This window comes from endosymbiont of Riftia pachyptila (vent Ph05), from assembly GCF_000224455.1.
Classification (GTDB): Bacteria; Pseudomonadota; Gammaproteobacteria; order Chromatiales; family Chromatiaceae; genus Endoriftia; species Endoriftia persephonae.
Genome location: NZ_AFOC01000011.1, coordinates 1 through 52,106, shown reverse-complemented (window position 1 = coordinate 52,106; position 52,106 = coordinate 1). Strand labels below are relative to the sequence as shown.

The 52,106-nt window shown below is 57.9% G+C and carries 52 protein-coding genes and 2 pseudogenes; 36 read left to right on the top strand and 18 right to left on the bottom strand.

From position 1 onward, the window contains the following. Positions 1-150: 150 nt before the first annotated feature. Positions 151-492 carry a 4a-hydroxytetrahydrobiopterin dehydratase gene (locus RIFP1SYM_RS03035; protein WP_039959644.1) on the bottom strand — a complete coding sequence of 114 codons (342 nt, stop codon included), beginning with the start codon at positions 490-492 and terminating at the stop codon, positions 151-153. A 125-nt stretch (positions 493-617) separates the two neighbouring features. Between RIFP1SYM_RS03035 and RIFP1SYM_RS03030 the strand changes: the two genes are divergently transcribed. Further along, positions 618-2,039: a response regulator gene (locus RIFP1SYM_RS03030; protein ID WP_005959171.1), complete on the top strand. Its 1,422-nt coding sequence runs from the start codon at positions 618-620 to the stop codon at positions 2,037-2,039. An 88-nt stretch (positions 2,040-2,127) separates the two neighbouring features. Here the strand turns inward: RIFP1SYM_RS03030 and narL are convergent, their stop codons facing one another. Both narL and RIFP1SYM_RS03020 read right to left on the bottom strand, forming a co-directional pair. Then, a complete protein-coding gene (narL, locus tag RIFP1SYM_RS03025) occupies positions 2,128-2,775 on the bottom strand; it encodes a two-component system response regulator NarL (protein ID WP_005959170.1) in 648 nt (215 codons plus the stop codon). After that, positions 2,772-4,685, bottom strand: a complete 1,914-nt coding sequence (locus RIFP1SYM_RS03020) for an ATP-binding protein (RefSeq protein WP_005959169.1) — start codon at positions 4,683-4,685, stop codon at positions 2,772-2,774. The genes narL and RIFP1SYM_RS03020 overlap by 4 nt, the downstream gene beginning before the upstream one ends. 300 nt (positions 4,686-4,985) lie before the next feature. Here RIFP1SYM_RS03020 and RIFP1SYM_RS03015 point away from each other — a divergent pair, with 300 nt between their 5' ends. The 9 genes and pseudogenes from RIFP1SYM_RS03015 (at position 4,986) to RIFP1SYM_RS02975 (ending at position 16,401) form a co-directional block, all read left to right on the top strand. Next, positions 4,986-6,425 carry an MFS transporter gene (locus RIFP1SYM_RS03015; protein ID WP_081417693.1) on the top strand — a complete coding sequence of 480 codons (1,440 nt, stop codon included), beginning with the start codon at positions 4,986-4,988 and terminating at the stop codon, positions 6,423-6,425. 30 nt (positions 6,426-6,455) lie between these two features. Further along, positions 6,456-8,060, top strand: a complete 1,605-nt coding sequence (locus RIFP1SYM_RS03010) for an MFS transporter (RefSeq protein WP_005959167.1) — start codon at positions 6,456-6,458, stop codon at positions 8,058-8,060. 139 nt (positions 8,061-8,199) lie between these two features. Continuing rightward, positions 8,200-11,961 (top strand): annotated as a pseudogene (locus tag RIFP1SYM_RS03005) (nitrate reductase subunit alpha). A 78-nt stretch (positions 11,962-12,039) separates the two neighbouring features. After that, positions 12,040-13,593, top strand: coding sequence for a nitrate reductase subunit beta (gene narH, locus RIFP1SYM_RS03000; protein ID WP_050798697.1), 1,554 nt, complete (start codon positions 12,040-12,042; stop codon positions 13,591-13,593). A gap of 15 nt (positions 13,594-13,608) precedes the next feature. Continuing rightward, positions 13,609-14,124 (top strand): nitrate reductase molybdenum cofactor assembly chaperone, encoded by a 516-nt coding sequence (gene narJ / locus RIFP1SYM_RS02995; protein ID WP_005959165.1) that lies wholly within the window; start codon positions 13,609-13,611, stop codon positions 14,122-14,124. 12 nt (positions 14,125-14,136) lie between these two features. After that, positions 14,137-14,832 carry a respiratory nitrate reductase subunit gamma gene (narI, locus tag RIFP1SYM_RS02990; protein WP_005959164.1) on the top strand — a complete coding sequence of 232 codons (696 nt, stop codon included), beginning with the start codon at positions 14,137-14,139 and terminating at the stop codon, positions 14,830-14,832. Between the two features lie 62 nt (positions 14,833-14,894). Next, positions 14,895-15,260, top strand: a complete 366-nt coding sequence (locus RIFP1SYM_RS02985; RefSeq protein ID WP_005959163.1) for a TusE/DsrC/DsvC family sulfur relay protein — start codon at positions 14,895-14,897, stop codon at positions 15,258-15,260. Between the two features lie 237 nt (positions 15,261-15,497). Then, complete coding sequence (locus tag RIFP1SYM_RS02980) at positions 15,498-16,019, top strand: HPP family protein (protein WP_240991616.1); 522 nt, start codon at positions 15,498-15,500, stop codon at positions 16,017-16,019. Positions 16,020-16,176: 157 nt separating this feature from the next. Next, positions 16,177-16,401 (top strand): hypothetical protein, encoded by a 225-nt coding sequence (locus tag RIFP1SYM_RS02975; RefSeq protein ID WP_006474370.1) that lies wholly within the window; start codon positions 16,177-16,179, stop codon positions 16,399-16,401. Positions 16,402-16,452: 51 nt separating this feature from the next. Here the strand turns inward: RIFP1SYM_RS02975 and RIFP1SYM_RS02970 are convergent, their stop codons facing one another. Then, the gene (locus RIFP1SYM_RS02970; protein ID WP_240991615.1) at positions 16,453-16,665 is read right to left on the bottom strand and encodes an acetyltransferase; all 213 of its coding nucleotides are present in this window, start codon (positions 16,663-16,665) and stop codon (positions 16,453-16,455) included. A gap of 60 nt (positions 16,666-16,725) precedes the next feature. Between RIFP1SYM_RS02970 and RIFP1SYM_RS02965 the strand changes: the two genes are divergently transcribed. Next, on the top strand, positions 16,726-17,247 hold the full coding sequence (locus tag RIFP1SYM_RS02965; protein WP_005959160.1) for an FKBP-type peptidyl-prolyl cis-trans isomerase: 522 nt from the start codon (positions 16,726-16,728) through the stop codon (positions 17,245-17,247). Positions 17,248-17,581: 334 nt separating this feature from the next. On the opposite strand, the gene RIFP1SYM_RS02960 is transcribed toward RIFP1SYM_RS02965, so the two are convergent. From RIFP1SYM_RS02960 to RIFP1SYM_RS02945, 4 genes are read right to left on the bottom strand one after another with little or no spacing between them, the layout of a single operon-like run. Next, the gene (locus tag RIFP1SYM_RS02960) at positions 17,582-18,481 is read right to left on the bottom strand and encodes a CoB--CoM heterodisulfide reductase iron-sulfur subunit B family protein (RefSeq protein WP_005959159.1); all 900 of its coding nucleotides are present in this window, start codon (positions 18,479-18,481) and stop codon (positions 17,582-17,584) included. Between the two features lie 16 nt (positions 18,482-18,497). Beyond that, positions 18,498-19,109: a 4Fe-4S dicluster domain-containing protein gene (locus RIFP1SYM_RS02955; RefSeq protein WP_005959158.1), complete on the bottom strand. Its 612-nt coding sequence runs from the start codon at positions 19,107-19,109 to the stop codon at positions 18,498-18,500. 12 nt (positions 19,110-19,121) lie between these two features. Beyond that, positions 19,122-21,374: an FAD-dependent oxidoreductase gene (locus RIFP1SYM_RS02950; RefSeq protein ID WP_005959157.1), complete on the bottom strand. Its 2,253-nt coding sequence runs from the start codon at positions 21,372-21,374 to the stop codon at positions 19,122-19,124. A 3-nt stretch (positions 21,375-21,377) separates the two neighbouring features. Beyond that, positions 21,378-22,649 (bottom strand): CoB--CoM heterodisulfide reductase iron-sulfur subunit A family protein, encoded by a 1,272-nt coding sequence (locus RIFP1SYM_RS02945; RefSeq protein WP_006474367.1) that lies wholly within the window; start codon positions 22,647-22,649, stop codon positions 21,378-21,380. A 371-nt stretch (positions 22,650-23,020) separates the two neighbouring features. Here RIFP1SYM_RS02945 and RIFP1SYM_RS02940 point away from each other — a divergent pair, with 371 nt between their 5' ends. The 6 genes from RIFP1SYM_RS02940 (at position 23,021) to RIFP1SYM_RS02925 (ending at position 27,371) form a co-directional block, all read left to right on the top strand. Continuing rightward, positions 23,021-23,833: a CbbQ/NirQ/NorQ/GpvN family protein gene (locus RIFP1SYM_RS02940; RefSeq protein ID WP_005959155.1), complete on the top strand. Its 813-nt coding sequence runs from the start codon at positions 23,021-23,023 to the stop codon at positions 23,831-23,833. Positions 23,834-23,851: 18 nt separating this feature from the next. Further along, the gene (locus RIFP1SYM_RS17815) at positions 23,852-25,108 is read left to right on the top strand and encodes a hypothetical protein (protein ID WP_005959154.1); all 1,257 of its coding nucleotides are present in this window, start codon (positions 23,852-23,854) and stop codon (positions 25,106-25,108) included. 67 nt (positions 25,109-25,175) lie between these two features. Then, positions 25,176-26,027 (top strand): nitric oxide reductase activation protein NorD, encoded by an 852-nt coding sequence (locus tag RIFP1SYM_RS17810; RefSeq protein WP_240991999.1) that lies wholly within the window; start codon positions 25,176-25,178, stop codon positions 26,025-26,027. A gap of 123 nt (positions 26,028-26,150) precedes the next feature. Then, the gene (locus tag RIFP1SYM_RS17305; protein WP_139042043.1) at positions 26,151-26,456 is read left to right on the top strand and encodes a hypothetical protein; all 306 of its coding nucleotides are present in this window, start codon (positions 26,151-26,153) and stop codon (positions 26,454-26,456) included. Further along, positions 26,374-26,745, top strand: a complete 372-nt coding sequence (locus tag RIFP1SYM_RS02930) for an MlaC/ttg2D family ABC transporter substrate-binding protein (RefSeq protein WP_081417692.1) — start codon at positions 26,374-26,376, stop codon at positions 26,743-26,745. Before RIFP1SYM_RS17305 ends, RIFP1SYM_RS02930 begins: the two co-directional genes overlap by 83 nt. Before the next feature lie 83 nt (positions 26,746-26,828). Further along, positions 26,829-27,371, top strand: a complete 543-nt coding sequence (locus RIFP1SYM_RS02925) for a retropepsin-like aspartic protease family protein (protein WP_005959151.1) — start codon at positions 26,829-26,831, stop codon at positions 27,369-27,371. 58 nt (positions 27,372-27,429) lie between these two features. Here the strand turns inward: RIFP1SYM_RS02925 and RIFP1SYM_RS02920 are convergent, their stop codons facing one another. After that, the gene (locus tag RIFP1SYM_RS02920) at positions 27,430-27,840 is read right to left on the bottom strand and encodes an HU family DNA-binding protein (RefSeq protein WP_039959639.1); all 411 of its coding nucleotides are present in this window, start codon (positions 27,838-27,840) and stop codon (positions 27,430-27,432) included. 199 nt (positions 27,841-28,039) lie between these two features. After that, on the bottom strand, positions 28,040-29,566 hold the full coding sequence (locus RIFP1SYM_RS02915; protein ID WP_039959638.1) for a gamma-glutamyltransferase family protein: 1,527 nt from the start codon (positions 29,564-29,566) through the stop codon (positions 28,040-28,042). A 232-nt stretch (positions 29,567-29,798) separates the two neighbouring features. On the opposite strand from RIFP1SYM_RS02915, the gene RIFP1SYM_RS02910 reads away from it, so the two are divergent. The 5 genes from RIFP1SYM_RS02910 to RIFP1SYM_RS16825 all read left to right on the top strand — a co-directional run bounded on the left by RIFP1SYM_RS02910 (position 29,799) and on the right by RIFP1SYM_RS16825 (position 35,721). Further along, positions 29,799-32,051, top strand: a complete 2,253-nt coding sequence (locus RIFP1SYM_RS02910; protein ID WP_005959148.1) for a cyclic nucleotide-binding domain-containing protein — start codon at positions 29,799-29,801, stop codon at positions 32,049-32,051. A gap of 394 nt (positions 32,052-32,445) precedes the next feature. Then, entirely contained in the window at positions 32,446-33,168 is a 723-nt protein-coding gene (locus RIFP1SYM_RS02900) for a coiled-coil domain-containing protein (protein ID WP_005959147.1), read from the top strand. Positions 33,169-33,173: 5 nt separating this feature from the next. Beyond that, positions 33,174-34,430, top strand: coding sequence for a coiled-coil domain-containing protein (locus RIFP1SYM_RS02895; protein WP_139042042.1), 1,257 nt, complete (start codon positions 33,174-33,176; stop codon positions 34,428-34,430). A 72-nt stretch (positions 34,431-34,502) separates the two neighbouring features. Next, positions 34,503-35,387 carry a PfkB family carbohydrate kinase gene (locus tag RIFP1SYM_RS02890; RefSeq protein ID WP_005959145.1) on the top strand — a complete coding sequence of 295 codons (885 nt, stop codon included), beginning with the start codon at positions 34,503-34,505 and terminating at the stop codon, positions 35,385-35,387. Next, complete coding sequence (locus tag RIFP1SYM_RS16825) at positions 35,380-35,721, top strand: Rieske (2Fe-2S) protein (protein ID WP_081417691.1); 342 nt, start codon at positions 35,380-35,382, stop codon at positions 35,719-35,721. The genes RIFP1SYM_RS02890 and RIFP1SYM_RS16825 overlap by 8 nt, the downstream gene beginning before the upstream one ends. 89 nt (positions 35,722-35,810) lie before the next feature. Here RIFP1SYM_RS16825 and RIFP1SYM_RS02885 read toward each other — a convergent pair whose 3' ends face one another. From RIFP1SYM_RS02885 to RIFP1SYM_RS02870, 4 genes are all read right to left on the bottom strand, one after another. Next, complete coding sequence (locus RIFP1SYM_RS02885; protein WP_005959143.1) at positions 35,811-36,035, bottom strand: hypothetical protein; 225 nt, start codon at positions 36,033-36,035, stop codon at positions 35,811-35,813. 155 nt (positions 36,036-36,190) lie between these two features. After that, a complete protein-coding gene (locus RIFP1SYM_RS02880) occupies positions 36,191-36,484 on the bottom strand; it encodes a DUF6763 family protein (protein ID WP_005959142.1) in 294 nt (97 codons plus the stop codon). A 93-nt stretch (positions 36,485-36,577) separates the two neighbouring features. Further along, the gene (locus tag RIFP1SYM_RS02875) at positions 36,578-37,036 is read right to left on the bottom strand and encodes an RDD family protein (RefSeq protein ID WP_005959141.1); all 459 of its coding nucleotides are present in this window, start codon (positions 37,034-37,036) and stop codon (positions 36,578-36,580) included. Between the two features lie 12 nt (positions 37,037-37,048). Then, complete coding sequence (locus tag RIFP1SYM_RS02870; RefSeq protein WP_005959140.1) at positions 37,049-38,089, bottom strand: NADP(H)-dependent aldo-keto reductase; 1,041 nt, start codon at positions 38,087-38,089, stop codon at positions 37,049-37,051. A gap of 123 nt (positions 38,090-38,212) precedes the next feature. Here RIFP1SYM_RS02870 and RIFP1SYM_RS02865 point away from each other — a divergent pair, with 123 nt between their 5' ends. The 4 genes from RIFP1SYM_RS02865 to RIFP1SYM_RS02850 all read left to right on the top strand — a co-directional run bounded on the left by RIFP1SYM_RS02865 (position 38,213) and on the right by RIFP1SYM_RS02850 (position 40,707). Further along, a complete protein-coding gene (locus RIFP1SYM_RS02865) occupies positions 38,213-38,878 on the top strand; it encodes an energy-coupling factor ABC transporter permease (RefSeq protein ID WP_005959139.1) in 666 nt (221 codons plus the stop codon). An 87-nt stretch (positions 38,879-38,965) separates the two neighbouring features. Then, the gene (gene djlA, locus RIFP1SYM_RS02860; RefSeq protein ID WP_005959138.1) at positions 38,966-39,769 is read left to right on the top strand and encodes a co-chaperone DjlA; all 804 of its coding nucleotides are present in this window, start codon (positions 38,966-38,968) and stop codon (positions 39,767-39,769) included. Positions 39,770-39,901: 132 nt separating this feature from the next. Then, positions 39,902-40,132 carry a DUF350 domain-containing protein gene (locus RIFP1SYM_RS02855; protein WP_232432879.1) on the top strand — a complete coding sequence of 77 codons (231 nt, stop codon included), beginning with the start codon at positions 39,902-39,904 and terminating at the stop codon, positions 40,130-40,132. Positions 40,133-40,134: 2 nt separating this feature from the next. Continuing rightward, a complete protein-coding gene (locus RIFP1SYM_RS02850; protein WP_005959136.1) occupies positions 40,135-40,707 on the top strand; it encodes a transglycosylase SLT domain-containing protein in 573 nt (190 codons plus the stop codon). 1 nt (position 40,708) lies between these two features. On the opposite strand, the gene RIFP1SYM_RS02845 is transcribed toward RIFP1SYM_RS02850, so the two are convergent. Next, on the bottom strand, positions 40,709-41,524 hold the full coding sequence (locus RIFP1SYM_RS02845; protein WP_005959135.1) for an alpha/beta fold hydrolase: 816 nt from the start codon (positions 41,522-41,524) through the stop codon (positions 40,709-40,711). A gap of 204 nt (positions 41,525-41,728) precedes the next feature. On the opposite strand from RIFP1SYM_RS02845, the gene rpe reads away from it, so the two are divergent. The 5 genes from rpe (at position 41,729) to RIFP1SYM_RS02820 (ending at position 45,775) form a co-directional block, all read left to right on the top strand. Continuing rightward, positions 41,729-42,421, top strand: a complete 693-nt coding sequence (rpe, locus tag RIFP1SYM_RS02840) for a ribulose-phosphate 3-epimerase (RefSeq protein ID WP_005959134.1) — start codon at positions 41,729-41,731, stop codon at positions 42,419-42,421. Positions 42,422-42,570: 149 nt separating this feature from the next. Continuing rightward, positions 42,571-43,251, top strand: coding sequence for a phosphoglycolate phosphatase (locus tag RIFP1SYM_RS02835; RefSeq protein WP_005959133.1), 681 nt, complete (start codon positions 42,571-42,573; stop codon positions 43,249-43,251). Between the two features lie 162 nt (positions 43,252-43,413). Continuing rightward, positions 43,414-44,919: an anthranilate synthase component I gene (gene trpE / locus RIFP1SYM_RS02830; protein WP_006474347.1), complete on the top strand. Its 1,506-nt coding sequence runs from the start codon at positions 43,414-43,416 to the stop codon at positions 44,917-44,919. A 2-nt stretch (positions 44,920-44,921) separates the two neighbouring features. Beyond that, positions 44,922-45,500 carry an anthranilate synthase component II gene (locus RIFP1SYM_RS02825; protein ID WP_005959131.1) on the top strand — a complete coding sequence of 193 codons (579 nt, stop codon included), beginning with the start codon at positions 44,922-44,924 and terminating at the stop codon, positions 45,498-45,500. Between the two features lie 38 nt (positions 45,501-45,538). Then, complete coding sequence (locus RIFP1SYM_RS02820) at positions 45,539-45,775, top strand: DUF1418 family protein (protein ID WP_005959130.1); 237 nt, start codon at positions 45,539-45,541, stop codon at positions 45,773-45,775. Between the two features lie 20 nt (positions 45,776-45,795). On the opposite strand, the gene RIFP1SYM_RS18555 is transcribed toward RIFP1SYM_RS02820, so the two are convergent. Then, a complete protein-coding gene (locus RIFP1SYM_RS18555; RefSeq protein WP_005959129.1) occupies positions 45,796-47,286 on the bottom strand; it encodes a methyl-accepting chemotaxis protein in 1,491 nt (496 codons plus the stop codon). Beyond that, positions 47,261-47,779, bottom strand: coding sequence for a PAS domain-containing protein (locus RIFP1SYM_RS02810; RefSeq protein ID WP_005959128.1), 519 nt, complete (start codon positions 47,777-47,779; stop codon positions 47,261-47,263). Before RIFP1SYM_RS02810 ends, RIFP1SYM_RS18555 begins: the two co-directional genes overlap by 26 nt. A gap of 193 nt (positions 47,780-47,972) precedes the next feature. Here RIFP1SYM_RS02810 and trpD point away from each other — a divergent pair. From trpD to trpC, 4 genes and pseudogenes are all read left to right on the top strand, one after another. Then, positions 47,973-48,996: pseudogene (trpD, locus tag RIFP1SYM_RS02805) on the top strand (anthranilate phosphoribosyltransferase). Beyond that, positions 48,993-49,292, top strand: coding sequence for a GIY-YIG nuclease family protein (locus RIFP1SYM_RS02800; protein ID WP_005959126.1), 300 nt, complete (start codon positions 48,993-48,995; stop codon positions 49,290-49,292). Before trpD ends, RIFP1SYM_RS02800 begins: the two are co-directional and overlap by 4 nt. 130 nt (positions 49,293-49,422) lie before the next feature. Beyond that, positions 49,423-49,854: a hypothetical protein gene (locus RIFP1SYM_RS02795; RefSeq protein ID WP_039959635.1), complete on the top strand. Its 432-nt coding sequence runs from the start codon at positions 49,423-49,425 to the stop codon at positions 49,852-49,854. Between the two features lie 75 nt (positions 49,855-49,929). Next, positions 49,930-50,727, top strand: a complete 798-nt coding sequence (trpC, locus tag RIFP1SYM_RS02790; protein WP_240991614.1) for an indole-3-glycerol phosphate synthase TrpC — start codon at positions 49,930-49,932, stop codon at positions 50,725-50,727. Between the two features lie 79 nt (positions 50,728-50,806). Here trpC and crp read toward each other — a convergent pair whose 3' ends face one another. Beyond that, positions 50,807-51,460: a cAMP-activated global transcriptional regulator CRP gene (gene crp, locus RIFP1SYM_RS02785; RefSeq protein ID WP_005959123.1), complete on the bottom strand. Its 654-nt coding sequence runs from the start codon at positions 51,458-51,460 to the stop codon at positions 50,807-50,809. A 242-nt stretch (positions 51,461-51,702) separates the two neighbouring features. Between crp and RIFP1SYM_RS02780 the strand changes: the two genes are divergently transcribed. Further along, a partial coding sequence (locus tag RIFP1SYM_RS02780; RefSeq protein WP_039959640.1) for an OsmC family protein occupies positions 51,703-52,106 on the top strand: 404 nt, incomplete at its 3' end.

The window sequence follows — 52,106 nt, the reverse complement described above, 5'->3', positions numbered from 1 at the left end:
TCCATGCCGTCGTTCGCAATAGCCAGCTATCCCCGACAGAGATGTAGGGGAGGGCGTGAGTAGGGAGTGGTAGTTTTAGGTGCGATTTGTGCCTTGAATCTGAATATTCTGAATCACAATCGACTTCGTCCAGACTTAATCTGCGGCTCCTTAGAGGGTTTGGATGGCGTCGGTTTTGGCTGCCATGATGAAGTCATTGTGATGCAGACCGCGAATCTTGTGCGACCACCAGGTTATGCTCACCCTGCCCCATTCGGTCAAAACAGCGGGGTGGTGTCCTGCGGCCTCTGAAATTCTTCCGACCTTGTTGGTAAAAGCGAGTGCTTCTTCAAAGTTGTTGAAGGAAAAAACCTTTTCGAGTTGCATCACTCCATTCCTGACTTCGATGTTCCAATCTGGAATCAGTTTGATCAGGTTGGCCAGTTCAGATTCAGATACTTGCGGGGCATCGGCTCTGCAAGCCTCACACTGTTCTTGAGTCAAAGCACTCATATTCATCGCTCTCTTTGTCGATAAGGCTGGAAATAGACTAGTATCGAGAATTATTCCTCAGTTAATTGAATGAGTTTAGTGAGAAACTGCGGGGTAATTAGCAGCGGCTAGGAGGCAGTTCGACGTTGAAAAAGAAGCATGCACTGATTGTCGATGATTCCAAAACGGCGCGCCGGGTTCTGGCAAAGAAACTGGACAGTTTTCATGTCGATGTCAGTGAGGTTGGCTCGGGCAAGGAAGCGATTGAATTCCTCAAAAAGGCGCAGCCTGATGCGGTATTTATGGACTATCACATGCCAGGGATGGACGGCATCCAGGCACTGAAGTTCATCCGTCTCAATCCGGAGACGGCATCGATCCCGGTGATGATGTACACCTCCCACTCCGAGAAACTGAAGCCTGAACAGGTCAAGGCGCTCGGTGCAGTTGGAGTGTTGCCGAAGAATCTCGACAGTAAGGACTTCGAGATCGTCATCAGCATGTTGAAGCTGGAGCCTGAGGGTGAGCCCGATAGCCAGTTCGTCGACAGCATGAATATTGATGAGACACCAAGCGTACAACTGCTCGATGGGGCCAGTGAAATCGCGGAATCATCCCGCATGCTGCATGATGCCGCACGCGAGACCGAAGCCTCAGTCGGCTCAACACGACTGCGCAAGCAGATCGCAAAACTGCTGGCGCAGCATCTGAAATTGGTAAGACGACATATCGATGAGACTTCCCGGCAGACTGTTGAGGAGATGGAGAAGGGTAACAGTGCCATCGAAAACAGGTTGCTGGAGATGCAGCAGGCAGAGGCTGAGCAGAGCAAGGCTGGTGGTCTATCATGGGTAATGCTGCTGTTTCTATTGCTGCTTGGAGGTGGCGCACTTCTGCTTTCAGGTTGGCGAAGCGAAATGCTCGAGGAGCGCAACACGCTGCGTGAGCAGATCACTTTGATGGAAAAAGCGCGTGCTAACTACGACGAGCAGGCAGATTCTTTGGTCAGCCTGCTTGAACAGCAAGGTGGTGTGTCGATTGGTGATAAGGCAACCGGGATTACTGCGGCAGAACAGCCGGAGGCCTGGCTGAAACTGCTTGAGTGGGCGCTGAACCGAGACCTTGAGTTCGCCTATCGGGCGGTGCCATTTGACGACAAGATGGTGAGTTGGCTCTCCCAGGCGCTCGATCATCTCAGCAATGCAGGCTTCAGAGGGACGCTTCTTTTGGAGGCGCGTTATGGGGATTTTTGTCTGACTGGAAAACCAGACGCGCAGCTTGAACTGGCCGTTGATCAGGTGAAGGGGGCTGACTGCCTCTTCTCGCGTCAGCTATCTGCAGATGGATCGACTCGTAACGAACTGCAAAGCATCAGCTTTACCAACTACATCAACTCCTCCCCCAGGTTGAGCGCTGGCCCGATTAAGGTGCAGGTGAAAAGAGGGGGGTATGATGCGCCTGTGGTGCCCTATCCGGAGGCGCGGGAGGAGGTGAGCGCTGCCAAGTGGAACCAGGTCGCCGCCCGCAACCAACGCATTCAGGTCCGCCTGCTGCCGGCAGTGCAATAAACTCCAGCCATTGGCACAACACAGGTTCCTGCGTGCTGCCAATGGCGCATCCTCTCCGCGCGTTGTGCTAGGAGGATGCGATCGGCGGCTATCGATTTTCAACTGCCCAGACCGCCGCCTCGACCCGGGACTTGAATCCGAGTTTTTTCAGCAGATGTTTGACGTGTACTTTGACTGTTGCTTCCGCAATATTCAGGTTCCTGGCAATGACCTTGTTGCTCTCGCCTTGGGCTAGGTGGGTCAAGATCTCCTTCTCCCGCTCCGTCAATCCCGCATCGTCAACGTCTTTCGGACGCTGGGAGGTTTGATGCATGGCCCGGGCCAATGACTCCGCGATATTATGCGACATCACCAGCCTCCCTTCGGCCACCTCGCGAAACTTGACCATCAGCTCCTCTGGCGGCATGTCTTTGAGCAGATAGCCGTCTGCCCCGTTGCGCATGGCGGCGACAATGTCATCCTGTGCATCAGATACGGTAAGGATGACAATGCGGGCGACGGTATCGCGCTTCTTCATCTCCACCAGGGTCTCGATGCCGTTCATGCCATGCATGTTGAGGTCGAGCAGTACCAGGTCTGGCTGCAGCTGTTCAACCATCTCGATACCCTGCTCGCCGTTGTCTGCCTCGCCGACGATCTCGATCTCGGGAGTGAGGTCCGCAAGCTGTTGCAACCCCTTGCGTAATAACGGATGGTCGTCGATCATCACCACGCGTTGGACGGTTGAATCACTCATATCGCTACATCTGCCTGCTGATTGTTGTTCTGGTCGGGGCTTAGTTGTATGGGTGTGAAGGTGACGCTGACCCGGGTGCCGCCTTCGCCGAGGGGCCGGATATTCAGGTCGCCGTGCAGTGACCGGGCCCGCTCCTGCATGATGGCAAGGCCGTAGTGGTGACTGCGTTCCGCCTCAGGCGGCATGCCGATGCCGTCATCCTCCACGCTGATCTCGATACGGTTGTCGGCAAGCTGCTCCAGGGTAACATTGGCGCTGGATGCTGCCGAGTGGTAGGTCACATTGGCTAGGGCCTCGCGTACTATCTGTAATACATGGATCTCTTCGTTGGCGCTGAAGGGGATATTCTGTGTATGGTTGTTGAGGGTGATGGCGACCTTGTTCCGCTTGTTGAACTCCGCCACTGTCTCCGCGAGCGCGGTAACGACATTGCGGCCATCCATCTGCAGGCGAAAGGTGGTCAGAAGTTCCCGCAACTGCCGGTAGGAGGCGGCTAATCCCTCTCTCAGTTCTGTCATTACCTCTTCGATCTGCGATTTTTCCGCCTCCCTGTCCATTAAAATTGTGAGGCGGGTGACCTGTATCTTCAGGTAGGAGAGGGATTGGGCCAGTGAATCGTGCAATTCCCGCGCAATCACGCTGCGTTCGTCGAGCAGAGCCAGTCGTCTGCGCTGGATGTCACGGCGGCTGACCCCGACGGCGATACCAATGTGCTGGCCAAGGGTTTCGAGCAGCTGCATCTGCCATGCTGCGAGATTGGCCCCAGGCTCTTTCTGCAGCAGCAGAACCCCATAGTTGTGCTCCTGGTCATGAATGGGGATCGAAAGGATCTTCGAAGAGCCCCCATGATGCTTCCGTGTTAGCAGTTGGGTGTTGCCGTTCCCGAGGCAGATATGGCATGCCTCAGTGCTGCACATAGGGGGCACAGGGCCATTGAGGGCTACCCGGTAGGCCTTGTCGCCATCCTGTTCGGGAGTCAGGCAGAGGGTGCCTGAGCGGATTCCCACTACCCGGCTGATATCCTCCAGTAGCGCGTGGTAGGTCTTTTGTGAAACCGGCACTTTGGTCAGCTGCTGGGTGGCGCTGTAGAGCAGTTGCAGGGAGAGATTCCTGGTCTGCAGTTCGGCGGTTTTTTCTGATACCCGCTTTTCCAGATTACCGTACATTTTCGACAGTTCGGCTGCCATGTTGTTGAAGGCAAGTCCCAATCGGCCAAGTTCATCCATGCCGATATGCCCGACGCGAACACTGAAATTGCCTTTTCCCGCTCGCTCTGCTGCGAACAGAAGTTCACGCAGTGGCCCCAGGACATCGGTGTGAACCAGATAAAGGGTGCTGGCAAGTACCAGCAGGGTTAGCATCAGGCAGATACCCTGGATCAGTCCCAGCTTGTGCAGCCGCGATTCTGCATCCTGTTCCAGCAGGTAGACAAAACGGTCGATCTCCGCAACGAAGGGATCGACCAGGCTGCTGTACTGGCGGCGCAGTTGGTCAATGTGCTGTTCCAGTTCAGCGGTTGTCTGGGTGGTGGCCAGTCGATCCAAATGGCTGGAGAGCAGAGGATACATGACCTCTTGCCACTGGTCAGATATCTGGCGGTAGATGGTGTGCAGTGATTTGCGTTCTGTGTCCTTCAGAACCCTGGTTAGGCGTGGGCTTTCCAGGCGGCTGTGGAACTCCATGGCCTGTTTGCGTATCGCCTCCTGGTCTATGTGGCGGGACTCGAGGGTGGCAACGATGCGATAAGACTGCATGCGCAGGCTGCCGGCCTGATTGACCGCTGCTGCTACGCCATAGGTGGACCGCGCCATGATCACGGCGCTGACCATGCCGGTCAGGGCAAGTAGGGTGATGAGCCCCATCGCCAATCCCGCGCGTATCTGTAGTGACTGACCGATAAACCGAAACATCAGTGCTCTCCCATGCCGGATGAGCCGCCTCTGCCGCCTTCCTCCAGCATCGCCGGGTCAGGTGCTCGGCTAGTTTTTTTAGGGTTAATCCTTTTGCTTTTGCGGTTAAGCAAAAGTCCGCTGCATGACGCCATCATAAATCTTTTTTTCCTTTCTTAACAATGCATTAGAGGTGTTACCCCCTCTAACTCAAAGGTGGTAGTCGAGTCTCTCGCTGGAAATCCGCGCTTGATTGAGATCAAGAGCCACGAGATTTGTGCGTCTTATCTTCCACGCCGAACCCTGCCGGAGATGCGAGATATGGCTACGCAGAGAACCAAACAACTATCCGTACTGACAATGAATACCCTAGCCTTTACCGCCTGCTTTGCGGTTTGGGTGATGTTTTCCATTATCGGGATACCGATCAAAGAGTTGCTGACGCTCAGCGAGACTCAGTTCGGCATTCTGATCGCTACGCCGATCCTGACCGGCTCCGTAGCGCGACTGCCGGTGGGCATCTGGACTGACAGATACGGCGGTCGTATCGTCTATTTCATCTTGATGCTCTGCACTATCCTGCCGCTTTACTTGATCAGCGAGGCGACGCAGTACTGGCAATTCCTGGTGCTGGGTCTGTTTGTCGGTATCGCCGGCGCCTCGTTCTCGGTAGGTATTGCCTACACTGCCCGCTGGTTTAGCAAAGAGAAGCAGGGTTTTGCGATGGGCATCTTCGGGGCCGGTAACGCCGGTGCCGCGCTGACCAAGTTTGTCGCCCCCTCGATTGTCGTCGCCTATGGTTGGGAGACGGTACCACAGGTCTATGCCGTCGCCATGTTTGTAGTGGTGGTACTGTTCTGGATATTCACCTATGAGGATCCCGAGCACAAGGTGGCTTCCCATGTCACGCTGGGTCAACAGCTGGCCCTGCTGAAGGATCCGCACATCTGGAAGTACATGCAGTACTACTCACTGGTGTTTGGTGGTTTTGTCGGTCTCTCCCTGTGGATGACCAAGTACTACATCGCCGAGTACGGCTTCGACCTTACCCATGCTGCGCTGCTGGCCGCGATCTTCGTACTGCCCTCCGGTGTGATTCGCGCCTTGGGAGGGTGGTTTTCCGACAAGTATGGTGCCTACAAGGTGACCTGGTGGGTGATGTGGATCTCCTGGGTCTGTCTGTTCCTGATGTCTTATCCGCAGACCGAGATGGTAATCAAGACCATCAATGGCGAGGTCAACATCGGTGTCGGCCTCAATGTTTGGGCGTTTACCGCGCTGCTGTTTGTCGTCGGCATCGCCTGGGGGTTTGGCAAGGCCTCAGTCTTCAAGTTCCTCTCCGATGAGTACCCCGACAACATCGGTGTCGCCTCTGGCATTGTGGGTTTGGCTGGCGGTATGGGTGGTTTTATGTTGCCGATTATGTTTGGTGCCCTGATCGATTTCACCGGCATCAACAGCGCGGTCTTCATGCTGCTCTATGGCGCCACCTGTGTCTCCCTGATCTGGATGCACTACACCTTTGCCAAAGAACACCAGGAGAAGGATCAGCAGATCGCCAAGGATCATGCCTATGACCAGTATGCTCGTATGCATGAGAACCCGGATGAGTATGTGGCCGCCCGTGCTGCTGTCGAACAGGCCGATCTGCTTGAGGAATTGATCACCAAATACAGCGCTGCTCGCGCCAAGGCTGAAGCGGAGGCGCAAAGGATCCGCAATGGCCAGACCAAGGGCAAGAGCGTCGACTGTCTCGAATAATTCAAACCACGCTATATAGAGAGAACGATTATGTCTGACATAAAAGAGTGGAACCCGGAGGACCCCCAGTTCTGGGAGTCGAAGGGAAAAAAGATCGCTAATAGAAATCTGTGGATTTCCATACCCAGCCTGCTCAGCGGATTCGCGGTATGGCTCTACTGGGGCATCATCACGGTACAGATGCTGAACCTGGGCTTCCCTTTTGAAAAGGCGGAGCTGTTTACCCTGGCGGCGATTGCTGGTCTGACGGGCGCCACCCTGCGTATCCCGTCGAGCTTCTTCATCCGCATCGCGGGTGGCAGGAATACCATCTTCTTTACGACGGCGCTGTTGATGATTCCAGCGGTCGGTGCTGGCTTTGCGCTGCAGGACAAGGACACGCCGCTATGGGTGTTCCAGATGCTGGCATTCCTTTCCGGCTTCGGTGGCGGTAACTTCGCCTCATCCATGTCCAACATCAGCTTCTTCTTTCCGAAGCGGATGCAGGGCCTGGCGCTGGGTCTGAATGCGGGTCTGGGTAATGCTGGTGTGACCACCATGCAGATCCTGATCCCTCTGGTGATGACCTTCGGCATCTTCGGTGGCGAGCCGATGATCCTGCAGAACACCTCGGGCACCCTGATCGGTAAGATCCCCGCCGGTTCAGAGACCTACATCTTTAATGCCGGTTTTGTCTGGCTGCTGCTGCTGATACCTCTGGCCTTCGCCGGTTGGTTTGGCATGAACAACATTCGTACGGATGAGGTCTCTCCCCATATTGGTTCCCCGCTCGGAGCCATGTCCAAGATCGCTGGTATGTTGATCATCGGCTTCATCACCGCAGCCATCGGTCTCTACATCATCCTGCCCGCCCCCACTGGACTGGGTGCGCCCGGTTGGGCCAAGTGGCCGGTCATCGCAGGTATCCTGTTCGGCACTGTCATGCTGATGAAGATGATCCCCGGTGACATCAAGCCCAATCTTAAGCGTCAGTTCAAGATTTTTGGCAACAAGCACACTTGGGTGATGAGCATCATCTACACCATGACCTTCGGCAGCTTTATCGGTTACTCCGCTGGTTTTGCCCTGGCCATCAAGGTGGTGTTTGGCTATCAGCATGTGATGGTTGATGGTTTGATGACGCATGATCTCGCCAACCCCAATGGCCCGTCGGCACTGATGTACGCCTGGATGGGACCTTTTATCGGTGCATTGATTCGCCCGATTGGTGGCTGGATCGCCGACAAGATGGGTGGCGCCAAGGTGACCCAGTATGTCTCCATCGTGATGATCGGCTCTGCCCTGGGTGTGGCCTACTATCTGCAGCAGGCTTACCAGTCAGCCACGCCGGAAGAGTTTTTCGTACCCTTTCTGATGCTCTTTCTGGTGTTGTTTGCCGCCACCGGCATCGGTAACGGTTCCACCTTCCGCACCATCGCGATGGTGTTCCCCAAGGAGCAGGCAGGCCCGGCACTGGGTTGGACCTCGGCGGTAGCTGCTTATGGCGCTTTCATCATCCCGAAGGTGTTCGGTGAGCAGATCAAACTGGCTACGCCAGAAGTCGCACTCTATGGGTTTGCCGTCTTCTATACGATCTGCCTGATCTTGAACTGGTGGTACTACCTGGGGCCGAAGGCTGAGATCAAGAATCCCTGATCGTTACCAGTAAAAAATCGGGGTGGGTCTGCAATACCCCACAGGGCAGCGTCCTAACTCCCCAGCCTTGGCGGACTCACCCCAACCAAATTGCGGGGCATGCCGATGAAACAGAATCGGCGCCCCTAAGGAGAGCGTTATGAGCCACTTTCTCGATAGACTGAAATATTTTAAGAAGGTAGAGAGCACCTACTCTGGCGGTCACGGCATCGTGACCAGTGAAGACCGCCAGTGGGAAGACACCTACCGCAACCGCTGGCGCCATGACAAGGTGGTGCGCTCCACCCACGGCGTCAACTGCACCGGTGGTTGTTCCTGGAAGATCTTCGTGAAGAACGGCCTGGTTGCCTATGAGATGCAGCAGACCGACTACCCGCGTACCCGCGATGATATGCCTAACCACGAGCCTCGGGGCTGTCAGCGTGGTGCCTCCTTCTCCTGGTACCTCTATAGCCCGCACCGCATCAAGTACCCCTTGGTGCGCGGCCGTCTGGTGGAGCTGTATCGTAAAGAGAGAGCGGCAGGCAAGAACCCTGTCGCTGCCTGGGAAGCGATTCAGAGCGATCCCGCCAAGCGCAAGAGTTACACCGCAGTACGCGGTCTGGGCGGTTTTGTCCGTGCCGATTGGGAGGAGATGACCGAGATCATCGCCGCCGCCAACATCTACACCATCAAGAAGTGGGGACCAGACCGGATCTACGGCTTCTCGCCGATCCCCGCGATGTCGATGATTTCATACGCCGCCGGCTCGCGTTACCTCTCGCTGATCGGTGGTGCTTGTGGCTCATTCTACGACTGGTACTGTGACCTGCCGGCAGCCTCTCCTCAGGTGTGGGGTGAGCAGACCGATGTGCCGGAAGCGGCCGACTGGTACAACTCCAAATATCTGATCGTCTGTGGCTGCCAACCTGCCGATGACCCGTACACCCGATGCTCACTTTGCCATCGAGTCGCGTTACAACGGCACCAAGGTGGTCTCCATGGCGCCGGACTACGCGGAGTATGTGAAGTTTGCTGACCTGTGGATGCCGGTCAAGCAGGGCACCGACTCCGCCGCCTTCATGGCGATGGGGCATGTGGCACTCAAAGAGTTCCATATCAACAAGCAGGATCCCTATTTCACCGAATACGTGCGGAAATACACCGATCTGCCGATGCAGTTGATGCTGCGCAAGGATGGTGACCATTATGTCTCTGGCCGGTTCTTGCGTGCTTCTGACTTCGACAAGAACTTGGGCGAGACCAATAATCCTGAGTGGAAGACGGTGGTCTTCGACACCAAGAGTAACGCTTTTGTGGTGCCCAACGGATCCGTCGGTTTTCGCTGGGGAGAAGAGGGTAAGTGGAATCTTCTGGAGAAATGCGGGCTGATCAGGCCGAGACCGAGGCCGAGCTCTCCTGCATCAACAGCAAGGACACGATTGTTGAGGTTGCCTTTCCTCACTTCACGCCGGGCGAGGATGAGATGCTGCTGCGCAACATCCCGGTGCGCAAGCTGAAGTTGGCCTCTGGTGAAGAGGCTCTGGTCTGCTCTGTATTTGATCTGCAGGTAGCCCAGTATGGCATCGACCGCGGCCTGGGCGACAATCTGGCGACCGGCTACGATGATGACAGTGTGCCTTACACCCCGGCATGGGCCGAGAAGATTACTGGTGTAAAGCGTGCCGACCTGGAACGTACGGGTCGTGAGTTTGCACAAAACGCCTCTGAGACCCAGGGTAAATCCATGGTCATCATGGGTGCCGCCATCAACCACTGGTATCACAACGACATGGGTTACCGCAGCATCATGAACCTGCTGCATATCTGTGGTTGTGTCGGTCAATCTGGCGGTGGCTGGGCTCACTATGTGGGTCAGGAGAAGCTGCGTCCCCAGGCGGGCTGGGCGCCCATCGCCTTTGCGCTTGACTGGAATCGCCCACCGCGCCACATGAACAGCACCACCTACTGGTATTTTCATACCGATCAGTGGCGCTATGAGAAGGTGCAGGCCGACGATATTCTGGGTTCTACCGCCCAGGCCAAGTATCGTGGCTATCAGCTGGCCGACTACAATGTGGTCTCCCAGCGTCTGGGGTGGCTGCCTTCCGCGCCTCACTTCAACAAGAACCCGCTCGATATCGTCAAGGCGGCCGAGGCCGCGGGTGCGACCGATGAGGCGGGTGTGGCCAGCTATCTGACTGAGCAGCTGAAGAGCGGTGAGACTGCCTTTGCCTGTGAGGACATCGATGCGGAAGAGAACTTTCCCCGCAACCTCTTTGTCTGGCGTGCCAATCTGCTGGGTTGTTCCGCTAAGGGGCATGAGTACTTCCTCAAACATTTGGTTGGTGCTCAGAACGGCGTCATGCAAGAGGGTGTCGAGGGTCAGAACTCCAAAGAGATCAAGTGGCGTGAGAAGTCTCCGGTGGGCAAGCTGGACCTGATGGTTGATATCAACTTCCGTCTTAACTCCACTGGTGCCTATTCGGACATCATCCTGCCGACCGCAACCTGGTACGAAAAGGCCGACCTCAACACCACTGACATGCACCCCTTTGTGCATCCGCTGGGCAAGGCGGTCGATCCTGCCTTCGAATCCAAGTCCGACTGGCAGATTTTCCAGGCCATCGCCAAGAAGTTCTCCGAGTTGGCTGAAGAGCATCTGGGTACCGTCAAGGACGTGGTCTCCCTGCCCATGCAGCACGATTCCCCGATGGCGCTGGCACAGCCCTTTGGTGAAGTGAAGGATTGGAAAAAAGGTGAATGCGACCTGATTCCTGGCAAGACCGCACCGCTGTTCAAGGTGGTGGAGCGTGACTACCCCAACACCTATAAGAAGTTCACCTCGGTCGGACCTCTGATGAATAAGTTGGGCAACAATATCAAAGGTATTGATTGGAATACCGACCTGGAGATCGAGCAGCTATGCTCACTCAACGGTGTCATCCATGATGAAGGTGTTTCCAAGGGCCGGCCGTCGCTGGTAGATGATGTCGCGGTGTGCGATACCGTCTTGCATATGGCGCCGGAGACCAATGGCGAGGTTGCACACAAATCCTGGTCGGCACTCTCCAAGAAGACGGGTATTGATCATAGCCACCTCTACGCGGGGCGGCATGAGGAGAAGATCCGTTACCACGATATCGTCGCTCAGCCGCGCAAAATCATTACCGCGCCGACCTGGTCGGGTATCGAATCGGAAGAGGTGAGCTACAACGCCTGCTACACCAACATCCATGAGCATATCCCTTTCCGTACTCTGACCGGTCGTGCCTCCTTCTATCTGGATCACGAGTGGATGCGTGATTTCGGTGAGGGTCTGTGCTGCTACCGTCCGCCTCAGGATCTGGGTGCGCACAAAAACCTGCCAAAGGAGCTGGCCAGCAAGCTGAAGGGTAAGAAGACCCTGACCCTGAACTGGATCACCCCGCACTCCAAGTGGGGTATTCACTCCTCCTACCAGGACAACCTGCGCATGCTGACCCTGTTCCGTGGTGGTCCCTACTTCTGGCTGAATGAGAACGAAGCCAAGAGTATCGGCATCAAGGACAACGATTGGGTCGAGGCGGTCAATGCCAACGGTGCGACGGTGGCCCGGGTGGTGGTTAGTCAGCGAGTGCCCGAGGGCATGGCCATCATGTATCACGCTCAGGAGAAGAACGTTAACGTGCCGGGTTCCAATACCACCGGTAAGCGTGGCGGCATCCTCAACAGCGTGACCAAAGTGGTGATGAAACCCACCAACATGATCGGTGGTTACGCCCAGCTCTCTTACTCCTTCAACTACTACGGTACGGTGGGAAGTCAGCGTGATGAGAACGTCATCGTTCACAAGATCGAAGACGCCGACGTGAATTGGTTGGAAGGCGATCTGACGCCGGAGCGCGAAGCTCAACTCAATCCCCCGGGGATTAATAACTGAGTCAGTTGATCGTATTGATGCAGGGTGGAATCGATCCCCACCCTGCATCCCGGTGGAAAGAATTTTGAGGAAGATAAGATGAAGATACGTGCGCAAATTGCCATGGTCCTGAACCTGGACAAGTGCATCGGCTGCCACACTTGTTCGGTGACCTGCAAAAATATCTGGACCAACCGAAAGGGTGTGGAGTACGCCTGGTTCAATAATGTAGAGAGTAAACCCGGCATTGGTTTCCCTAAGAACTGGGAAGATCAGGAGAAATGGAAAGGCGGCTGGGTTAAGAAAAATGGCAAGCTGGAGCTCAAGGCCGGTGGTCGTATCAGCAAGCTGCTGAACATCTTTGCGAACCCTGACATGCCTGAGATCGACGACTACTACGAGCCGTTCGATTACGATTACGCGAAATTGCAGAACAAGCCTCTGTCTGAGGCGGCGCCCACTGCACGCCCGCTCTCCCAGATCACCGGTGAGCGGATGGAGAAGATCCATTGGGGGCCTAACTGGGAAGATGATCTGGCCGGCGCCTTCGAAGATCGTTCAAAGGACAAGAACTTCGAGGGCATCCAGAAGCAGATGTACAAGGAGTTTGAAAAAACTTTCCACATGTACCTGCCGCGCCTGTGCAACCATTGCCTGAATCCGGCGTGTGTCGCCAGTTGTCCCTCTGGCGCCATCTACAAGCGTGACGAGGACGGCGCGGTACTAATCGATCAGGATCGCTGCCGAGGCTGGCGCATGTGCGTCAGTGCCTGTCCCTATAAGAAGATCTATTTCAACTGGGAGTCTGGCAAGTCGGAGAAGTGCATCCTCTGCTATCCGCGCATCGAGTCTGGCATGCCTACCGCCTGCGCCGAGTCCTGTGTTGGCCGCATCCGTTATATGGGCGTGGTGCTCTACGATGCTGACAAGATCAGCGATGCGGCGGGCACTGACAATGAGAAGAACCTGTATCAGTCGCAGCTCGACATGTTCCTCGACCCCAACGATCCGGCCGTCATTAGGCAGGCGCTGGAAGATGGCATTCCGCAACAGTGGTTGGATGCGGCTAAAGACTCCCCAGTCTACAAGATGGCCATGGAGTGGAAGATTGCCTTTCCGATCCATCCTGAGTTCCGCACCCTGCCGATGATGTGGTACGTGCCGCCGTTGTCGCCGGTGCAGAGTCAGATCGATCAGGGCAAGCTGCCTACCGAAGCGGATGGGGTGATTCCGAAGTCCGAGGCGCTGCGTTTCCCCGTACGCTATCTGGCCAACCTGCTGACCGCTGGTGATGAGGCACCGATCCTCAGTGCCCTCAACAGAATGCTGGCGATGCGCAGCAATCAGCGCTCCAAGTCGATTGAAGGCAAGCCGAATGTTGCGGCACTGGAATCTGTCGGGTTGACTGAACTGCAGGCCGAGGAGATGTACCAGATGCTCGGTATCGCCAACTACGAGGATCGCTTCGTTATCCCGACCGCCCATGAGGAGATGGTGCAGGAAGATCCCTATGCCTTCCAGGGTCAGAACGGATTTGGGCCTGGCAATACCAGTTCACACGGTAGCGAGGCCGGTCAGGGCTTTACCCTGTTCCCGAGTCCGCGTAAACGCACCCATACCCCGCAGGGCATTCAGCCCCGCAAGAAGGGCTAACCGGGAGAGTTCACCATGCGTATATATAACATTATGGCTCGTCTGCTGGATTACCCGACCGAGGAGTTGATGGAGAATCTGCCAGCCATCATAACGATACTGAAAGAGGATCCCGAAGTGAGTGCACAGGAGCGCGAAGACCTGATGCAGCTGATCTCATGGATGCAACTGCACGACCTGATCGGTATGCAGGCTGATTACGTACAGACCTTCGATATGACCCCGGAACACGATCTGCACCTGACCCACCATCTGTTTGGTGACGATCGGGGACGCGGTCCGGCACTGATCGACCTTTCGGAACACTTCAAGAGTGCAGGGCTGGAGGTAGAGGAGGGTGAGATCCCGGACTATCTGCCGCTGATTCTGGAGTATGTGTCGACGCTGGATGAGATGCAGGCAAGGGTCTTTCTGGGGGATGCCGCGAAGGTGATTACCGTACTGGCGGAGAACTTGGAGAAGGCGGAGAGCCCCTATTCACGACTGCTGCGGATTGTGGAAGGCCGTGGTCATCTAGCCAAAGCAGCCTGAGGAGATAGACAAATGAACTTACATGACTTGGTTTTTGGGGCTTACCCCTATCTGGCTGGCGCCATCTTTCTGCTTGGCAGCTGGATCCGTTTTGATCGTGAACAGTACACGTGGAAGGCGGACTCCAGCCAATTGCTCAGCAACAAGAATATGCGGCTGGCGAGTAACCTGTTCCACGTCGGCATACTGGGCATCTTTTTTGGTCACGCGGGAGGCATGTTGCTGCCGCACAGCTGGTTCCTGGCGATGGGCATCTCCGATGTCGGTCATCAGTATATCGCTATCTATGCCGGTGGCATTTTCGGCATTATGTGCCTGATCGGCGCCGCGATGCTGTTGTATCGGCGTGTCACCAACCCCCGGGTTAAGGCGGTGAGTCGTAATCGCGATACCTTTGTCATCGGCTGGCTGCTGGCCACCGTGACCCTGGGGCTGAGCACCCTGCTGGTCTCCACAGGTCACGCTGCCCACGGTGATGTTTCGGAGATGATTGCTCTGACCGAATACGTCAAGAGCATTGCCACCCTGAGTGTGGACCCGAGCTTGATCAAGGATGTGTCGCCGATCTTCAAGACCCACATGTTCTTCGGTATGACGGTATTCCTGGTCTTCCCATTCACCCGCTTGGTTCACGTCTGGAGTGTGCCGGTGACCTATCTCGGTCGCGCCTACCAGATCGTCCGCGTCAAGCGGGTGCGGATGAACTAACAGAAAGTAGATGTTGTAGAGCGGGAGCGATTGCTCCCGCTCACTTTCACGAGGCGTTAATCATGAGTACGAACCCTTACGCAACACGGATCGAATATCTGGATGTCGACGGCAAAAAGGTGGCCACGGACCAGGAGGGTTATATCCAGGATATGGATGAGTGGTCGGAGGGCTTTGTAAAGGCGTTGGCCGAAAAAGAGGGGCTAGAGTTGATCGATGACCACTGGGACGTGATCAACTATATCCGCGACTATTATGAAGAGCACCGAGTTCAGGCTCAGGTGCGCGATATGATCAAACATTTCAGGACGGCGTGGGGTAAGGAGCGCGGCAATAACCGTTATCTCCACGATATCTTTCCCAAAGGCGGGCCGCAGAAGCAGGGTAACCGCCTGGCGGGTATTCGCAAGACCAAGGGTGAGCACTGAGCTAATCACTATGTAGGAACAGGGGTATCCGGCGGTAAAGGCATCTTCTCCGCCTCCTGATCTTGCTATGGCCGAGAAAGAGCGGCTGACCCCGGGGATCAATACCCGAATATGTTGTTGAACGAAAGCGGAGGCGTGGAGAAGGTCAGGGTGGAGTGCGCTGGAGGTTGTTGATATCGGCCAGGCTGATATATAACACGAACCATGCTTAAAAAAATCATAGGTCTAAAGCGGGATATGACCGAAAAGGAGTTCGTGATTTCGGTCATGGGCGCCTTTGTCGGTACCCTGATTGCCTCGTTCTTCAGCAACATGATACTGCAGGCGGAGGCGATGCCGCTCATTCTGGCGTCTACCGGCGCCTCGGCGGTGCTTATCTTTTCCCTGCCCTTCAGCCCTGTATCCCGACCATGGAATCTGGTGGGTGGCCATTTGGTCTCCGCATTTGCAGGCGTCTCCTGTTATTTGCTGGTACCCGGTGAGCTGCTCGCGGCATCCATTTCCATTCCCAGTGCGATGCTGCTGATGCACCTTTTTCGATGTATGCATCCACCTGGCGGCGCCACGGCGATTACTGCGGTGGTGGGGGGAGCCAATGTTCATGCCTTGGGATACGCGTTTATCGTGATCCCCGTTTTTATCAACGCCATTATCCTGCTCTCCATCGCGATGGCGATTGCAACCTTTCGCGATGACAATCCGTTTGAATCCCGGCTCAAAGGAGAGGGGGATGAAACGCTGGATGTGCTGGAAGAGTGACAGGGAGCGAAAGCTCGCTGGAGAGATCCTTGTTTATTCTTGTCGATGAGACTGCAAAGTAAAATATGGTGTTGTTATGCTCTGGAATCTAATGATGCACGCCCTTATGGGCTGGCTCGGGGCTTACTATTTTCTCTGGTCTCCCGAAGGAATAGGAATGGCTGTGTTGGTTGTCTGTGTGACTCAGGCGGTTGATCAGATCCGGCTAAGAAAAGAAGCGTGGAGCGAGGTCGAGTCGATGGCCGAACGCGAGGATACCACACAACAGCTGGAGGCCGGCATCAACAAAAAGATGGCGCTGGTGTTTGTGCAGAACGTCGTTTTATATGCGGCGATCGTGCTCCTAGTTGCAGAGATGGCCCGTACCCGCGGTTGGTTGTGATGAATGAAGCGGCCTTGCGTCGCCAATCGAACCGCAGCAACGCGACAGCAGTCAGTCACGCTTGCTCTCATGCAAAACCGCATCGAGGTCGAGCATTTTTATTGCGCTGATAGCCGCCTCCCAGGCACCTTCGTGGCACAGTCCGCTGATGGCGGCATGTTGGTAACCTTCAAGCGCGGCACGTATGCATGCATCCCTGACCGCAGTGGCCATGTGGTGCGTGTCACTCGGTTCGTGTTGCGTTGTCATCGTCTTCTTACTCAAGGGGTGTTATCCCTGCGGTTAAACCTAGAACAGTAGTATTTATCCTGACAGGACCCGATCATGCAAGTGACAAAAGACAAAGTCGTAACCATCGAATACACCATGACCGATGAAGAGGGCACTGTGGTTGATACCACTGACAATGGAGAACCTCTCTCTTTCATTCAAGGCAAAGAGAGCCTACTTGCTGCGATTGAAGCAGCAATCGAAGGCCGCGATGTGGGGGAGAAGTTATCGATCGTCCTCGAGCCGGAGCAGGCTTACGGACATCGGGATAAAAGTCTGATCAGGAAGGTGCCGAGAAGTCATGTCAATGTCTCGGGAGATCTGGAGGTTGGCCTCAAATTGAGAGGTAGAAACGGCTCTAATGTCACGCCGATTACGGTTGTCGAATTCGACGATGAAACGGTGACGCTGGATGCAAATAATCCGCTTGCTGGCGCCACGCTGGGTGTGGAATTGGTGATCGTGGAGGTGCGCGATGCGATTGATGAGGAGCTGAAGAGCGGCAGGGTCCAGGATATGGAAGCAATCTACGAGAAGGAGCGGGTCGACGGCGTGGTGGTGGAATTCAAGCTATAGAAATCTGTATCTCAGATCATCTATTCTCGCTCGAATAAGGTCCCCAGCCCTGATCTAACAAGGGCGGCACTGTGCCGGCAACAGCGGCGGATTATGCTGTGCTCAGCAATTGTTCCATGCATTGTTCCCGGCTTTGGTCCGGGTGTTGCCCGAGCTCCCACATCCCTGGGGGCGAGCCTCCTGTATCTGACACCCAGCGGGGAGGGAATGTAGAAAGATCGCAGGCGCTATCTCTGCCAGGCAGCTGTAGCCCGACCTGTGGGATTGGGGGCAAAAAAAAGCCCGCTTGCGCGGGCTTTTCTTTTGCCCCAGCAGGGGCGAGTCGAAAACAGCCTTATTTGGCGGCAAGCTCCTCAAGCTTCTTGGCCGGAATCACCTGTCCGTTGAGGGCGGCATCCTTGGCGCTGCGCCCAAAGGCGACACTCATCAGGGTCGAGTAGTAGACCACCGGCATGTTGAACTTGGAGCCGTAGGTCTCGTTGATCTGATCCTGATAGATCTCTACGTTGGCCTGACATAGCGGGCAGGGGGTGACGATCATGTCGGCGCCGTTATCGTAGGCCGCTTCGATGATGCCGTGGATCATCTCCTGGGACTTCTCCGGCTCGGAGAATGCCAGGGCGCCGCCACAGCACTGCACCTTTTTCTCAAAAGTTGGGATCGACTCAGCGCCGACAGCCTCAACGATCTTGTCCAGGTACTGCGGATTCTCGAACGACTCGCCCGCGATACCAAAGGGGCGGTTGGTCTGACAGCCGACATAGCCGGCGATCTTGATACCCTCAAGGGGTTTCTTGACCTTCTCCTTGATGGCATCGAAACCGATATCCTCGACCAGTACCTCCACCATGTGGCGGACCTTGGCTTCGCCCTTGTAACGCAGACCGCCTTCCGCCAAGGCAGTGTTGGCATCCTTGAACATCTGCTCGTCTTCAGAGAGACGCTCTTTGGCCTCGCGGGTGGAGAGCCAGCAGGCTGCGCAGGTGGCGACGATTTCCTGACCGGCATTGTGCTCCTCGGAGAGGGCGATGTTGCGGGCCGAGAGAGTCAGGCGGGGCAGCTCGCCACCACCGCCATAGCCGATGGAAGCGCCACAGCAGTTCCAGTCGGGGATCTCGTTGAGGGTAATATCCAACTCTTCACACATGGTCTGCGCAGAGACCAGGTAGTTGGATGAGGTTGCTCCTGTCTGTGAGGAACAGCCCGGGTAGAAGGAAAGTTCTATCTTAGCCATTGCGGTTTGTCCTCACTCAGCTGAAGTCCTGGATGTTGCCATCCTCGATTTCCTGGGCCTTCTTGATGATCTTCTGTAGATCTCCAGGGTTCTTAACACCATGCCCACCAAGGATTTCCATGGCGTTCATGCGTTTGGCCTTCATCATGTTCTGTCCCAGCTTCTGATTAGCCATGGCGTTCTTGATGCCCTGGCTGAAGCCGTCCTTGAAGTACATGGAGAGGCCCAGCTTGAGCTCGTTGACACGGCCCTTCTTCATCAGGTTGTCCCAAAAGATCTGGGAGAATTCCTGAGTCGGCTGCTTCTTGGGCACCAAGCCGAGACGTTTAGCATAGGTCGCCAGGCCGTGCATGATGTGGGTGATCGGCAGGCCGCGGGGGCAGCGTGCGATGCAGTTGTAGCAGGAGGTGCACATCCACATCGAGTCGGAGGTCAGCACCTCTTCGCGCTTGCCGGCACGGATCATCATGAAGATCTCCTGCGGCGGATGCTCCCAGTGCTTGCCGAGCGGGCAGGAGCCAGCGCACACGCCACACTGCATGCACATCTTGACCCATTCGCCCTCTTCCACGTTCGCCTCAACCTCCTTGAGGAAGCTGTTGCGATAGTTGTTGATCTGATTGCTCATTGGGAAGACTCCTTAGAACTTGAACGGGCTGAGGCCGATCTTCTCGACGGTCTCTGCCATGTCGTTGATCAGCTGCGGCGCACGCTGGGTGTCGGTGATCGCGACCTCGTGGAGCACGACGCGTTCCGGTTCCAGATTCAGCGTGTCCAGGGTGTCGCCAACCTTGCTCATGCGCTCCGCCGCCATCGCGGAGCCGCGCACGAAGTGACACTGGTAGTCGTCATCACGGCGGCACCCCATCATCACGATGCCGTCATAACCGTTGTTCAGCGCATCGGTCACCCAAGAGAGGCTCACAGAACCCAGGCAACGGACCGGGATGACACGCGCCCAGGGGTTGATCTCGACGCCGTTCTGCGCGGCCTGGTCGAGTGCCGGGTAGGCGTCGTTCTCGCAGGCCAGCACCAGGATGCGTGGCTTCTCGTCCCACTCTTCCGGGATCTCGACGTTCTTGATCTGCTGGTTGACGGTCTCCACCGAGTAGTTCTCGAAGGAGATGACGCGTACCGGACAGGCACCCATGCAGGTGCCACAACGACGGCAGCGTGCCTCGTTGTACATCGGGTAGCCCTCTTCGTCCTCGTTGATCGCGCCGAACGGGCACTCAACGGTACAGCGCTTGCACTGGGTGCAGCCCTCCTTGCGGAAGCTGGGGAAGGAGAGGTCGCCAGAGCGGGGGTGAACCGCCTGTCCCAGCGCGGCATGCTCGGCCGCCTGGATTGCCTTCAGCGCGCCACCGGTGGCGTCGTCCTGGGCCTGCTGGATATCCATCGGGCGGCGCACTGGGCCGACCGCGTAGATGCCGGTGCGGCGGGTCTCGTAGGGGAAGCAGATGAAGTGAGAGTCGGTAAAACCGTGCCGTAGGTGTGGCAGGTCGGTGCCCTGACGGTACTCCAGGTTGAGGATCGAGGGCGGAGCCACCTCCAGCGCCTGCTTCAGTGTCTCCTTCTCTGCGGAACCTTCCTCGGCCTCCTCGAAGGCGAGCTGGGCATAGGGATCGGGGCCAGAGTTGGGCTCCATGCCGGTGGCCAGGACCACCAGGTCACACGCCATCTCGGTATCCTCGTTGAGGATCTGGTCATGGAACTTGACGCTCAGGGTGCTGCCGGTAGCCACTTCGGAGGCGATGCCCTTGGAGAAGGTCACCATCGCCTGCTGGCCAGCACGGTAGAAATCCTCACCGCCGGCGCCGGGGGTGCGCAGGTTGTCGTAGAGGATGGTGGTGTCACAGTCGCCGTTCAGCTCCTTGAAGTACATCGCCTGCTTGATCGAGACCAGGTCGGTGACACCGGAGAAGTAGGGCAGGTGGCCCTCCTTATCGGAGCACTGGCCTGCGTTCTGGATGAAGCAGACGCTGCTGACTTCCTTGCCGTCGGAGGGGCGCTTGATCGGGCCGCCGTTGGCGGCAACCGCGAGTGCTTCCAGTTCCAGGCCGGTGATCACATCCTTGCTCTTGCCGTAGCCGAGTTCGGGCAGCTTGTTGGCATCAAAAGGCTTCCAGCCGGAGGCCTGGATGATGGCGCCGAAGGAGACGGTCTCGCTGGAGCCCGACTCAGTGGTGATATCGACCTCGAAGCGGCCGGGGGCGCCGTCGGTCTTGGCCACGCTGCTGTTGAGGTGCACGGTGATCATGTCGTTGCCTTCGATGGCAGCGACTAGGCCGGGTACCGGGTTCTCTTCCGGTGCGTCGTAGGGTGCGCGAGTCGGGATGATCTTGTAGTAACTGCCTACCGCGCCGCCCAGGGCGCCGCTCTTTTCGACGATGTGTACCGGATAACCGGCGGCTGCCGCCTCGATGGCTGCAGTCATGCCGGTGATACCACCGCCGACCACTAGCAGGTTCTTGTTCAGCTCTTGCTCGCCGGAGCTGGATGGGATGCCCATCGACTTCAGCTCGGCGCAGGCCATGCGGACGTAATCGTCCGCCATCTCCTGGGTGGTTTCGCGATTCTCGTCGGTGTCGGGACGGATCCAGATGACGCCTTCACGCAGGTTGGCGCGGGTGATGGCGACATCTGGGATGTTGAAGGCCTCGACCTTGGCGCGGCGGGAGCAGGCAGCGATCATGACATGGGTGACACCGTCGTTGGCGATGTCGTCTTTGATCATCTGCACGCCTTCGGCGCCACACAGCAGTTCGTGTTGCTTGCAGGACTGCATCTTGCCGTCGCGGGTGGCCGTCTGCTCCAGGGTGGCGGCGTCCAGGCGTTCGCCCAGGCCGCAACCGGTGCAGACATAACCAGCAAATTTCTTTTCGTCAGCCACTGTTTAACCCTCCGTTCCGGCTACGCGATTAACCACCTGAACCGCACGCAGGGCGGCGCCGGTGGCGTGTTGTACCGCACGGTTGACGTCCAGTGCGTCGGACGAGCAACCGGCTGCGAAGATGCCGCCGTTGTTCGGATCGGGCTCAATGAAACCCTCTTCGTTCATCACGATCTCGACCGGGAAGCTGGCCTTGTCGACGCTCGGCTCCATGCCGACCGCGAGTACGACCAGGTCGTGCTCGTTGGCGTAGCGGTTGTAGCCTTCGGTATCCACGCCGTGCAGCACCGGGCTGTCATTCTCGCCCTTGACGATAGAGGCCACCTTGGACTTGATGAACTTGACGTTATCCTTCGCCTTGACCGTTTCGTAGAAGTCCTCGAAGCGGTCGATGGCGCGGATGTCGATGTAGTAGATGGAGATATCGACATCGTCTGCCGGGTAGGTGGCCTGCTTCAGTGAGGCCATGCAGCAGATGCGCGAGCAGTGCAGCAGGTGGTTCTTGTCGCGGGAACCGGCGCACTGGATGAAGGCGACGTTCTTTACCTCTTTACCGTCGGAGGGACGGACGATCTTGCCACCGGTGGGGCCGTTCGGATCGGCCAGGCGCTCGAACTCGACGTTGGTGATGACGTTGGCAAAGCGATCGTAGCCGTAGGGCTGGATCTTGTTGGCATCGTAGGGCTGCCATCCGGTGGCCCAGATCACGGCGCCGGCCTTCAGTTCGATGGTCTCTTCCTGCATCTCCAGATCGACCGCGCCGACCTTGCAGGCGTCCGCCGCCTTCTGTGCGTCATCGGTGCCGATGATGGCGGGGTCGATGACGTAGCGTTGTGGGTGAGCCATGGTGTGGGGCAGGTAGGCGCCCTTGCGTTTGCCTAAGCCGTAGTTGTACTCGTCGTCGAACTCGGCCTCGACAGCGCGACCACAGTCGCCGCAGCCGGTGCACTTTTCGTTGATGTAGCGGGGGCTAATCTTAACGGTGGCGGTGTAGTCGCCAGCTTCGCCCTTGATGTCGGTTACCTCGGCCATCGTGATGATGTTGAGGTTGGGGTTCATCTTGGCCCGACGCTGGTTGATCTCCAGACCACAGGTCGGGAAACAGAGCTTGGGAAAGTATTTGTACAATTGGGTGACGCGGCCGCCGACATAGGGGCGCTTTTCAACCAGTACGACCTGTTTTCCGGTCTCGGCAGCTTCAATGGCGGCGGTCATGCCGCTGATGCCACCGCCGACCACCAGAATGGTCTCGTTGGTTGCGATTACTTCCGTCATGGATCTTCCTCCGTCGCGGAATGGCTTTTCAATGTGAAACAGTGAGCGAGCCAATAGTTGACTTGATCGCTAGGTTATTTCATGATTGACGGCGCGTTTCCACGCCCCCGGATTCTGGATCCGCTACGATACGCGTCTTCGCGCCTCCCTTCTATATGAATGCCCCCTATTCCCTATCGAATTTTCCAATGGTTTGATAGAAAGCGGTTATGCTTTATTAGTAGCTGCTAATAAAACAAGGTTCTCTGCAGGGTTTTGTCACTGCCGGTTCCTGCCTGGCTGGATTCCCACGGCGCATTCATGGCTTATCGGCTTGCCTCCAACCGGGGCTGAGGTTAGCGTGGGCCAGCCATAGAGATAAGGATAAAGAGTTGGACGCACGCACCCTGAAGCCGGAAGAGTATTTTGTTGAGAGCGAACCCTACTACGAGCCGGTGGGGGACGAGATCGAGATCTTCGAGGTGGCCTATCGCAACCAGTTGCCGATCCTGCTCAAGGGGCCGACTGGCTGTGGCAAGACCCGTTTCATGGAGCACATGGCATGGCGTCTGAAACGCCCGCTGATCACCGTCTCCTGCCACGATGATCTGACCGCCTCCGACCTGGTGGGGCGTTTTCTGGTCAAGGGTGGCGAGACGGTATGGGTCGACGGTCCGCTGGCGGCGGCGGTGCGTGCCGGCGCCATCTGCTACCTCGACGAGGTGGTGGAGGCGCGCAAGGATACCACCGTGGTGATCCACCCGCTGGCCGACGACCGGCGCGTCTTGCCGATGGAGAAGGTGGGCGAACTGCTCGAGGCGGGCAGCGACTTCTGCTTGGCGATCTCCTTCAATCCCGGCTACCAGAGCGTACTGAAGGATCTCAAACCGAGTACCCGCCAGCGCTTCATCGCACTGGAGTTCAATTACCCCGATGCGGAGCTGGAGCAGCGGATCATCTGCGCAGAGTCGGGGGTTGATGCGGATGTGGCCGGGCGGCTGGTGCGGTTCGCGCAGATGACCCGCAATCTCAAGGGCAGCGGCCTCGACGAAGGGGCCTCAACCCGCCTGTTGGTGCACACGGCCAAGCTGATCCACTCCGGGATCGAGCCAGTCAACGCCTGCCGTGCCGCTATCGCCCAGACCCTGACCGATGATGCCGACATGCTGACGGCGGTCAACGAGCTGAGCGCCTCACTCTTCTGATTAGCATTTGCTCGGATCATGGCGCCGCAACCTGAACTCTCACTGGGGCAGATCCAGGCTCTCCTGGATGAGCTTTTCGAGGTCGAGTTCACCTTTCGCAATACTACCGAGCCGGCCAATGCCATCAAACGGTTAGTGCCGGCGGAGCAGCGCTTTGTGCTCGACTGGGTGGGGCGCATCAGCAGCACCAACATCGAGCTCGCCTACCAGTTCTGCTTGAAGGCCGCCGATGCGCTGCGGCTGATGGATGAGTCGATGATCGAGACCTGGGTGGTGCAGGCGATGGACAGCTACGACCGGGTTGGGCTGCAGCCGGCGCTGAAGGTGATCCGCGACATCGATATCTTTGTGCGACAGGGGCGCGAGCGCGCCTCGGGCGCGCTGTTCGACGAGCAGGTGGGGGTGCTGTTGCCGTTCGTGCATGGTCTCTCCGGGCGCAAGCTGAAGTTGGAGCAGGCCGACTTTGCCTACACCGACAGCGAGACGATCTACCTGCCGGCGGTGATGGCGCACCTGCCCAACCCGCGTGACAACTTTCAGCTCTATAAGGCGACTGTGGCGCACCTCTGGGCGCAGACCCGCTTCGGTACCTTCCGGGTCGATATCGCGGCCGAGCTGGAGCGTTACGTTGCGCCGCGGCATGCGTTGCGCTGCTTTCATGCGCTGGAGTCGGTGCGCCTCGACGCCTGTGTGGCGCGGGAGCTGCCTGGACTCTATCGTGAGATGCGGCGGCTGCAGATCGAGCTGGGCGATACGGTGACGGGTGATGCTTGGCAGAGGCTCAGTGCGCCGTTGCAGGCGGCGAGTGCAACGGTTACCGACAGTCTCATCCTGCTGCCCCAGGCGTTGGCGTTGTCGCCGCCGCCATCGAGCTGTTTCTATGGTGAACTGGCGCCGGGGCAGGTGGCGGAGGTGATGCAGCGGCGCATCGAGCGGGAGAAGGCGCGCTTCCGGGTCGCCCTGAAGAAGATCGACGATGAACTCAACGAGGGGCGCCAAGAGCGTACTGAGGCGCCGTCGCCTCGCACCTTCCATCGGCTGTTCGACGAGGAGCGGGAGCCGATGGTTCCGGAGGGATTCGAGATGGAGTTGGCGGTGGATGGCAACCGCATCCCGCTCACTGATGAGCTGAAGCAGACCATGACTTCGATCATCCAGGATCTGGGTGATATCCCGGATGAATACCTGATCCCGCTGGCCCCGGCGAGTACGACCTCAGCGCCTTTGAAGAGCAGGGCCTCAATCCGGATGAGTCTGGAGCGGTGCCTATCATGAAGAGGGGGCGTTTCTCTATCCCGAGTGGGACTTCCGCCGTAAGCACTACAAGAAGGATTGGTGCGTGGTGCGCGAGCTGCAGATCCAGCCGCAGTACGATGGGTTTGCCACGCAGGTGTTGCAGAAGTATCGGCGGCTGCTGGCGAGCCTACGCCGTACCTTTGAGGCGATGCGCGATGAGGATCGTCTGTTGAAGCGCCAGGCCTATGGTGACGGGGTGGATATCGATGCTTTTGTCGAGGCCTGGGCCGATCTGCACATCGGCCTGGAGATGAGCGACCGGCTGTTTACCCGGATGCAGCGGGAGGAGCGCAGCATCGCGGTGATGTTCATGGTCGACATGTCCGGTTCCACCGAGGGCTGGATCAACCAGATGGAGCGTGAGGCGCTGGTGCTGTTGGCGGAGTCGCTACAGATGGTGGGTGACCGCTACGCCATCTACGGTTTCACTGGGCAGGGACGCAAGCGCTGTGAGCTGTTCCAGATCAAAGCGTTCGATGAGGCCTACGATGCCGAAGTGCAGGCGCGCATCAGCGGGATCACAGCCGGCGATTACACTCGCATGGGGGCCGCGATCCGCCATCTCACCGCCAAACTGAAGTCGGTGGAGGCGCGCACCAAGCTGCTGGTGACTCTGTCGGATGGCAAGCCGGAGGACTATCCCGATCACTATCGTGGCGAATATGGGGTGGAGGATACCCGCCAAGCGCTCTACGAGGCGCGCCAGGATGGGGTGCACGCCTACTGCATCACCATTGATGAAGAGGGCCAGGACTACCTGCCGCATATGTATGGTGCGGCCAATTATGCGCTGATAGTGATGTTGAGGCGCTGCCGCGCAAGGTCTCTGAGATCTATAAAAAACTCACCAGCTGAGCTCTCTTGTGGTTCTCAAAATCATAATTGGCGGTGCTGCTGATGATATTGGTTTATCGGCAGTTTCTGTGATGCTGAAGCTGCTTGCTTTCGCTTGGGGTGCTTGGCAACCTGACGATCTTGGTCGCGCAGACGGCCAGTTGCAGCAGTCCCCACTGGAGGAATCATGAAAGCAAAGATCATTGCGCTGTGCATACTCGCCGGGTTTGGCGTATCTCAGGCAGAAGCGGCCCCCGGCTACAGCTATGCTCCCGGACCTCGCTATCAGCAACTACAGCCGCCAGGCCCTGACCAGGTGCTGAAGCAGGGTATCGAGCAGCTGATCAGCTTTATGCACAGGCCAGCAGGGGCGATCGCCGCAAGCGCTTGCGGCCTTTCTCGAACAGAACATTGCCCCTTCCTTCGACTTCGCTTACATGGCGCGCTGGGCGGCCGGGCCGGCCTATCGGACGATGAACGAGACACAGCGTGAGGTGATGGCGCGGAAGATAAAGCATCTGCTGCTGGGCACCCTGGCGAAGCGCCTCTCGGTCTATGACGATCAGGGTATGCGCCTGTTCCATTCGCGGCGAGTCGGTCGCAACGAGGCCAAAGTGACGGTGGGCATCATGGGCAGTGCCGGCTACCCGGCCAAGCTGATTTTCCGTCTCTATCGCGGTGAGGCGGGCTGGAAGGTGTTTGACGTCGCCGCCAATGGCAACAGCGCACTGGCCTACTATCGGCGACACTTTGCCCGCAAACTGGCTGGCAGAGGGCATTGAGGCGGATCGACCATTCGCGAACTTTTGGCTGGTCGCGGCCTCAAAACAGCCAGGCTGTATATCTATTGTGAGTCGCACTGCCCATGTCCCCAGCGAGTAATGGCACCCCAGAAACGCCACAGACGACAGGTATAGGGCGAGGCATGACCCTTGCCGCCTGGGTGTTGTTGCTGGGGCTGTTCGCGCTGCTCTTCTCCGGTCTGCTCGAGCGTCAGCACAACCCCAACCACGAATTGCTGGTGGTTGAGGGAGAGCAGGGCGGGGCTGAGGTGGTGCTGCAGCGCAACAGTCGCGGTCACTATCTGGCACCGGGTCGGATCAACGGCGTGCCAGTGCTGTTTCTGCTCGACACTGGGGCGACCAATGTGGCCCTCTCCGAGCGGCTGGCTGAGCGCATTGGCTTGCCGCGCGGCGCCTCGTCATTGAGTGTCACCGCCAATGGCACCGTAAGGAGCTGGCTGACACGCCTCAACCGGGTGGAGCTGGGGCCGCTCAGTATGTCCGGTGTTGAGGCGTCGGTCCTGCCTGGTATGGCGGGCGATGAGGTGCTGCTCGGGATGAGCTTTCTAAAACATTTGGAGTTACAGCAGCAGGGCGATAAGCTGATCCTGCGCCCTCCCGGCTAAGCTCGGCGGGCGCCCGTGCAGCAGGCCGGCACACTTGCCTGGCCTGCTGCAGCTGTTGTCAGTCGACGCGGTCTTTGAGGGCCTTGAGGGCGCTGACCTTGACCACTGTGCAAGCGGGTTTGGCGGCAATCTTGATCGCTTCACCGGTGGCGGGATTTCGCCCCATGCGTGCCTTGGTGCGGGGCTTGCGTACACGGCGGATCTTGACGCCGGTATCGGGAATGGTGAATTCGCCGGATCCTCGACGCTGCATATGCCGGGTAATCAGTGAACTTAGCGAACCGAATACCGCCGCCACCTGTTTGCGGGTGAGGTCGGTATCCTCGGCGATCATCGCGATGATTTGGGTCTTGGTCTGTTTCGCGGTGATCGACTTCTGGCGTGGTGCGGCAACGACCTTCTTTTTCGCGACCCGTTTTTTGATGCTCTTTTTTGCGCTCTTCTTGGCGGTTTTTTTCTTTACAGCCATCTGCGACTCCAAAATAGTGGTGGTGAGCGGGGCAGGCGTGTTGATGATTGCCTGGCGTTATGACGGGTGGTGGCAGGGGAGGGGCCCGTCTTCGCCTGAATATAGCTGAATGTTATATGTGGTGTAGGAATTGGGTGGAGAAAAATGGCGATTGGTCGGTAACTTGTTGTGAAAGTTGGCGAATGGGGTGAGGCAAGGTTCAGGCCGAGAGCCACACACCGCCACGACGTTCATCGCCGGCACCGCTGACCTCGCCGCTGCTGCTGAGCGCAACGCTGTGCGTGCCGCCAAAAAACAGGCTCTTCTGCTTCCACAGCTCTTGTTGCGGGAACTCCTCCTCGAGCGCGCTTATCGTTTCGGCTGGCAGGCCGGGTTCGATGCTCAGTAGACCCCCCTCGAGGTGGACGCGGGGAGCCGCCACCGCCTCCGCGAGGGGCATCTCGAAATCGATCAGGTTGCTGATAACCTGTAGGATCGCACTGCGGATGCGGTTTGAGCCGCCGGAGCCAGTGACAATGCGGCGGCCATCTGCCAGCATCAGCAGGGTGGGGGCCATCATCGAAGCGATACGCTGGTTCTCGGGCCACTGGTTGAAGCCGAGTGGGTTGAGATCCTCTTCACCTAGCATATTGTTCAACATGACGCCGGTGTTGGGGATGATGTAGCCGCTGCCCTCACCGTTGGAGAGAGTGAGGCTGGCGAGGTTTCCGTCCCGGTCAGCGATACTGATCTGGGTGGTGCCGCGGCTGGAGATGCCGCCCTCGGCCACTCGATTCTGAAACGCCTGTAGCAGGCTGGCGGCGTGTGACAGATCGTTGCCGGCTTCAGGATGCTGGCGCATCAGCTGGGTCTGCCGCATGCTACGCGCCAGAAAGCGGAGCGGCTCAGCAGAGGCCGCAGGAAAACGCCCCAGTGTGCAGGGTTCAAGCAACTGCAGGGTGAAATGGATCAGGCTTCCGCCCAGCGAGGGGAGCGGATTGGTCAGGATCTGCGCGCCTTGGTAGTGGCAGCGCAGTGGTGAGCGTCGTATCACCTCGAACTGCTCGAGGTCTTCAGCCAGGAGGTGTCCGCCGCTCTCCCGGCAGGCGCGCACCAGCAGCTGTGCCGGTTCACCACGGTAGAAAAGCGCCTCACCCTCGCGTTGCAGCGCTTCCAGCAGATCGGCCAGCTGCGGGTTGTGGTGCAGCGCACCCACTTCAGGCAGAGCACCCGCCTCCTCGCTGGCGTGCCAGAGTCGCGAAGCAGTATCGGTGGAACGAAGGATTGGGGCAACAATCTGTGCGATAAGGTGTTGAAACGGATTGAGTGGGACGCCGCTGCGGGCCAGCTCGATTGCCGGCTCAAAGAGTCGCTGCAGTGGTAGGCTGGCCAGCTCCCGATGGATCGCAAACACCCCCCCGACAAAACCGGGGGTGGCGATCGAGCCCATACCGATATGAAAGCTTTGGTTAGCATCGCCAAAATCCGCAACGATCGGGTAGAGATCGATCTCTGATGCGTCTCGTTTGCGGTGCGGGGTCTGGACAAAAAAATCGTAGACGAGCGGGTCAGCGCCGACAGGATGTGCGGTGAGGAATCCGCCGCCGCCGAGCGATGCTAGAATGGGTTCGGCGACGCAGGCTGTCAGCATTGCTGAAATCGCTGCATCAAAGGCGTTGCCACCCTCCTGGAGGATGAGCCGAGCGGCCTCGGCCGTGGTGGAGTGGCCTGCAGCGACAGCTCCCATTTGTGTGCATCTATTCACTATTGCGGCATTTTTGGGATCTATTGCCCCTTGAAACGTGGTGCTGTGCAAAAATCGGCAGACCCAGGAAGGGTAATATGCACAGCAAATCATAGACGCTGGGGGTGGACAAGAAACTTTGGATGGATTCAGTTTTTTTCTGATATGCCGCTAGATTGAGAGATATAGAGAGGGTCTATTCTGATAGATCTACAGTTTCCCAGAGGCGAGCTGAATGCCGGTTCCTGACAGTCAAAACGATGATGCCCTACTGAAAAACCTGGTGCCTCTCAATACCCTTTCGGACGAACAGCTCGGTGAGCTGTTGAGCCGGATTGTGGTAGAGAAGGCGGTCAAGGGCGAATATTTATTCCGTGAGGGCGATACCGACCACCAAAACGTCTATCTGCTCTCCGGTACAGTCGCGCTGCTATCAGGCAAGCGTGAGGTCGATACGGTGGCCAGCGGCACCCAGACAGCGCGTTTTGCGCTCGCCCATCAGTTGCCGCGCAAGAACTCGGTGCGTGCCAAGAGCACAGTGAGCTTCGTCCGCATCGACAGCCGCATGCTCAGCGAGCTGTTGGCGAAGAGTCATAACGCTACCTACGAGGTAGCGGATGTCGAGGAACGCCACACTAGCGACTGGATGACGCTGCTGCTGCAGTCTCCGGTGTTTCAGCAGATCCCGCCTGCCAACCTGCAGAGCGTGATGATGCGCATGGAGCCGGTCAATGTTGCTGCGGGTCAGGTGATCATTCGCCAGGGAGATGAGGGGGACTACTTCTATTTGATCAGCCAGGGTGTCTGCAGTGTCACGCGCCGGAATGAAGCGGGAGGCCCTGAGGTCGAGCTGGCGCGTCTCAAGGATGGTGCAAGTTTCGGCGAAGAGGCGCTGATTTCAGACAGCCCCCGCGGTAGCAGTGTCGCCATGGTCACCGATGGCGTGTTGATGCGGCTCAGCAAGGAGGATTTTGTTGACCTGGTCAAACGGCCGCTAACGAAAAGTGTAAAGTACAAGCAGGCGCAGGCCTATATCGACGAGGGGGCGCTCTGGCTCGATCTGCGTACCCCGGAGGTCTATGAGGAGAAGCATCTTCCGGGAGCGATCAACCTGCCCTATTTTTCATTGCGTTTTCAGGCCTCATCCCTCGCCAGCGATCGGATTTATATCACCTGCTCCGATCAACCGGGTCAGGCGGCGAGCGCAGCCTATCTTCTGATGGAGCGCAGTTTTGAAGTCTATGCCCTCAGCCAGCAATGGGACGAGGTGGCCGAGCTTGCTGGCCTGACATCAAAATCTGCGCTTGAAGAAGAGGGCGGCAATGTCATCGATTTCAATCGGGAAGAGCGCATCCAAGAGGTTTCCGGCGACAGTGAAAGCGTGGATGCGGAATCCGAGGTGGCCTCGATTGCAGCGCTCAGTCAGCGAGCGGATGATCTCGAAATAGAGCTGGAGGATCTGAGGAACGAATACACGGAGATGGAGAGCCGCCGCGCCACGGAGATCAAGCTTCTCCGGCAGACTGTGGCGGCTGCGCGCCATCGGCTGGCTGCAGAGGAGAAAAAGGCGGCAGCCATGCGTGACGGGTTGCTTGTGGAGGTCAACGAGATCAAGCAGCAGTTGGCGCAGGCGCATAAAGAGTTGCAGGAGAAGCGCGAAGGGGAGGGATGGGAGCTCGCGCTGAAAAGGCACACTGAGGCGCTGCATCAGAAGATTGCCGCAATCTATGACGATTTGCGGCTGACCGAACAGTCGAGAGATGAGGCCCTCGAAGAGCTCGATCGCCTGCGCAAGGAGCGTGCAGAGAGTGGACAGTCGCGGTCGGGGTTCGAGAAACAGTTTCAGGCTCTGCAGCAGCAGTTGGCGGCTGCAGAGCAGAAGGCTGAAGAGCAGACTCTGGCGTTGGCTGAGGCAGAACGGCAGAACAAGTCGCTTGAAGCAGAACGGAAGCAGCTGGAGGATGCGCGTGAGCGTCTTGCCAGAAAAAATGCCGAAAAGGAACGTGAGCTGGAGGCGGTGCGGCAGGCCAACGACGAGCAGGAGGATGCGCGCCAGGTAACGCTTGGAGCGCTGCAGAATCAGCTTGAAATCGTCAAGGGAGAGGCCGCCAGACAGGCTGAAAAGGCGGCCCACGAACGGACCGAGCTTGAAGCTGAGCTGGAGCGGAGTCGTGAAACGCTCAAGGCGCGTGAAGATGAGATTGCCCGCCTGCAGGTGGAGGCGGGCAAGGTTGGTGAAGAGCGCGCTGCACTGGATCGCCAGTTCCGGGGTGAGGCGGAGGCACGCCAGACACTGCAACAGAAATATGCTGAACTGGAGTCGCAGTTTACTCTTGAGCGGCAGAAGAGTGCAGAGTTGGCAACTGCTTTGCGCGAGTTTGACGATGCTAAGAGAGCGCTTGAAGATGAGCTGAAAACCGCCGCGACCCAGAGGCGCGAGGCAGAGGCCGAGCATAAGGCAGCGATCAGTTCGTGCGTGAAGAGCTGAATGAGTCGAAGCGCATCGCCACCAATCAACAGACCGAGCTGTTTAATATCGGGCGGGAGTTGCAGGCGCAGCGACGTGAGCGGGATGAGCTCTCCAGTCAGATCAAACAGCAGGACGTGATGCTGAATGCCTCTGAAGAGCAACTTGAGGAGCTACAGAGAGAGACCGATAGACTGCAAGCCGCCAAGCAGGAACTTGAGGCGCAGTTAAGATCCCAGCAGCTGGAGATGGCTGCCGCCGAACAGGCCTGGCGGCAGAGCTTGGAGGAGGCTGAAGCCGAACAGGAGCGCCTGTCGCTCAGGCCAGTGAAAAAGCACAAGACGCGCTACGGGAGCGGTCTGCTGCAGAGAAATTTGAAGCAGAGAGTATTCAGCTACAAACTGCACTGGAGCAGATGGCGGATGAAAAAGCGGTTGCGCAGCAGCAACTGCAGGCAGCTGAACAAAGGGCTGAAACGCTTCAGGAAGCAGTTGCTGAGAGCAAACAGCAACTGCAACAGCTGCAGCAAGAGATCGCCGAGACTCGAGACGCCGGGCAACAGCGTCTCCAGCGTGATGAGGCATTGATTGCAGAGTTGCGGGAATCGCTGGCGCAGGCTGAGGCAAAGATTCGTGATCTGTCGGAAGCGATCGCTGAGGCAAACGCCCAGGCTCGTCAGCATGAGGCGTCACAGTCGGCGCTAGAGGAGAGAGCAGAGCAGGATAAAACCAAGCTTGCTTCGCTCCAGAGTGGACTAGAAGATGCAGCCGCCAGGGCTGACAAGGCGGAGATGGAGTTGCGACGTCTGATGGATAATGAAAAGCAGGCAGAAGGTGAGTTTGAGGCACGGATTTCAGAGCTGCAGGAGGCCTTGGAGGCAGCGCAGACCGAGAAAGCCCGCGCCCGGGAGCAAGTGGCGCAGGCCGAGTTGCGCCTGCGTGAGGCGGATGAACGGAATTTGGAGCTTGAATCTGAGCTGGACCGGAAAAAGCAGCACGTATCCGAGCTGAGCCAAAGCCTGACTCAGGTCGAGGCACAGAAGTCGGGTGCCGATGTCTCCCTGCAGGATGCGAAGCGTGAGCAGCAGGAACACGCCGAGCGTACCAGTCACGTTTGGCTGATCTTGAGCAGGATCTGAGGCAGTTGCAAGGTCAGCTGGCTAGCACGCAACGTGAGCTTGACGCAGAGCGGGAACAGCACACTCAGGATATGGCGGCGAGCCAGCTGAGGATTGAGGAGCTCGAGTCAACCTTGCTGGAGGTGGAATCCCAGAGTCGGATTGATGGTGAAACCGATAGTTCAGGTGATCAGGGGCAACTTGAGGTCTTGTTGGAAGCACGGAGTGAGATCGAAGATCTGAACCGCACTATTGACGGTCTGCGTGAAGTCCAATTGGAGATGGAGAGTCAGCTGGATGGAGACAATGAAGAGGAGGTGCATGCGCTGCGTACCTCGCTGGAGAAGGAGGAAGCGCGTCGCAGAGCGGCGGAGGAAAAGGCACAAAAGGCCGATTTTCTGTTGCGCGAACGGCAGGTGCAGGAGGCCGCAGTGGAGATGTTGGAAGAGGACCTCGACGCTATCTCCAAAGAGCGCGATCTGCTTAAGCAGGAGCATGACGGCATTAGCTCCCAGCTGGAAGAGCTGCGCGATCATCTCGGCGATCTGATGGATGAGAATGACAAGCTGCACGACCAGATCAACATCTATCGTGAGCAGGTGGGCGACTCCATGTTGGCTGAAGAGGTGCTGGATCAGCTGGCAGAAGCCCGCAAAAAGGTTGAAAAACACCGAGTAGAAAGGGACGAGGCGTACAAGAAAGCGCAACGTTATAAAAGCCAGGTCGAGGAGCTTCGTTCGGTGATGGAGACCTATGTCTCACAGATTGAAAGCGTGCAGGCAATGGGTGAGGGCGATGCGCTGGATGCGTTGCGCAGTGAGCTTATCATGGTGAGGGAGCGGGCGACTGAAGATCTGGAGACCATGCGCCGAAAGCTCGATGAGGTTGCGACGAGCGGTGGACGTGACGTCAATGATGTAGCTGCGCTGCAGGGGGCCTTGCAGGATGTTGATTCGCTGCAGAAGGCACTGCGTGAGCGTGAACAGTCGCTGCGTATCTCCCAGCGGCAGTGTCGCAAACTGGAGGATGCGGTTGAGGATCGGGACAAGGAGGTGGATCGTCTCAAGCATCGTTGCGAGTTACTGCAAAAGCACAGCGGTATAGAGAGCATCGAGATGGATTCTATTGATGTCAGTACTGATGCATTCTCTCAGGCACCCAGCACTATCGAAGTGGATATGGCCGAACAGTTCGGTGGTGGCAAGGATGACTCGGTGGAGAAGAGTGAAACGAGTCGCCGAAAAATCTCATTTGGGCGTCTGTTCGGTAAAAAATCAGACTGAATGATTTGTTCAGAGGCTTCTTAGCCAGTCAGATTGGGCAGGGCGATACGTTAGTCAAAAGAGGAACGCTGCGTGCGGGTGCTTGGGGTGGGGGTGGCAACCCTCGATATCATCAACACGGTCGACCACTATCCAAATGAGGACGACGAGATGCGGGCCTTGTCGCAGCGCATCGCCCGTGGTGGTAATGCTGCCAATATGCTGGTGGTGTTGAGTCAGCTTGGTCACCGTTGCGACTGGGCTGGCAGCATCGCCGACGAGCCGGATAGTCGCCACATCCTGGAGGATCTGGCGCGCTACGCTGTCGACTGTTCTCACATCACCCGGCAGAGCGGCGGCAAGGTGCCGACCTCCTATGTCACGCTCTCTGCTGTAACTGGCAGCCGCACAATCGTGCATTACCGGGATCTCGAGGAATTTTCCGCCGCAGACTTTGCCGGGATCGATCTGGATGGCTACAACTGGGTTCACTTCGAGGGGCGTAACTGTGCCGAGGTGGAACAGATGATGAGACGACTCAAGCGGTCGAATCCAGCTCTTCCCTGCTCGCTGGAGATCGAGAAGCCGCGTGAGGGTATGGATCGACTGCTGGGTTTGCCTGATCTTCTGATATTCTCGCGTGCCTTTGCCAGGGTCAGCGGTTATGTCGGGGCAGAAGCGTTGTTTGCCGAGATGCGCCCGCTCAATGCTAAGGCCACTTTCTTCTGTGCCTGGGGTAGTGGCGGTGGCTACATGCAGCTAGCAGCGGGCAAGATACTGCACTCGCCCGCCCATCACCCGCCTCGGGTGGTGGATACCCTGGGTGCAGGAGATGTTTTCAATGCTGCGGTCATTGATGGCCAGATGCGGGGCCTGTCGGCTGAATCTGTGCTGCAGCAGGCGCTGCGCTTAGCGGGAGAGAAGTGCGGGCGGGTTGGATTCGATGGCCTGCGCGGGGTGCTCGATAGCCATGGCTGAGCCACGCAAGCTTTGCCCCCTCGATATGCTACAGGATCCAGGAAGTCGGGGCTTTTCAGTCGATCGGAATGGCCGGCAGGTCGAGTTGTTTCTGGTGCGGTGTGGTGCGTCCGTATTCGCCTATCTCAATCGTTGTCCCCACACCGGCGTCAATCTGGAATGGCTTCCCGATCAGTTTCTCGATCTGAGTGGCGGTTTTGTCCAGTGTGCGACTCATGGAGCCCTGTTCCGTTTGGAGGATGGTTACTGTGTGCGTGGACCCTGTGGAGGAGCGTCACTGCAGCCGCTACAGGCGTGGGTTGAGGCGGATGAGGTTTGGGTGGCGCTGGATTGATGTCAGCGCTTACCGGATGTTCAGCTGGCCAAGAATGAAAAAACCGGGCACTTAGCCCGGTCGTGGAGGGTGAAGGGAAGCGCGCCGCCTCAGCTCATTTCGTCAAGGAAAGCGTTTAGGTCCGCTAAGACCAGCTCAGGCGGGATGCGCTTCTCTTCGTGTTGTTCGGCGATGATCTCCTGAAGCCCCAGTTGGAGCAGCGCTGCAGAAGGCGCGATGAGCTCATTCGCTGTCGTGCGGTGCAGGCTGCATTCATCTTTGGCTGAATACCTTTCGACCACCTGGCCGGTGGACATATCGAATACAGTTTTCATCTTGCACCTCCTGAGGGGGTCTGGATTCTGCCTTCACCCAAATTAGCGGCGTTTGGTGCCAGTTCTTTAGTTCTGTTAACCAATACCATGAGTGATGGTCCTGCTGGGGTGAGTGACTTCACAAAACAATGCATAGACCCTTCATATCACAGCGGCTAGTCCTGTTCATCCAGATGATCCAAGGGGTTTATATGATTGTTACCCGCCGGCTTGTCCAGGTCGACGCCATAATCGTCGCGGCTGAGATCGTATGAGCCGGACCAGTCTTCGGGTGGTGCAATCTGCTTGGCGTCCAGGGCTTCCCAAGCTTCCAGGTCGTACTCTTCGACCGTGCCATCGTAAAACTGGACCTCGACCAGCCCTTCTTCCGGGTCGAACGCAACCACCTCGAGGTTTTCCATTTCGTTGGTTCTGAACCAGTCGCCAATTTTGATCATGGTGGTGTTCATTGCAGCTCTCCAGTCACCATGGGTTGTGATTTGATTATGACACCTGGAAACCGCCCGGCCATTGTCGAAGATCAGTTATTCCTGCTGCTTTGATTACTCATATTCCCTGATCACTAGGGTGCCGGCGAGCTTGTCGTGCCATCCCTGTTTGCGTTTGTCCCACATGATCCAGAAAAAACCCAGGCCGAGCCCAAGTATTGACAGGTAGTAACCCAGGTATCGCCCGATGAGCTGCCCGGTGGAGGGTTTGCCGAAGCTTTTGGCATCAACGACGTGGGCGTTGAACAGCATTTTACCGGGGGTGGCGGAGCGGAAGTGCCAGAATACCAGGACTGCAATGGCTGGAAAGAGATAGTTGAGCAGTAGCTCCCAGTGGTCGTGGCTGGGGTGTGCAGAGTGGAAATAGTCGACACCGTAGATCTGTATCAGGATCGGTGCGGTGACTAGCGTGATCAGAATCGAGTCGATGATCGATGCCGCGGTGCGTTTCCAGAAGCCGATATATTCGATCACCAGAGATTCGGATGTCGTGGAGGGCGTTTCGTGTTGCATTGATGTTTCTCGTCAGGGGCTGGGGTTGGGCTGTCTGGTATGGATCGCCTCGATGCCGGCTTCCAGCTCGGGGCTGAGCTTCAGCTGCAGACTCGCCAGATCGATTTCGAGCTGCTGCAGGGTGGTAGCGCCAATAATGTTGGAGGTGACAAAGGGGCGGGAGGTGACCCAGGCTAGCGCCATCTGTGCTGGATCGACAGCGTGTTCCCTGGCCAGCGCCACATAGGCCTGGGTGGCGTGTTCCGCCTCGGGGTTAGAGTAGCGGGTGAAGCGCTCAAATAGAGTGAGGCGTGCACCAGTTGGGCGGACGCCATCGAGATATTTGCCGGAAAGCACACCAAACGCGAGCGGAGAATAGGCGAGCAGACCGCAGGCCTCGCGCTGGGCGATCTCTGCCAGCCCCACCTCGAAGCTGCGGTTGAGCAGATTGTAGGGGTTCTGAATGCTCACCGTCCGGGGTAGGTCGTTTGTCTCTGCCAGTTGCAGATAGCGCATCAGGCCCCAAGGGGTCTCGTTGGAGACGCCGATATGGCGGATCTTGCCCGCCTGGACCAGCTTATCGAGCACGCCGAGTGTCTCTTCGATGGGGATGCTGTGGTCGTCTGGTTGGTGTTGATAGCCGAGTTGACCAAAATAGTTAGTGCTGCGCTCAGGCCAGTGAAGCTGATAAATGTCAATGTAATCAGTCTGTAGACGGCGCAAACTGGCGTCGAGCGCGGCTTCGATATGGTGCTGGTTGAGACGTGGCGCGCCATTACGCAGGTAGGGGAGCCAGTCTGCTGGGCCGGCGACTTTGCTGGCGAGGATCACCCGGTCGCGCTGTCCTCGCTTAGCAAGCCAGCTGCCGATGTAGCTCTCAGTTCGCCCCTGAGTCTCGGGGCGGGGCGGAACTGGGTACATCTCGGCGGTATCGATCAGGTTGATGCCAGCCGTGAGCGCGCGATCGAGCTGTGCGTGGGCTTCAGCTTCACTGTTCTGCTCGCCAAAGGTCATGGTGCCGAGGCAGAGCGCGCTGACGTGAATCCCAGTGCGTCCCAGTTGTCTGTATTCCATAGAGGTGCTCCTGCTGCGGACCGCAGCAGATTATAGGTGAAGCTGCCGCTGCTGGCTGTATTTCTGGTCTAAAGTCAGAGGTCTTGGCAGCTATGATGACAGGTTGTCGCCACGGGGGGTGATATGGAGCTTGATGGGGCGCTGTTTCCCGCAGAGATGTTGTGGTGGTTGGGGGCGTTCTATGGCATGGCGTTGCTTGCCGCGCTGCGCATGGCCCCCTGGCGGCGCTTGTTCGCGCCATCGCAACTGCATGTGTTTCTCGGTGCCATCGTGGCGCTGATTGCGCTCTGGCATATGCGCGGTCAGGTTCTGCCGGGGGTGACCTTTCATCTGCTGGGCGTTACCACTGTCACCCTGATGTTTGGTTGGTCGTTCGCCCTGCTCGCGGCAAGCGTCGTGCTGCTGGTCGTCAGCTGGAATGTTGGCTATGGCTGGCAGGGTCTCCTTCTGAGCGGTCTCACAACCGGCCTGCTGCCGATCACCCTGACCCAGGTGCTGCTGGTGCTGGTGCGCTCCTGGCTACCCAAAAACTTCTTTATCTACGTGCTTGGTAGCGGTTTTTTGACTGCCTGGCTGGTGGCCTATATCAGCGGTTATCTGGCGGTCTGGTTGCTGGTGACGGCTGGCGTCTATGCCTATGCCAAACTGCAGGTGACCATCATGCCTTTCTTCCCACTGATGTTTTTTCCGGAGGCCCTGGTGAATGGTTGGATCGTGACCATCTTGGTCTCTTTCTGTCCCGCCTGGGTCTACTCCTTCAGCGATGAGCAGTATCTGAAAGGCAAGTGATCTTCAGCTACGAGATAGGCGTTTGCCAATTTTAGCCCTAGAATGGCTGCAGTTCTGGTTCAATCCCTGTGATGTGAGGATGCGCAATTGAGTTGGTGGGGTAAGTTGGTCGGCGGGGCCTTTGGATTCATGTTGGGCGGACCGCTGGGGGCGGTGCTGGGTGCCGCTCTGGGACACAAGTTCGACAAAGGTCTGGAGGGGTTGCCGGAGGATGCTGGCGAGTGGGATCCGGGCGACCAGGAGCGCACCCAGATGGCCTTCTTTACCACCACCTTCTCGGTGATGGGGCGGTTGGCCAAGGCGGATGGACGTGTCTCACCCGATGAGATCCGGTTAGCAGAGGCGATCATGGATCAGATGTCGCTCTCGCCGGAGATGCGCAAGACGGCGGTGCGTCTCTTCAACGAAGGCAAGTCAACCGGCTTTCCCCTGGACGAGGTGCTGGAGCAGTTTCGCGTTGAGTGCCACCGGCGTCAGACCCTGATCCAGATGTTCGTCGAGATCCAGCTGCAGGCCGCCTACGCAGACGGCCAGATGGACCCGGCTGAAGAGACGCTGCTGCTGCACATCTGTGAGCGCCTCAGTATCCCTGAGTTCACCTTTCGCCGCTTGGAGCAGATGGTGCGGGCGGAGCGCCACTATGCTGGAGCGGGGCAGGCACCGCGTGCAACGGGGGTCTCGCTGGAGGATGCTTATGCGATCCTTGGGGTTGCGCAGGCAGCTTCGGATAAGGAGGTGAAGCGGGCCTACCGCCGTCTGATGAGCCAGCATCACCCGGACAAACTGGTGGCCAAAGGCCTGCCGGAGGAGATGATGAAGATGGCGGCGCAGAAGACCGATGAGATCCGCAAGGCCTATGAGCAGGTCAAGGCGTCGCGAGGGATGCGCTAGGGTCGAAATTTGAGCAAAACTTGAGCCAGCGCTGCCGGATGCCTATGCTTAAGACTCTGTGCCTAGGGACAAAAGAAGCCCAGTGCACATCTGGCTTGCCGCAAATCCAATAAAAACGTGCTGGGGGAAAGCATGACCGATAGTCTTGATCCGATTCTGCTCAACTTCGTCTATGCCATTTTTGGTGGCGCCCTGACGATCTTTTTCATGTGGTTTGGTTGCAAGGTCTTCAGCCACATCGTCAACTTCAGCATTCCGGACGAGTTGCAAAAGGGCAACATTGCGGTCGGCATCATGATCATGGGTATCTTTGTCGGCATTGGTACTGCACTGGGTTTGGTGATAGGGCTTGGGTTGAATTAACCATGTCCGCACGAACCCTCAGGTTGTTCGTGCTGTTGGTGATCATCCCCGGACTGGCGCTGGCCGGGGTGGCGAAGCATGTCAGCCATGAGCGCTGGACCAAACAGTACGACCGCTATTTCCGCAAATATACCAAGCACTACTTCGGCCCCCATGTGGACTGGCGCTGGTTCAAGGCGCAGGGAATTGCCGAGTCCGGCCTCAAAGCGGATGCGCTGAGTCGGGTCGGTGCCAAGGGGATCATGCAGATCCTGCCCAGCACCTACGAGGAGATCAAGAAGAAGAACCCCCACTTCACCCAGATCGACGAGCCGCGCTGGAATATCGCGGCGGGCATCTTCTACGATCGCATGCTCTATCGCCGCTGGAAGAAGGGGGCGCTGCCCACCGAGCAGCGGCTGCCGTTTGCCCTGGCCAGCTACAATGCAGGCTATGGCAAGGTCTCAAAGGCCTTCAAGCGAGCGAAGTCGAGGCATGGCGATATCAAACAGTGGGAGCAGGTGGCGCCTTTTACGCCGCGGGAGACACGCCACTATGTCAGCCGTATCAAAGATCTGATGGAGCCGGAGGAGTAGCTTATTTTAGTTGCCGCTCCTCACCGGCAGAATGCCTGCGGATCCAGGCGCGGGTGCGGTTGATCAGCGTCTGCTCGAGATTGCTGAAGAAGTGGTCGGCACCCTCGATGCGGTCTTGCCGATAGGCCTGTAACTCTGCTCGCTTGGCGACAATGCGGCGTAGCCTGGCAGTGTCGGTGACACTGGCTAGATCGCGACTGCCGTAGAGATCGAGCATCGGCAGCTTGAGCTTACGCAGCGCCTCGTATACCGGATTCTCCTCCCGTTCCTGCGGCGTCGGNAGGCCGATTGCGACAAATGCACGGATCGCCTCGGGTGGGGCATCCTCGGCGAGAAACTCCAGCCCCATGCGTGCCCCGAGACTGTGGCCAATCAGCACCAGATTGTGGTTATTCTGTTCGCTGAAGAATTTCGCGGCACTGCGGATGCGCGGGAACGCCTCGGGGATCAGCCGCAGCCACTCCGCCTGCGTTGCGCCAGGGGCGGCCACCGGCAGCTGGATCGAAAGGGTCTCCCAGCCGTGTTTAGGCAGCGCCGTGCGCAGCGGATGGATCACCTGATCCCAGTCAGGGTTGGCGCCCATACCGTGCAGCAGGATCACGCCGCCCTGCACCTGTTTGGCGGGACTCAGGGTGTGGATGGCGAGAAAACGCCTACCCTCCGCCTTCAGCCAGATCGGCTGGCCCTCCAGAATGGCATCGAAGATCTGCTCGGCAATGCGCCCCTCCCGGGTCAGATCGGCGGCGCTGAGTAGGCCGGGCAGCAGACAGAATAGTAGGCTGATGGCGTATCGGTTGATGCTTCTGTACGGCTCCATGGTAGAGGAATTTAGACCAGAATCACGCCGTCGTCATGCCGTTGCGGCGTCTGCTGCATGCTGACCGGTGGGGAGGCTGAAAATTCTCCTGCTTTGGGGTAAAGTGCCCCGTCAACTTATATCGAGGGTTGGGGCCGCCGGTTTCCAACCAGCTTCCAGGGTCGTCATGGCGCTGGTGAATCAAATTTGAAAGGGGAGTAAAGCATGGCCCGTCAAGCTGATCAGATCGCACCGTCCATCCTTTCGGCGGACTTCGCCAAGCTGGGTGAGGAGGTGGATAACGTCCTCGCCTCCGGCGCCGAGATCGTCCACTTCGACGTGATGGACAACCATTACGTGCCCAACCTGACCATCGGTCCGCTGGTCTGCGAGGCGTTGCGCAAGCACGGCGTCACCGCCGATATCGACGTGCACATGATGGTCAAGCCGGTGGATCGCATCATCCCCGATTTCGCCAAGGCCGGCGCCACCTACATCACCTTCCATCCGGAGGCCTCTGAGCACATCGACCGCTCCCTGCAGCTGATCCGCAACGAAGGCTGCAAGTCCGGCCTGGTCTTCAACCCCGCCACCCCGCTGTCGCACCTGGATTATGTACTCGACAAGGTCGACATGATCCTGCTGATGTCGGTCAACCCGGGCTTCGGCGGCCAGAGCTTCATCCCTGCCACCCTGGACAAGCTGCGCGCCTGCCGCAAGCTGATTGACGACTCCGGTCTGGATATCCGCCTGGAGATAGACGGCGGAGTCAAGGTCGACAACATCGCTGAGATCAAGGCCGCTGGTGCTGACACCTTCGTCGCCGGCTCCGGTATCTTTGGTTTTCCCGAAGAGGGCGATGCCAACCGCTACAACACCATCGTCGGCAAGATGATGGCTGAATTGGGCAAAGTCTGATCCGACGTGACGCTGAAAACGGGGCCTGGTTGGCCCCGTTTTTTGTTGTCTGGCAGGAGCTTCTCTGATTTCCACAGGCAGGGTGCGCAAACTTTTCTCCTCCCTTCTGTATCCTTGCTCCTTTTGAGTCACCAAGCAGGTAGCAGATTATGAGTCTCAAGCAGCCCAAGATGGTCCTTATCGACGTGGACGGTACCTTGGTGGACAGCGTTCCCGACCTGGCCTGGTGTGTCGATGAGATGATGCGGCAGCTGGGTTATCCGGTTTGGGGTGAGGATCGGGTGCGCGACTGGGTGGGCAACGGTGTCGAACGTCTGGTGCGCCGGGCGCTGATCGGTCAGCTCGATGGCGAGCCATCGGATGAGGCGTTCGAGAAAGCCTATCCGATCTTCCTGGCGCTCTACGCGGAGAATACCTCCAAGCGTTCGGCGCTCTATCCGGGGGTGCGAGAGGGGCTGGACTACCTCAAGGCGAAGGGCTACAAGCTGGGCTGTGTTACTAACAAGGCGGCCCAGTTCACTCTGCCGCTACTGAAGGATCTGGGCATTCACGATGATTTCGAGATCATCATCTCCGGTGATACCCTGCCGAAGAAGAAGCCTGACCCGATGCCGCTGCTGCATGGCGCAAAATACTTCGGGATCGATCCTGCCGAGGCAATGATGATCGGCGACTCCAAGAGTGATGTGAAGGCGGCTCGGGCCGCCGGGTTCCAGATTATTTGCATGAGCTATGGCTATAATCACGGCGAGGATATCCGTAACTACGATCCGGATGCAGTGGTTGACTCGATGGCAGAGGTCAAGGGTTTGCTGGAGGCTGCAGCTTGAGTCGCGCCATCCTTTTCGATTATCTTTGAGAGTCATTCCATAGTCAGAACAAGAGTATGTACTTCCTTCTCCACAAAAAGAGCCTGAAGACCGGCACACGATGGCGTTGGTGATTTCGACCGAAACGTCCGTTGTTTGTCTGTCTGTTGTGTGGAGAGGATCATGACCCCCCAAGAATTCGATGCCCTGGTGGACCAGGGTTTTAACCGCATCCCTGTCGCCTGCGAGGTGCTAGCCGACCTCGATACTCCCCTGAGTGTCTATCTCAAGCTGGCAGACGGGCCCTACTCCTATCTCTTTGAGTCGGTCCACGGCGGTGAGAAGTGGGGCCGCTACTCGATCATCGGTTTGCCCTGTCGTACCCATGTCCGGGTCAATGATCATAGCGTCGAGGTGGTGACCGACGGTGAGGTCGTGGAGGCCGACGAGGCGACGGATCCGCTAGCCTGGATCGAGGCCTTTCAGGAGCGCTACAAAGCGGCCGAACCGGAAGGGCTGCCCCGCTTCAACGGCGGCCTGGTGGGTTATTTCGGTTACGACATCGTCCGCTATATCGAACCCAAGCTGGCGAACTGTCCCAACCCGGACCTGATGGGTACCCCGGACATCCTGCTGATGGTCTCCGACGAACTGGTGGTATTCGACAATCTCAGCGGGCGCATGTTTGTCATCGTGCATGTGGACCCTAGCGCCGGCGGCACCCTGGATGGAGCCGAGGCGCGGATCCGCGAGCTGATCCAGTCGATGAAGCGCGGCGCACCCCGGGGGGGCTGCAAAACCGCCCGTCAGGTGAATGAGTCGGACTTTGTCTCCGGCTTCTCCGAGGAGGGCTTCATGCAGGCGGTGGACCGGATCAAAGAGTACATCCTGGAAGGCGACTGCATGCAGGTGGTGATCTCGCAGCGCCTCTCGATCCCGTTTCAGGCACCGCCGCTCGATCTCTACCGTGCCCTGCGCGGACTCAATCCCTCGCCCTATATGTACTTTCTCAATCTGGGTGAGTTTCATATCGTCGGCTCCTCACCGGAGATTCTGACCCGCCTGGAGGATGGCGTGGTGACGGTGCGTCCCATCGCCGGCACCCGCCGTCGCGGTTACACCGAGAAGGAGGACCGGGCGCTGGAGGCAGAGCTGCTGGCCGACCCCAAGGAGCGTGCTGAGCACCTGATGCTGATCGACCTGGGGCGCAATGACGCTGGTCGTGTCGCCAAGGTGGGTAGCGTGCGGCTCACCGACGAGTTCATCATCGAACGCTACTCCCACGTTATGCACATCGTCTCTAACGTCACCGGTGAGCTGAAAGAGGGCATGAGTGCGATGGATGTGCTGCGCGCCACCTTCCCCGCCGGCACGGTCAGTGGGGCGCCGAAGATCCGGGCGATGGAGATCATCGACGAACTGGAACCGGTGAAACGGGGTGTCTATTCGGGCGCGGTGGGTTACCTCTCCTGGAACGGCAACATGGATACCGCCATCGCCATCCGCACTGCGGTGATCAAAGATCAAACATTACACATTCAGGCCGGCGCTGGGGTGGTAGCCGACTCCATCCCCGCCCTGGAGTGGAAAGAGACCATGAACAAGGGGAGGGCCATCTTCCGTGCCGTGGCCCTGGCGGAGGCCGGTATCGACCGCCACGCCTGTGATCCGTCTGAAGAGGAGGCGTAATTATGTTGTTGATGATCGATAATTACGACTCCTTCACCTATAACCTGGTGCAGTATTTTGGCGAGCTGGGCGCGGAAGTGGTGGTGAAGCGCAATGACGAGATCACCATCGACGATATCGAGGCGCTGCAGCCGAATCACTTGGTGATCTCCCCAGGCCCCTGCACCCCCAGCGAGGCTGGTATCTCGGTGGCGGCGATCAAGGCCTTCGCCGGGCGCATCCCGCTGCTCGGTGTCTGTCTTGGTCACCAGTCGATCGGCCAGGCCTTCGGCGGAAAGATCGTGCACGCCCGTGAAGTGATGCATGGCAAGACCTCGCCTATTCACCATGCCGACAGAGGCGTCTTCAGCGGTTTGGAGAATCCCTTCGAGGCGACTCGCTATCATTCGCTGGTGATCGAGAAGGCGAGTCTGCCAGACTGTCTGGAGATCACCGCCTGGACCGAACGTGACGGCGAGATGGATGAGATCATGGGGGTGCGCCATAAGGAACTCGACGTGCAGGGGGTGCAGTTCCATCCCGAGTCGATCCTGACTCGCCACGGCCATGACATGCTGAGCAACTTTATCGACGGAAAATAGGATAGGTTTGGAATAACCAACAACAGGGAGTCGTTGAGATGGAACATCAAGAAAGGCAGATTAAGTTGCCGCCGCAGCTGCTGCTTCTCGATATGCTGGGTGCGATTCTGATGGGTGTAGGGCTGGCTGACTGGCTGGCCAATACCAGTCTCGTACCAGAGTCGATGCGCTTCGAGAACTATGACATCGTCATGGTGGTCGTTGGGGGATTGATGATGTTGCCTCCGCTCATTTACATTGTGCGGACGGCGCTGGAGTTGCGACGTTCCGCTTGAGCGCAGAGATATAGGTGTGTTTAGGCCAGCTTAATATCGCTATCGTTGCGGTTTGTTTCAAGGCGTCGTTTTTCGTCCATCAGTTCAGACATCGCTGCGATCAATACTGAACTCGAGGCCTCAACCACATTGAACCGGTCCAGGATCTCTTCGCGTACGGCTTCATCGTTTTTCCAATCCCTGTTCAGCAGGGCCACCACCTGATGCACGCTGTTGTGCACCTGCTCATGGGGTATCTGGAGTCTTTCATAGGAGGGAAGGTGCCTGAATACATTAAACCCCTGTGCCGATTCGTACCATTGACCAAAGCGGCACTGGTGATGGTCCACCTTGGTTGCCTGCCACTCAGGGCTGCCCTCCCCCATCTCATAGGCGCGATAGGCATTCTGCAGATAGATCATGTGGTCGAGCTTAATCAGTGAGGCGTTGCTGACCCCCTGAGCATAGGCGATGGTCTCATAGCTGGCCTGGGCGCCGTCAGCCACCTGATTGAAGCCAGTCTCAAAGTCGGCAACCATCTCCTGGGAGTGGTCGGCCATCTCTGCAATGGTGGCTGCATTGTCAGACATGGTCTGGGTGGCCGTGGAGAAGCCGTGAATAATCTGCTCGATGCTGCCTGCCGCTTGTTTGGTGCTCTCCGCCAACTTCTTGACCTCATCGGCCACCACTGCAAATCCTCGGCCATGTTCGCCGGCGCGGGCCGCCTCGATGGCGGCATTCAGCGCCAGCAGATTGGTCTGGTCGGCTATCTGGGTGATCAGAGAGAGTGCCTGAATGACTTCGATACTGTGTTCGTTGAGGGTGGAAGAAGAGCTCTGGATCTCGCCGATCATCTCCACCAAACTGCGTAGTTGGCCGGTTACCTCACTGATCGATTCACGACCGGCCAGCGCGGTATTGGCAGCCTGCCGGGAGATATCCTCAACCGTGCCCATGTGCTCCGCCATTTCGCCGAGGTCTGCCTGGGTCAGCTGCAGATTGCTGAGCAGTGAATCGGTCTTGGATGCGCTGAGTTTGCCGAAGAAGACATCAACCTCCCGGTGGCGCCTATTCTCCGCCATGGCATCGACTGAGGCGTTGATGCGCTCCATGGCTTTCTGGTAGGAGCCGTGCAGCCCTGCCGGGAAACACTTGCGATGGAACTGCTCCTTGAGGCCCAGCTCAAAGGTGGTGCTGGTCTCTTTGAAAAAAGCCTCCTCCTGATCGCGTCCCTCATTCAGGTTCCAGGCGGTCTCCGCCAGATTATGTTTCTCGGGGATCTGGGTGATCCGGTACTGCAGGTCGCCTTTGATGATCGCCTGGCCCATGGCCTTGATCTTGGCGATTAATTCCTGGTCTTCGCGCTCCGTGCGCCAGCTCAGAACTCCCAGCACCAGGGCTAGTATCAAGCCAGCGATGAGTTCCGCCTGCAGGCCGTGACGGATCAGGCCGATGATGACCAAAACCACCAGCACCCCCAGCATGAGTCGGCTAAGGGTTGCTGCCCTAAATCTCAAGAACGAAGTGCTCATAATCGCTCCCGTAGTCGGTCAGTTTTGCCTGTAGCAGCTGGGTCGATGCCTGGATTGCCTGTCTGGCCCCCGCCCGCTGCTCTACCGCCAGCATCTCTGCGTAGATCGGTTCGATCAGCCGTACCGACTCCTCCTTTGGCCGGCGTCTTACCGAATAGTAACCGACTAACTTGCCGGAGGGATTCAATGTCGGGGTGATGTTGGCGAAGACCCAGTAGAAGCTGCCATCCCTACTCATGTTTTTGACGTAGCCGATGAACTCCCGGCCTTGTTTGAGCGTATCCCACAGCAGTTGAAAGATGGCCCTTGGCATATCCGGGTGACGTATGATGTTCTGTTGCTGGCCCAGCAATTCCGCTTCGCTGTAGCCTGCAATCTGCATAAAAATACGGTTGGTGTAGGTTATGCGGCCGCTTGGGTCGGTCTTGGAGACGATAAAGTCCTCTTCCTTGAGCTTTCGTTCTTTGTTGATGGGTTGGATCTTGTTTTTCATTCAATGAGTCCCCCGGCACCTCTCCCCACCTCCTACTTTCGGCAGGGAGGGCGGAAAAGTTAATTAATTCCTGGGGGCGATGAGCGGGTTTACTGGTTCGGAGCCGAACCCTGTGTATGAGATATCTTTGCGTCCTTCGCACTTCTTTGCGATCTTTGCGTTATTCCAAGATAAACGAAAGGGGAGAGTTTCAATGGAGATGCGGCAGGCCATCAATAAAGTCCTGGGCCGTCAGGAGCTGAGCGCCGACGAGATGACCGGGGTGATGCGCACCATCATGACCGGAGGGGCGACTTCCGGCACAGATCGGCGGTTTTCTTATCGGTCTGCGCATGAAGGGCGAGACGGTAACCGAGATCGCTGCCGCGGCCTCGGTAATGCGCGAGTTGGCCAGTGGTGTCGCCATCGGCGATCTGGAAAACACTGTCGATATCGTCGGCACCGGCGGTGACGCCTCCGGCACCTTCAACGTCTCCACCGCCAGCATGTTCGTCGCCGCCGCCGCCGGTTGCCATGTGGCGAAGCACGGCAATCGTTCAGTCTCCTCCAAATCGGGTAGTGCCGATGCGTTGGAGGCTGCTGGCATCCGGCTCGATCTGATGCCACAACAGGTTGAGCAGTGCGTGCGCGAGGTGGGTGTTGGCTTCATGTTTGCGCCCGGTCATCACAGTGCCATGAAATACGCCATCGGCCCGCGCAAGGAAATGGGGGTGCGCACCATCTTCAATGTGCTCGGCCCCCTCACCAACCCTGCCGGCGTGCCCAACCAGCTGCTCGGTGTTTTCAGTGAGGAGCTGCTGGAGCCCCTGGCCGAGGTGCTGCAGCGGCTTGGTAGCCAGCATGTGATGGTAGTCCACTCTCGCGACGGCCTTGATGAAATCAGTATTGGCGAGGCCACCGACGTGGCCGAGCTGAGGGATGGTCAGATCCGCCGTTATTCGATCCAGCCGGAAGATTTCAGCATCAAACGCACCGCCATCGACAGCATCAAGGCGGATGATGCGGCCCACAGTCTCGACATCATCCGCGGTGTGCTGGAGGATCGCGCTGGCCCGGCTCGGGATATCGTGATGCTCAACGCCGGTGCCGCGATCTACTGTGCCGGGCTTGCCGAGAGCCTGACGGATGGGGTGCAGAAGGCCGATCAGGCGATCGCCAGCGGCGAGGCGCGCAATCGGCTCGACCGCCTGGTGGTGCTCAGCCAGAGCTTCGATTGACGGGCGATGCTGTGCCTGCGCGGACCGTTCAGGCGGGGGATTGGGTTGTATACATCCTGTGCTGTGCCGATGACACCCTCTATACAGGGATCACCACCGATCTAGCGAGGCGCCTGACGGAGCACAATCAGGACAATCGCCTGGGCGCCAGATATACTCGGGTGCGGCGCCCGGTGGCGCTAGTCTATCAGCAGGCCTGTGCGGATCGTGCCGCGGCGCTGCGGGAGGAGTATCGCATCAAGCAGCTGAGCCGGGCGCAGAAGCAACGCCTGATCGCGGCTGCTATTTCAGACTAAGTCGTGGACGGGCCTGCGTTGGCCTGGGTCGAAGGGTAAACCCCTATTTTTATCTCACGGCTCGAGTGGCATTCTCAATCGATAAAAAGAGGGTAGCTTGCTGCTGCCAGATAACTATCGGAGGAGAGTGATGGAGTTTTTTGCCAAGACGGTCTGTCGGGCCAATCCACAGCTGATCCAACATCGGGTGCGCATCGAGAACCTGATGAGCTGGTGTGCCGCAATTGAGGCCGCGTCGGGTCGGGGCGAGCGCGGTGAACTGCTGCTGCCCTGGGGGCGATTTCGTGTCCGCCGGGAGGTGATCCAGAGCGGGGTGCGCTTCTCTTTGCCCGGTTGCCCCAACGCCACCCAGTGGACGATTACCGCCGATCAGCGTCTCTCCGGAGTGCGTCTGCACTGCACCCTCAACCGAACCAAAATCACCCCAGATCTGCGCAGTCAGCTGGAGGCGTTTGTGGCAGAGTGGCTAGCGGGTCTGGAGTCGGGGCTGCAGGGCAGCCCGATTGTGCGCGTTGGCTGTGAAGATGCAGTCTGCCTCAGCTCCTTCAGCGGTATGGGCTAGCTGGAGAGCGCCGTTGATTGTATCGCCTGTGATATGCTTTGCGTCCTTTAGAGGCATCCCCGAGCGTTGGCTGGTATGAGTGACACCCCCGATATCCTGAAAAAGATTATCCGCCGCAAGTTGGAAGAGATCAGTGCGCGGAGCGAACAGCTGTCGCTGCAGCAGCTGATCAAATCGCTGGATGAGGCAGATGCCCCGCGAGGCTTCGCCGCCGCCATCCAGGCCAGGATCGATGCCGGTGGCGAGGGGGTGATCGCCGAGATAAAGAAGGCCTCGCCCAGCAAGGGGCTACTGCGGGCCGATTTCAGACCGGCGCAGATTGCGCAAAGCTATGCGAGCGGGGGAGCCGCCTGCCTTTCGGTGCTCACCGATATCGATTTCTTCCAGGGCGCTGATGACTACCTGAAACAGGCGCGTGGCGCTTGTAACCTGCCGGTGATCCGCAAGGATTTCATCATTGCCCCCTACCAGGTCTATGAGGCGCGCGCGATCAACGCCGATTGCATCCTGCTGATCGCCGCCTGCCTGGATGACCAGCGGCTGCGGGAATTGAACGATCTGGCGCATCAGATCGGCATGGATGTGCTGATCGAGGTGCACGACGAGGTGGAGCTGCAGCGGGCGCTGCAGGTGGAGAATCGGCTGATCGGCATCAACAACCGCAATTTGCGGACCTTTGAGGTGAGTCTGGAGACCACCCTGCGGATGTTGGAGCAGATCCCCGGCGACCGCATCCTGGTAACTGAGAGCGGCATCCATAGCGCAGAAGATGTGGCGTTGATGCGCGCTAACGGGGTGCATGCCTTCCTGGTCGGCGAGGCATTTATGCGCGCAGATGACCCGGGAGCGAAACTTGCGGAGCTGTTTGACTAGGCGGGGGTGAGAGGGCTGCCGGGCTCCAGGGGGAGTGCCTGCCGGCTCTCCTCCTGGAGCGGGGTCTGTGGGACGGGACTCAGCGCGTGCCGAACACTACGATGGTCTTGCCCTTGACGTAGATCAGCCCCTGGGCTTCCAGGTTCTTCAGTACACGCCCAGCCATTTCGCGTGAGCAGCCAACGATGCGGCCAATCTCCTGGCGGGTGATGCGGATCTGCATGCCATCCGGGTGGGTCATGGCATCGGGTTCTTTGCAGAGGTCAAGCAGGGTGCGGGCGATGCGGCCGGTGACGTCGAAAAACGCCAAGTGGCCGACCTTTGTGCTGGTCTGCTCCAGGCGCTGCGAGAGCTGCGCGCCCATCGCATAGAGGGTGTCCTTCATGTATTCACGCAGTTCGGTATCAAACAGCTGTTCAAGGCGTTTGTAACTGATCTCTGCGATCTGGCAGGGGGTGCGGGTGCGGACCATCACGCTGCGTTTTGGCTGAGGGACGAAGAGCCCCATCTCGCCGATGAACTCCCCTTTATTGAGGTAGGTGAGGATGATCTCGCGACCATCATCATCCTCGATGTAGACTGCGACTGAACCTTCGGTGAGGTAGTAGAGTACATCGGAGGGATCACCGATATGGATGATCTCGGTATTCTTTGGATAGCGGCGCCGGTGACAAAACGAGAGGAATCGCTGAAGATACTCTGGCTCTTGGGGTGGCGGCTTGATTATTGTCATAAGTCGGTTTCTCGTTGAATGGCCCGATGAGCTGTTTGGGATAATTTAGCTCTCAACGTTCCAATTCTAGCAACCCATTCAACACTGTCGATGAAGCCGTCGTAGTGTCGGGTTGCTGATAGTGGTGGCTGTTCATCCTAAACAATTGAACAGCATATAAATAAAACTTAGCTTCGTCGACCTTATTGTGCGGCTGTGGCGGGGTTTTTGTGGGTTTCCTGATCAATCAGTTTGGAGTTGTGATGAAGGCACGGGTGAAGTGGGTGGAAGATGCCGCGATGATGGGTGAGTCCGGCAGCGGGCATGCGGTGATAATGGACGGTCCGGAGGCGTTTGGCGGGCGCAACCTGGGGATACGGCCGATGGAGATGCTGCTGCTCGGCATGGGTGGCTGCACCGAGTTTGATGTGTTGTCGATGCTGAAGAAGTCGCGCCAGCAGGTGACCGGTTGTGTGGTTGAGTTGGAGGCAGAACGGGCCGAGAGTGAGCCAAAGATCTTCACTCGGATCCACGCTCACTTTATCGTCAGCGGCAAGAATCTGAGTGAAAAGCATGTGGCCCGCGCCATCTCCCTGAGCGCCGAGAAGTACTGCTCCGCCTCGATCATGCTCGGCAAGGTGGCGGAGGTGACCCATGACTATGAGAT

Excerpts from the sequence above, each read along its gene's own strand:
- RIFP1SYM_RS02885 (WP_005959143.1), bottom strand. The coding sequence starts at position 36,035 with ATGAAAACTGTATTCGATATGTCCACCGGCCAGGTGGTCGAAAGGTAT.
- RIFP1SYM_RS03035 (WP_039959644.1), bottom strand. The coding sequence starts at position 492 with ATGAGTGCTTTGACTCAAGAACAGTGTGAGGCTTGCAGAGCCGATGCC.
- RIFP1SYM_RS02835 (WP_005959133.1), top strand. The coding sequence starts at position 42,571 with ATGAGTCTCAAGCAGCCCAAGATGGTCCTTATCGACGTGGACGGTACC.
- RIFP1SYM_RS02825 (WP_005959131.1), top strand. The coding sequence starts at position 44,922 with ATGTTGTTGATGATCGATAATTACGACTCCTTCACCTATAACCTGGTG.
- RIFP1SYM_RS02975 (WP_006474370.1), top strand. The coding sequence starts at position 16,177 with ATGGCTGTGTTGGTTGTCTGTGTGACTCAGGCGGTTGATCAGATCCGG.
- RIFP1SYM_RS02850 (WP_005959136.1), top strand. The coding sequence starts at position 40,135 with ATGTCCGCACGAACCCTCAGGTTGTTCGTGCTGTTGGTGATCATCCCC.
- RIFP1SYM_RS17305 (WP_139042043.1), top strand. The coding sequence starts at position 26,151 with ATGAAAGCAAAGATCATTGCGCTGTGCATACTCGCCGGGTTTGGCGTA.
- trpE (WP_006474347.1), top strand. The coding sequence starts at position 43,414 with ATGACCCCCCAAGAATTCGATGCCCTGGTGGACCAGGGTTTTAACCGC.
- RIFP1SYM_RS02820 (WP_005959130.1), top strand. The coding sequence starts at position 45,539 with ATGGAACATCAAGAAAGGCAGATTAAGTTGCCGCCGCAGCTGCTGCTT.
- RIFP1SYM_RS02855 (WP_232432879.1), top strand. The coding sequence starts at position 39,902 with ATGACCGATAGTCTTGATCCGATTCTGCTCAACTTCGTCTATGCCATT.
- RIFP1SYM_RS03020 (WP_005959169.1), bottom strand. The coding sequence starts at position 4,685 with ATGTTTCGGTTTATCGGTCAGTCACTACAGATACGCGCGGGATTGGCG.
- RIFP1SYM_RS02910 (WP_005959148.1), top strand. The coding sequence starts at position 29,799 with ATGCCGGTTCCTGACAGTCAAAACGATGATGCCCTACTGAAAAACCTG.
- narH (WP_050798697.1), top strand. The coding sequence starts at position 12,040 with ATGAAGATACGTGCGCAAATTGCCATGGTCCTGAACCTGGACAAGTGC.
- RIFP1SYM_RS02965 (WP_005959160.1), top strand. The coding sequence starts at position 16,726 with ATGCAAGTGACAAAAGACAAAGTCGTAACCATCGAATACACCATGACC.
- RIFP1SYM_RS02960 (WP_005959159.1), bottom strand. The coding sequence starts at position 18,481 with ATGGCTAAGATAGAACTTTCCTTCTACCCGGGCTGTTCCTCACAGACA.
- RIFP1SYM_RS02945 (WP_006474367.1), bottom strand. The coding sequence starts at position 22,649 with ATGACGGAAGTAATCGCAACCAACGAGACCATTCTGGTGGTCGGCGGT.
- RIFP1SYM_RS02880 (WP_005959142.1), bottom strand. The coding sequence starts at position 36,484 with ATGAACACCACCATGATCAAAATTGGCGACTGGTTCAGAACCAACGAA.
- crp (WP_005959123.1), bottom strand. The coding sequence starts at position 51,460 with ATGACAATAATCAAGCCGCCACCCCAAGAGCCAGAGTATCTTCAGCGA.
- narI (WP_005959164.1), top strand. The coding sequence starts at position 14,137 with ATGAACTTACATGACTTGGTTTTTGGGGCTTACCCCTATCTGGCTGGC.
- RIFP1SYM_RS02955 (WP_005959158.1), bottom strand. The coding sequence starts at position 19,109 with ATGAGCAATCAGATCAACAACTATCGCAACAGCTTCCTCAAGGAGGTT.
- RIFP1SYM_RS18555 (WP_005959129.1), bottom strand. The coding sequence starts at position 47,286 with ATGAGCACTTCGTTCTTGAGATTTAGGGCAGCAACCCTTAGCCGACTC.
- RIFP1SYM_RS16825 (WP_081417691.1), top strand. The coding sequence starts at position 35,380 with ATGGCTGAGCCACGCAAGCTTTGCCCCCTCGATATGCTACAGGATCCA.
- trpC (WP_240991614.1), top strand. The coding sequence starts at position 49,930 with ATGAGTGACACCCCCGATATCCTGAAAAAGATTATCCGCCGCAAGTTG.
- RIFP1SYM_RS03015 (WP_081417693.1), top strand. The coding sequence starts at position 4,986 with ATGGCTACGCAGAGAACCAAACAACTATCCGTACTGACAATGAATACC.
- RIFP1SYM_RS02980 (WP_240991616.1), top strand. The coding sequence starts at position 15,498 with ATGACCGAAAAGGAGTTCGTGATTTCGGTCATGGGCGCCTTTGTCGGT.
- rpe (WP_005959134.1), top strand. The coding sequence starts at position 41,729 with ATGGCCCGTCAAGCTGATCAGATCGCACCGTCCATCCTTTCGGCGGAC.
- RIFP1SYM_RS02920 (WP_039959639.1), bottom strand. The coding sequence starts at position 27,840 with ATGGCTGTAAAGAAAAAAACCGCCAAGAAGAGCGCAAAAAAGAGCATC.
- narJ (WP_005959165.1), top strand. The coding sequence starts at position 13,609 with ATGCGTATATATAACATTATGGCTCGTCTGCTGGATTACCCGACCGAG.
- RIFP1SYM_RS02865 (WP_005959139.1), top strand. The coding sequence starts at position 38,213 with ATGGAGCTTGATGGGGCGCTGTTTCCCGCAGAGATGTTGTGGTGGTTG.
- RIFP1SYM_RS02875 (WP_005959141.1), bottom strand. The coding sequence starts at position 37,036 with ATGCAACACGAAACGCCCTCCACGACATCCGAATCTCTGGTGATCGAA.
- RIFP1SYM_RS02900 (WP_005959147.1), top strand. The coding sequence starts at position 32,446 with ATGGCGGATGAAAAAGCGGTTGCGCAGCAGCAACTGCAGGCAGCTGAA.
- RIFP1SYM_RS03010 (WP_005959167.1), top strand. The coding sequence starts at position 6,456 with ATGTCTGACATAAAAGAGTGGAACCCGGAGGACCCCCAGTTCTGGGAG.
- RIFP1SYM_RS02915 (WP_039959638.1), bottom strand. The coding sequence starts at position 29,566 with ATGGGAGCTGTCGCTGCAGGCCACTCCACCACGGCCGAGGCCGCTCGG.
- RIFP1SYM_RS02870 (WP_005959140.1), bottom strand. The coding sequence starts at position 38,089 with ATGGAATACAGACAACTGGGACGCACTGGGATTCACGTCAGCGCGCTC.
- RIFP1SYM_RS17815 (WP_005959154.1), top strand. The coding sequence starts at position 23,852 with ATGGCGCCGCAACCTGAACTCTCACTGGGGCAGATCCAGGCTCTCCTG.
- RIFP1SYM_RS02925 (WP_005959151.1), top strand. The coding sequence starts at position 26,829 with ATGTCCCCAGCGAGTAATGGCACCCCAGAAACGCCACAGACGACAGGT.
- narL (WP_005959170.1), bottom strand. The coding sequence starts at position 2,775 with ATGAGTGATTCAACCGTCCAACGCGTGGTGATGATCGACGACCATCCG.
- RIFP1SYM_RS02985 (WP_005959163.1), top strand. The coding sequence starts at position 14,895 with ATGAGTACGAACCCTTACGCAACACGGATCGAATATCTGGATGTCGAC.
- RIFP1SYM_RS02795 (WP_039959635.1), top strand. The coding sequence starts at position 49,423 with ATGGAGTTTTTTGCCAAGACGGTCTGTCGGGCCAATCCACAGCTGATC.
- RIFP1SYM_RS02810 (WP_005959128.1), bottom strand. The coding sequence starts at position 47,779 with ATGAAAAACAAGATCCAACCCATCAACAAAGAACGAAAGCTCAAGGAA.